Origin of the sequence: Shewanella sp. SR43-8, from assembly GCF_014163775.1 — a bacterium.
Classification (GTDB): Bacteria; Pseudomonadota; Gammaproteobacteria; order Enterobacterales; family Shewanellaceae; genus Shewanella; species Shewanella vesiculosa.
On sequence record NZ_JACJDX010000009.1, the window covers coordinates 57,672 to 115,342 of the forward strand.

The following is a 57,671-nucleotide window of genomic DNA, read 5'->3' on the forward strand; positions in this document are numbered from 1 at the left end:
ATCTTGGCGGGTAACTGATGCATGTAATCCAAAAAATGGGTTAGGTGACTCGATGGGAAAGTCTGAACCGTTGGCGATAACGGCATTGGCATTTAACAGTTTTCGCCATGCATAAGCGCCGGCTAGACGGGCTTTACCTAAACGATTTTCGGCCATGTTTTTATCGCTGGTAGCGTGTGTTGCTTGAATTGAGGCGATAACCCCAAGTTGGGCAAAGCGCGGTATATCGGCTAAATCGAGAATTTGTGCGTGTTCAATGCGGTGGCGTAATGCTTTAGAGTCTGTGGCTGCAATCGCGGTTTGGTATTTATCGAGTACGACTTGATTGGCATTATCGCCAATGGCGTGGGTGTTGACCTGAAATCCCGCTTTCATCGACTGTAAAATTAGTTTGCCTAATTGCTCGTCTGAGTAAAGCATTAAGCCTTTATGGCCAGGTTGATCTGAGTATTCTTTGATTAACGCAGCGCCGCGACTGCCCAGTGCGCCATCGGCTGATATTTTAACGCTGTCGACTTTAAACATATCGTCAACCGTGGTGATGAATCCTTGTTTTAATATAGTGTCAAAGCGTGGGTCTTCTACCGACAGCATGCCATTGACTCGAATGCTCATAGCTTTTTTATCGGCTAATTGCTGGTAGGCTTTGATGTTAGCAATGCTAATGCCAGCATCGTGAACGCTGGTGAGTCCGTAAGAGGCAAGGCTGTTCATTGCTAGCGTTAAAGTGGATTCAAGTTGTTGCTGGTTAAGGTCTGGAATGATGTTAAACACTAAGTTCATTGCATTGTCGATAAGTACGCCAGTTGGATTACCTTGAGCATCTTTAACAATTTCCCCGCCTTCTGGCGCGACTGTGTTGGCGGAAATACCGGCTAGCGCTAGGGCTTTGCTATTCACCCAAATAGCATGGCCATCTACCCGACCAAATGACACTGGGTTAGCGCTAAAGGCTTTATCTAGGCTTTCTTTGCTGGGAAATTGCTTACTGTCCCATAATTCTTGGTTCCAACCGCGACCCATCAGCCAGCCATCGGTGGGATTTTTTTTACTGAATGCTTGAGCTCGCGCAACAGCATCTTGCTCGCTACTGGTATTGGTCAAATCAGCAGTGAGTAGGCTCAAGCCGTAATTCAGTACATGACCATGGGCGTCGATTAATCCAGGCAGTAGCGTTTTACCTTGTCCATCAATTAAGGTGATATCAGTCGCCGTTGGTAAGGTTTGATTTTGGCTAAATAACTGATCAATTTTATCATCGGTAAATTGAATCGCATTAAAGGTTTGCAGTTTGCCGTCAACGAGCGTGTAGCCATTAACGTGATGCACCAGTGTGGTTTGCGCCATGCTGTTAGCGCTAAAACCTGCAAAACCCAATGCTATCGATAGCGCTAAATACCCTTTTTTCATCTTGTTATCCCTTGTCATGCGACCATTTAATCAGTACCCATTAAATGTTAATTAATCGTTAATGGCAAGAGGCGTAATGGGGTGATGGGATGTCGATTAGCGGTTTATGTGTTTAACTCCTTTGTCTAAGGATTTGTAAATCAGCTTAACGGCCAATTCTGATGAGACGTTAAGCTGTTGTCATGGCGGATGACTAAATCACAGTAACTGACAGGTTACTGCACGATTAATGCGGTAGGGCAATTACCTGACCTTTTTTGACCACGGTTTTGCACGGATTAACCCCGTATGCGTAAGCCAATTGTGCTGGTGTGGTGATGTCCCACAAACAAAAATCGGCTTGTTTACCGATGTTAATACTGCCGACATTATTATCGATACCCAGCGCTTTTGCAGCATTAATGGTCACACCTTGTAAGGCTTCTTCTGGGGTTAATCTAAATAGCGTACAGGCCATATTGAGCATTAATAAGGTTGAGCAAATAGGCGATGACCCCGGATTAAAATCGCTGGCAATCACCATAGGTACCTTGTATTGGCGCAGTAATTCAATTGGCGGTAATTGGGTTTCGCGTAAAAAGTAAAATGCCCCTGGTAACAAGGTTGCGCAGGTACCGCTTTCACTAATGGCTTTAACGCCAGCTTCGTCTAAAAACTCAATATGATCGACTGATTTAGCCCCAAGCTTGGCGGCTAAGGCGCTACCGCCCATGTTGGTTAATTGCTCGGCATGCAGTTTTATCTGTAATCCTGCTTGTTTCGCTGCGGTTAATACTCGCTCCGTTTGCTCAATACTAAAGGCGATATTTTCACAAAAGACATCCACAGCATCAGCAAGGTTTTCAGCGATTACCGCGGGGAGCATGTCATTGATGACGAGGTCGATATACGCATCGGCATTATCTTTATATTCTGGCGGGATAGCATGGGCGCCTAAAAAGGTGGTGCAGACGTCAATATGATGATGCTCGCCGAGTTCACGCGCTACGCGAAGTAATTTAAGTTCGGTTTCGGTGTTCAAGCCATAGCCTGATTTAATTTCAACTGTGGTGACGCCTTCTCTGGCTAGGGCGTTTAAGCGTTGTCGGCCCAGTTCAAAGAGTTCGGCTTCATCGGCATCACGACACGCATTAACCGTTGAGATAATACCGCCACCTGCGCGAGCGATTTCGGCGTAAGTCGCACCTTGTAAACGCTGTTCAAATTCGTGGGCACGATTACCGGCAAAGACTAAGTGGGTGTGTGCATCAATGAGCCCCGGCGTGATCCAGCCGCCTTTGCCTCTGTAAACAGGTGTTGCCAGTACATCAAACTCAGGTAGTTCACTGCGCGGGCCAACCCAAGCAATTTTACCGTCTTTTACTGCAATGGCCGCTTGAGGTATTACGCCGTAAGCCCCTTGGATATTGGTATCCATGGTGGCCACGTTTACATCAATCCACACTTGATCCCACGACATAACATCCCCTCAAAATCGGTTTATAACTGTTTGCTAAACAATACTTGTTTTAGCTTGTATATACAAGGTAGGATGAATGATGTGTTTTTAAACAGCAATGGCATTATTGTCTAAAAAACCTGAGAGCTGCTGATATGGTCCAAGCAAAGTTTGCCCAAATAAAACAATTCATTTTGAGCCGTATTGAAACGGGCGAATGGCAAGAAAACGATCGAGTGCCGTCTGAAAATCAGTTAACTGAATTGTTTGCCTGTAGCCGCATGACAGCAAGGCGGGCGTTAACTGAGCTGGTGGACTCGGGCGTGTTAGAGCGTACTCAAGGGGTAGGCACGTTTGTGGCGGGATTAAAGTCGCAATCGTCACTGTTGGCTATTCGTAATATTGCCGACGAGATAAAAGATCGCGGCCATGGCTATAGCGTTCAACAGCTGGAACTAAAACAAATAGATGCCTCAACAGCGGTGGCAAATGCGTTAGGACTTGAAGTCGGCAACCCAGTATTTTATTCAGTATTAGTGCATTGCGAGCAAGGCTTACCACTGCAAGTTGAAGAGCGTTATGTGAACCCACTACTTGTACCTGATTACCTACAACAAGATTTTAACTTACATACACCCCATGAATATTTATCGGCGGTGGCGCCACTGACAGAGGCTAAACATACCGTTGAAGCCATTATGGCTAATGAGCTGTTGCAGCAACGTTTAGCCATTGCGGCGAGTGAACCTTGTTTACAAATTTTACGTCGTACTTGGTCACGCCAAGGTGTGGTCAGTTTTGCTCGCTTAGTTCACCCGGGCAGCAAATTTAAACTGGGTGGTCATTTAACGTTTGCGCGTTAAATAGTGATATCGAAAATGAAAACCTTAAGACATTAATCATAAACAACAAAACCAATAAAAAACCAAACCGAATTAATCGGTTGAAGAGGATAATATGGACAAACGACATGATCCAAGCCGTCGCATTATTGCCCCGCACGGTACTCAATTACAGTGTAAAAGCTGGTTAACTGAAGCGGCAATGCGGATGTTAATGAATAACCTCCACCCAGATGTAGCCGAGCGCCCAGAAGACCTAGTGGTTTATGGCGGTATTGGCCGTGCTGCGCGTGACTGGCAAAGTTACGACAAGATTATTGAGGTGCTAAAACGCCTTGAAGACGATGAAACCTTATTAGTGCAGTCTGGTAAACCTGTTGGGGTGTTTACCACTCATGCCAATGCGCCCCGCGTGATTATTGCTAATTCAAACCTAGTACCACATTGGGCTAACTGGGAGCACTTTAATGAACTGGATAAAAAAGGTTTGGCTATGTATGGCCAAATGACCGCTGGTTCGTGGATTTATATTGGTTCCCAAGGCATTGTTCAAGGCACCTACGAAACCTTTGTCGCCATGGCAAAACAGCACTTTAATGGCTCGTCAGCTGGCAAGTGGATTTTAACTGGCGGTTTAGGCGGCATGGGCGGTGCGCAACCATTGGCTGGTACTATGGCGGGTTATTCAGTATTAACCTGTGAAGTCGATGAAAGCCGGATCGATTTTCGCATGCGCACCGGTTACGTCGACAAAAAAGCCACTTCATTAGATCAAGCATTAGCGATGATTTATGAAGCAAACCAAAGCGGCAAGCCTGTTTCGGTGGGTTTATTAGCGAATGCCGCCGATGTGTTTACTGAGTTAGTGACTCGCGGCATTGTGCCTGATGTGGTCACTGACCAAACCTCAGCCCACGATCCATTAAACGGCTATTTACCTCAAGGCTGGACCTTAGAGCACGCAGCGCAAATGCGTAAAACTGACGAAGCGGCAGTGGTTAAAGCGGCTAAGCAGTCAATGGCCGTTCAAGTTAAAGCTATGTTGGCATTACAAGCAGCCGGTGCGGCAACCACGGATTACGGTAATAATATTCGTCAAATGGCCTTTGAAGAAGGTGTGAAGAATGCGTTTGACTTCCCAGGGTTTGTGCCTGCGTATGTGCGGCCATTATTTTGTGAAGGCATTGGACCATTCCGTTGGGTAGCCTTGTCTGGCGATCCGCAAGATATCTATAAGACAGATGCCAAAGTCAAAGAGCTGATCCCTGATAATCCGCAGTTACACAATTGGCTCGACATGGCGCGTGAGCGTATTGCATTTCAAGGTCTGCCGGCACGTATCTGTTGGGTTGGCTTAAAAGATCGTGCCCGCTTAGCGCTAGCCTTTAATGAAATGGTCAAAAATGGTGAGTTATCCGCACCGATTGTCATTGGTCGTGATCACTTAGATTCTGGCTCAGTAGCCAGTCCAAACCGTGAAACCGAAGCCATGCTCGATGGTTCTGATGCGGTATCGGATTGGCCATTAATGAATGCTTTACTCAATACGGCCAGTGGTGCGACTTGGGTATCATTACATCATGGCGGCGGCGTAGGCATGGGCTTTAGTCAGCACTCAGGGGTGGTGATTGTTGCCGATGGTACCTATGAGGCTGCGATAAGATTAGGCCGAGTATTATGGAACGACCCCGCTACTGGGGTAATGCGTCATGCAGATGCTGGCTATGACATTGCAAAAAACTGTGCCAAAGAGCAAGGCTTAGACCTGCCAATGTTAGGAGCATAACCCATGTCGACTTATTCATTTGAACTTATTCCAGGTACGTTAACCCTGGCACAAACCCGTGCGATCAGCCGCAATGATGTCAAGCTGACTCTTGCAACTGCAGCGATTGAAGACATTAAGCAAAGTGCTGAAATCGTTCAGCAGGTGCTCCGCGAAGGCCGAACTGTTTACGGCATCAATACAGGCTTTGGTTTATTAGCCAATACTAAAATTGCTCCTGAAGACCTGCAATTACTGCAACGCTCTATTGTGCTATCTCATGCCGCAGGTATTGGCAAATACATGCAAGATGCCACTGTGCGCCTAATGATGGTATTGAAAATTAACTCATTAAGTCGCGGCTTTTCGGGCATTCGTTTAGAAGTGATCGAGTTTTTAATCCAGCTAATCAATGCCGGTGTGTATCCATGTGTGCCTGAAAAGGGCTCAGTTGGTGCATCAGGTGATTTAGCGCCACTTGCACACATGTGTTTGCCGTTATTAGGCGAAGGCGAAATGAGTTATCAAGGCCAGATCATTAGCGCTAAAGAAGGCTTAGACATCGCAGGATTACACCCCATAGAATTAGCCGCTAAAGAAGGTTTAGCGCTTCTCAATGGTACTCAAGCATCGACAGCGCTAGCGCTTGAAGGGTTATTTAATGCCGAAGACTTGTTTGCTGCCAGTTCAGTGATTGGTGCTATGAGTGTTGAAGCGGCTATGGGCAGTCGTAGCCCATTTGATATACGCATTCATGCTGCGCGTGGTCAAAAAGGCCAAATTGATTCGGCCGCTATTTTCCGTCATCTGTTAAGCAATGAGTCAGAAATTAGCTTAAGCCATACCAATTGCGAAAAAGTACAAGATCCCTATTCACTGCGTTGTCAGCCGCAAGTGTTAGGTGCCTGTTTAACCCAAATACGTCAAGCTGCAGAAGTGCTTGGGGCTGAAGCTAACGGTGTTACCGATAATCCACTGGTGTTCCAAGACACTGGCGATATTATTTCTGGCGGTAATTTTCATGCGGAACCTGTAGCAATGGCGGCAGATAATCTTGCAATTGCGATTGCTGAAATGGGTTCAATTTCCGAGCGAAGAATGGCTTTACTAATTGATTCTAGCTTATCTAAGTTGCCGCCATTTTTAGTGGATAACGGCGGGGTGAATTCTGGTTTTATGATTGCTCAGGTGACTGCGGCAGCGTTAGCGTCTGAGAACAAAACCTATGCTCACCCAGCCTCGGTAGACAGCTTACCCACATCGGCTAACCAAGAAGATCATGTGTCGATGGCCACCTTTGCTGCACGGCGCTTACGCTACATGAGCGAAAATACCCGTGGTGTATTAGCCATTGAATTGTTAGCTGCTGCACAAGGGCTCGACTTTAGAACGCCTTTGCAACCAAGTACAGCAGTGGCAATGGCCAAAGCCGAACTGCGTAACATCGTCACGTTTTATGATAAAGACCGTTATTTTTCACCTGATATCGAGAACTCGGTCGATTTGTTATCGAGTGCAAGCTTTAACAGGCTGCTGCCACAGGGTATGTTACCGAGCTTTTAGTGATGCCACTGATCATTAGCATAAGATATTGATCAATAATCCGATAAAGGGCCGAAAGGTCCTTTTTTATTGCCTTTCTTGTGCAAGGCTAAGCTAATTTTTGTTTAATCTTTCATAGGTATACTGACACTATTTATCACTGTTAACATAGCAGTGACTTACATTTATATTGAGCGTGCTACTGATCTTGTCGAGGTTTCGTTAACGTTCTGCATCAACACAATGCATAATGTCATATTGATAAGCCTGTGAATGCTTTATCATTTTTTACGCGATTTAATTTAAGTCTCTTTATTGAGTAAAGAGAACGTCTTGCTAAGGATTTTTTTGTGAATATAGATGTACGAGTTGAAATGGCGGCTTGGTTAACCCGCTTAGGCATTAATAGCCAACCATCGGATGGTGTTGCCACATCAATATTAGTTCTTGCTTGTTTGCTAGTGGCAGGTATCAGTTACTACATTACCCACAGATTTGTGGTTCATGGTGTGAATGCCGTGATCCGTCGCTCCTCGGTGACTTGGGACGATATTTTTATGCGCTTTTTTGTATTTGAGCGCCTTGCTATTTTGGTACCGATTTTAATCCTCGATTTATTAATGCCTATTTTAGTGACTGAGCACCCGTTAATCAGTGCCATTATCGACCGTTCTCTTAGCGCTTTGTTGGTGTTCTTTATTATTCGCGCAATATATAGCGGCTTAAATGCCATCGATGAAATTGCTGATGTTAATCATGTGAATCGCCGTTTACCAGTAAAAAGCTTTGTTCAGCTGACCAAATTATTCCTGTTTTTTATTGGGTTAATTGTCGCATTTGCCATTTTAGCCGACCAGTCGCCTATTTATTTTTTTAGTGGCTTAGGTGTGGCAACTGGTTTGGTAATGCTAGTGTTTCGCGACACTATTTTGGGTTTTGTTGCCGGAATTCAGTTAGCGGCTAATCGCATGGTGAGTAAAGGCGATTGGATTCAAATGGATAAGTATGCTGCAGACGGCGCAGTTGAAGACGTCACATTAACCACAGTCAAAGTCCGCAACTGGGACAATACCATTACCATGATCCCAGCCTATGCATTAGTATCTGATGCTTTTAAAAACTGGCGCGGCATGTCTGAGTCTGGTGGTCGACGGATTAAGCGTTCAATCAATATCGATGTAAATAGTATTCAATTTTTAACTGATGAAGAACGTCTACGCCTAGGTAAGGTGAATTATTTAAAAGAATACTTACCACAAATATTTACTGAAATCAGTGTCGCTAATGCTAACGTAAGTGATATTGAAATGAAGGTTAACGGTCGTCATCTAACCAATATCGGAACATTCAGAGCATACTTACAAGAATATTTGCGCCGTCATGAAAAAATACATAAAGACATGACATTGATGGTTAGGCAGCTTGCGCCAACGACTGAAGGATTACCCATCGAGTTGTATATTTTTACCAATGACATTCGATGGACCTATTACGAAGCCATTCAGGCCGATATTTTTGACCACATTTTTGCCGTGTTACCCGAGTTTGGTTTACGTGCGTTTCAAAATCCGACAGGAACCGATATTCGCAGCATAAAGCAACACACCGAACAAGATTGATAAGCGGTCAGATAATGGATCTCTGAGTCGTTAAATCACCGAGACGACTCTTTATATCAATACCCTTATGGGCTGTGCCCGTGCAAGCCAGTTGGTTAAATAATCTCAATAGGCAAGTTCGGGCAATAAGTCACCACAGCCATAGTGTGTCGACAGGTCTGAGCATAGTCATAGGCTTGTGCTTATTAAGGGTTAAGTGACTCAGCGTATAAACAAGGACTGTGAGTTAAAGGTTATTTCTACATTGGCTAAGCAGTAGCATATCGCCGCTATTTTTGTTGATAGTCAGGGATTACTTTTGGATGCACACCCTTGATTGAACGATAGAAATCCATTAACTGGTTTATTTCCGCTTCAATCTCTCCGCTCGGCTTTAAGGGCTTGGCAATCACAATGGCCTTTCGGCCAAAATCTAATCCTATTGGCACAATATCAACATTGGCTTTGGCTGCTATATGATAAAAACCACTTTTCCAACGTGTTACAGGGCTGCGGGTTCCTTCAGGTGCTAAGGCTAGTTTATAAAGCGGATCTTGTTGGAATAACAGTACGACGCCATCAACTAAATTATTGTATTTGCTTCTATTGACTGGACTGCCGCCCATGGCGCGAAACATCCATCCCCAAGGTGGAATAAACAGCTGATGCTTGCCCAAAAAGTGGATTTTAGTGCCTAACGCACTGCGAGCGATAATACCGATAATGAAATCCCAGTTACTCGTATGTGGGCCAACAATGATGACGCACGGCCTGGTTTTATCCAGTTGGCCATCTATTTTCCAACCAAGTATTGTGAGTAATCCAGAGCAAAGTGAGCTGAACATGGCGTCATTCCAATCATTGAGCTTTATTAAGCTTTTTGTTTTATGGTATTGACTCATCAAAGCCTGTGCCGAGAATCGGAGTCAAACATGTTTTCTAGCTATTGCGACGTGTCAGTGTATCTGATCTCATATCAGCATAGTCGATCATCATGGTCATTTGATGCTTGAATCTGACTTAAAATAATCGCTGGCATGAGACTATGTTAGGCATGGGCTGAAATGCTCATCAGGCAAATTTGTGCCTCAAGAGTGTGCTTATTCGCCCTAGTGAAATATCGCTTAGCAGAGCACACCTGCATGCTAAGCGTGTAGCATCAACTCATTCTTTAGCAGGATGTGTTAGTGAGTGCTTGGTTTGCTAAATTCTGCAATGCGTTTTGCCTCGTCTAGGATGGCTTGTTCTAATTCTGCTTCTGACTTCATCCGTTCCAAATCTAATTTCATCCGCTGTTGCTTTGGTAAAGCAGTGCGAGCTTCCATAATAGGGTGGTTTCTAATCAGCTCATAATGGCTAAACAGCTTAGGGAAGTCGGCGACAACTTGTTCCGACATGGATAAGGCATCAAATAATTTGCCAATGCGCATAACGCCTTCAGACAACTCACAGCGATCTTCTAACATTGCAGCAGCAATATAGCGGATATCGGTCAGTATCTGCTGTCTGCGCTCCTCAGCTTTAGCCTTACGTTCTGACTGTGCGAGTTGATTAGCTTGGGTGCGACGCTTAAGCGTTATCAGTAAGTATGTTGCGTAGGTTGCAAGGGCAATAATGATGAGTAAAGCAATAACGATGGCGGTTGTAGACACAATTTATCCTTTTCTGAATACAAAACTGGCGCCATATGCGCCAGTTTTCTGATATCAAACCAAGAAATAGCTTGGTATTACTTTCATCGAGCAGACTAGTCTTTCTGCTGATAATCTTTAAGCAGATCCGCACCTGATTCAAAACGATTCAATAGGTCATCATCGCTCAGTTGCTTTTTAGGGCTTTCCATTGGCGTATCATCACCATCAGTAAGACCTAAACTTAACATCAGTTGCTCAATTCTGTCTAATTGAGCGTCCAACCACTTTTGGTCTGCGTCAGATAAATCACGACCTTCTTCTAGTTGGTCGAGTAACTGATTTAATCTTGGATCGTCTTCGAGTTTCAATAACTTTTGCTCGTCAGTTAGCTTAGGCTGTTTAGGCTTAACCACTAAAGGCTTGGTAATTGATGTTGGTAATATTAATGCGACCGGCTTTTTACTGCCATGGCGTGCATCTTTATTTTTAACCGTTGCATTATCCGCGGCTTGTTTAAGCAACGTTTCATTATGACGGCTACCTGATTTACGGCCGGTTTCTGACTTTTTACCATCGACCGCATTGCGATCGACTTTTTTTACTCTTGGGGCAAACTTAGCGCCGTTTTCGCCGCCTTTGCGAGTTTTTTTACTGCGAGCCATGATGTTCTCGTTAGGTTTTCTAAACACGTCCTTGCAGATCAATTTCTACAAGACACTAAATAAGGATGCGCTTTATATCAGATTTTGATGATTTTTGCATCAAAACCAGATCTTTCAATGCAAATAATAGCTCAAAATCACTATTCAATGCTAAATATTCAAATGTAGAGTGCTGATAAAAGCTTACATGAGTTGGATTGTTTTTGTAATGCCATTTGGCAAAATGGTCTTTATCAGTCAGTAAGGGAGTGCTTATTGCTAACCAGCCACCCGGTTTAATCAATTGATTGAGTAAGAGCCATTCTCGGTGAGGATGACGAAAGTGTTCAAAGACTCGATAACAGCACACAAAATCATAACGCTGTTGCAGCACTGACTGATCAGCAGCAAAAAAAGGATCGTACTCATTAACAATATGGCCGGCATCAGCTATAGATTGTCTACTGTGCTCGTCAAGTAAGCGGCCGAAATTGAGGCCTGTTAATGTACCGGTTTGTTGCTGAGATATTTGATCTAACAGTGGCAGAATAAATTGCGATAATGGCTTCTGTTTCGATGACTTTTGCGATCGACCATAGCGCTGCTTCTCAAGATCGGGCATCAGATGAGATTTTGGGTTAGCAAAGACTAAACCACATTGTTCGCAGCTGTAGAACGCTCTTTTTTTGTCTTGAACAAAAAATTCAGCAAAATGATTACAAAGCGGACATACATTCATCAAATACAGCAGCACCTAAGTATTGACTGGATAAACGATTATATAGCGAATGCGGTTAATTAAAAGTAAGTATTTGAAATCAAGTCGATATTAATGCTTTTTAGGCATAAAAAAAGGTGGCAGTATAAACTGCCACCTCGTAAAACAGTGCTTAACGCACTTTATTCTGATTCCAAGTATCCGTACTTGCTATGTGACTGTCCCGGTCAGATCTTTATTTATTCTGCTTTCCATGCCGTTTTTAGTTGTTATTGGTCATCAATGACGCTTTTTTATATTCTGTTGCCGTCCTGACTACAGCTTCCGTAGATGGTCTTCAATGACACATCATTATCCTAATTGTCTTCAATGACATTAGTTAACCATCCTTGTTGCTTTGTACCTTCGAGCGATAAAGCTTCCAGTGTGCATCCTCAGCTATAAGCTTTGTCAGCTATTATTTGAATCTTCAAATAATACTCTGGGTTATCAGTCACTCTGTTGTGTAAGGCAGTGCTAAACAGCATGTCGACCAATCGGTCTGTTCCTTACAAATTTTACGACCAGTATTTCAAGATGAAATATCGACTCATGTAGTTATTATTAGTGAGCGGTCTTAAATTATTATTATTATAAATTAGCTTTATTCTTATATCTTAAATGTATCAGTCCGAAACCTGCTTGATGTTATTAGATTTATATTACAAACAGCTGGGTTTACCTCGGTACGGGGTGTATTTAACGCTAAAACAACGAACACTGTCAAGTAAAAATCAGTGAAGTTGACGTAAACGTAAACTTTAGGCGGTAAAAAATGGGCTCAAAAGCCCATTCTTTATTAGTGAATATTCAGTGGTATTAATGCTTAATACTTGAAATATATTTAGATAATGCTTCGATATCAGCATCAGATAATTTTTTCGCTACATCTTGCATCATGCCATTTAAATCGTTGTGACGAAGTCCATCACGGAATTGTGTTAGCTGAATTTTGATATAGTTGGCATGTTGACCGCCAACCATAGGGAAACCTGCAGCAGAGGCGCCTTTACCTTCCGGCCCATGACAAGCAACACATGCGGTAATTCCACGAGCGGTATCACCGCCTTTATACAGTTTTTCACCAGCAGCAGGTACATCGGCAACATTTGAGGCCGCTTGTACTTGGCTAGAGAAGTATGCTGAAAGGTCTGCAATGTCTTCATCACTGAGTCCCATAGCAAAACCGATCATAATTGGGTTCATACGACCCTCAGCACCGCCGGTTTTCGCAGCTAAACGAAATTCAGTCAATTGTTTTTCAAGGTATGCAGGATGTTGACCTGCTAATTTAGGATACATATCAATCATACTATTGCCGTCAGCACCGTGACAGGCAGAACATACGATTGCTTTAGTTTTGCCTACTTCAGCATTACCTTCAGCCATAACTGATGATGACATAGCGGCTACTACAGACAGCGCAAGAGCTAACTTTTTCATGGCGTTCCAACTTCTAGTTAATTTATTGTCCTGAGCTTACTAGGAAGACCCGCAAGCGTGGTAAAATGTTTTTCCAAGCGCTTTGGTGTAGTTTACGATGCTCGTTAAGAGTGAGATCATTTTTGACTACATCACACATATCAGCTTTGCTTGGGTATATAATGTGATCTGCCTAATATTTTACACGAAAATGTGCAAAAGTAAGCAATTGTTAAAAATTTATGGTAACGCGTTTACTAGAAGTAATTTAATTGGAGTTAAGAGTGACAGAATCTCGTATCGATTTCCGTAGGGCTAAGTTTTTAATCAGTGCGCCTGATATTGCGCATTTAGATCAGTATCTTCCTGGGGATATCGGGGTTGAGATTGCGTTTGCTGGACGCTCTAATGCCGGTAAATCCAGTGCGTTAAACGCACTTACTGAACAAAAAAGTTTAGCTCGAACCAGTAAAACCCCTGGTCGTACCCAACTGATTAACGTGTTTCAGTTAGATGATGATCGTCGTTTAGTCGATTTACCGGGTTATGGTTTTGCCCAAGTTCCTTTAGCGTTAAAAAATAAATGGCAAGAGGCGCTTGGCGAGTATTTGCAAAAACGAGCTTGTTTAAGCGGCGTGGTGGTGTTGATGGATATTCGTCATCCATTGAAAGATCTTGATATGCAAATGATTGAGTGGGCCGTGATCAGTAATATTCCGGTGTTAGCATTGTTAACCAAATCGGATAAATTGACCCAAAGTGTCAAAATGAAAACAGTTAATGATGTCCGTGCTGCCCTAAAAGATTTTGGTGATAAAGTACAAGTGGAGACGCTGTCATCGCTAAAAGGCACGGGTAAACCTAAAGTGCTCAGTATTCTAAATGATTGGTGTCATCCCCAATGGTTAGCGGAACAGAAGGCCGAGCAAGCTTCAGAGTCTGAGTAACGATAGCATGATGTAATTGATTACCAACAGCACGAAAAGCCGACAACCAAGTCGGTTTTTTTATGTGTTTGATATGAGAATGGTGATTTTCAAGCAAAAAAAAACCGATAACCAAACGGTCATCGGTACAAAAAAATTAGCTCTTTTGGGGAGAAGCTAAATTCAACAAGACTCAAGTGCCATCAACTCAATTTGATGACTCTCAATAACCATACAATAACCTTTTTTTAACCAACATTAAAGTATTTACTCTAAATATTTTTGCGGTGAAAAAAAATCAAAAAAAAGCCCCAGCAACCTGAGTTGCTGGGGCGCCGAATTTGGCTAGTCACTACTGCTAGTGAAATAAAGGTTTGAAAGATTGAACATCTTAACCTCTGTACCCTACAACGAATATAATACCGTATCCGCCTTAAAATGAAAAACTGTTTTTCATATAAAGACACAATAACTGTGAGTTTGGCAACAAATTAATGCAGCTTTGTTAACTGTGTCGACAAAAATGTTGTATTTATTAGGTCGATTTGGGGTGTAGGTTATGCGCTCAAGGTCTACAGATGTTGAAAAGCGTAGCCGTTGAAACGTTTGGCCAATAAAAATGCCGTATTCCAATGAATACGGCATTTTATGCTTTAGCAACTTAGGTTATTTATCTTATGCAATGCAAACCTATCAAACTACGATTTAGTGGGCTTCATCCCAATTGTCGCCAATACCTGCCTCTGCTAACAAGGTCACATCTAATGATGCTGCTTGTGCCATTAAATCGCACACTTTGGTTTTGAGTGTTTCTGCTTGAGTTTCATCCACTTCAAACACTAATTCATCGTGTACTTGCATGATCAGGGTAATTTCACCTTGAGTATATTGGTTAATCCACTGGTGGATAGCAATCATGGCTTTTTTGATTATGTCTGCTGCAGTCCCTTGCATGGGAGCATTAATCGCTGCTCGCTCAGCGGCTTGGCGGCGCATGGCATTGCGATCGTTGATTTCAGGTAAATATAAACGACGGCCAAATAAGGTCGAAACATAACCCAATTCAGCAGCAATGGCGCGGGTTTCTTCCATATACTTAAGCACACCAGGATAGCGAGCAAAATACGTGTCTATGTAGGTTTGTGCTTCGTTGCGTGGAATATCTAATTGCTTAGCTAAACCAAATGCAGACATGCCATAAATTAAACCAAAGTTAACCGCTTTGGCGCGGCGACGTTGCTCGGTCGTGACTTCTTCAAAATGCACCCCAAATACTTCGGCTGCAGTGGCTTTATGAATATCTTTACCTTCAGCAAAAGCGGTCAGTAAGCCTTCATCTTGAGATAAATGAGCCATGATACGCAGTTCGATTTGTGAATAATCGGCCGCTAAAATTTTTCGACCCGCAGGAGCGATAAAGGCTTGGCGAATACGGCGGCCTTCTTCGGTACGGATAGGAATATTTTGTAAGTTTGGCTCACTTGATGACAAGCGGCCTGTTGCGGCATTCGCTTGATGATAGCTAGTGTGAACCCTGCCTGTTATGGCATTAACCATTAGCGGCAGTTTATCGGTATAAGTACTTTTTAGTTTTGCTAGGCTGCGATGCTCGAGAATAACTTTAGGTAAAGGATAATCAAGTGCTAGCTCGACTAATACGTCTTCAGCAGTTGATGGTGCACCCTTAGGAGTCTTTTTCTTTATTGGGTAACCTAGTTTTTCAAAAAATAGTGTCTGTAGTTGCTTTGGTGAGGCTAAGTTAAACTTCTCTTCGGCTATTTCGTAGGCTTTGTTTTCTAAATCATCCAGTTTTTTGGCTAACTCACCACTTTGTTGGCTCAGTAACATTGAGTCGATAAGGACACCTTGGCGTTCAACGTCTGACAGTACTTGAATTAACGGCAGCTCTAACTCATCAAACACACTGGCCAGTTTGGGTTCTTTTTCCAGTCTTGGCCATAAGTGTTGATGTAAACGCAGGGTAATATCGGCATCTTCAGCGGCATATGGTCCAGCAATATCTAAATCAACTTGATTAAAAGTCAGTTGCTTTGCGCCTTTGCCTGCGACTTCTTCAAAACTGATATTTTTATGGCCAAGATATTTAAGCGCTAATCCATCCATGTCATGACGTGATGCTATTGAGTTAAATACATAGGATTCGAGCATGGTGTCAAAGCGGACACCTTTTAGGGTAATACCAACATTGGCTAAAATACTCATGTCATATTTGAGATTTTGGCCTACTTTCTGCGGTGTATCGCTTTCAAGAATAGGACGCAGTTTTTCAAGTGCGCTGGTTTTATCAATTTGTTGCGGTGCATCAAGGTAATCATGTGCTAATGGTAAATAAGCTGCTTTACCTGCTTCAGTGGCAAATGATAAACCCACAAGTTCAGCTTCCATGTAATTGAGGCTAGTTGTTTCAGTATCAATTGCAATCAGTTCAGCGCTATTGAGCTGTTCGATCCATTTGTCGAGTGCTTCCATCGTCAGAATCGTTTCATATTCTGCTTCAATGGTCGGTGATACCGTGATGTCGTCATCGCTATCTTTGTCGCTAACAGTGCCGCGAGGTTGCTTGTTATCTAATACTTCTGCTAACCAACGCTTGAACTCCATTTCACCAAAGCATTTAATCAGTTCATCTCGATCTTGTGGCTTAACTGTGAGTTCATGCCAGTCTTGTTCAAGTTTGACATCAGTTTTGATGGTGGCCAACTCGTAAGACAGTCTTAGCATATCGGCATTGTCGATAATTTTAGTCGGCATGGTTTTTGAGCCTCGAAAGCCCACTTCAATGACGCTTTGTGGATCCGCTAAAATCTTCTCTACACTTCCCACACCAAGCAGCATCGCCAGCGCGGTTTTCTCGCCGACGCCAGGTAAACCTGGAATGTTATCTGACTTGTCACCCATGAGTGCTAAAAAGTCGATGATTCTATCTGGATGGACACCGTATTTAGCCTTGACCTCTTCCGGTCCCATAATGGTGTCTGTCATAGTATTGATTAACGTGACATGCTCATTGACGAGTTGCGCCATGTCTTTATCGCCGGTACTGATTAAGGTTGCTCGGCCTTCTTTACTCGCTTGCAGGGCGATGGTACCGATAACATCGTCGGCTTCGACACCAGAAATGCTGATCAGTGGTAAGCCCATCGCGTGGATGATTTTGTGCAATGGTTCGATTTGAGTACGCAGATCATCAGGCATAGGTGGACGCTGGGCTTTATATTCGCCGTACATATCGTTGCGGAAGGTTTTGCCTTTGGCATCGAAAACCACTGCAATATGACTCGGACTATAGCGGCTTAATAAACTGCGAAGCATATTAACGACGCCATAAACCGCACCAGTCGCTTCACCTTTTGAATTGGTTAAATGAGGCGGCGAATAATAAGCGCGATAAAGATAAGATGAGCCATCAACTAGGATGAGCGGGTTATTGGGAATCGTTGGCATAATTAATATTCGTGTTCATTATTTTGCGAGACTAATAGGATGACATTATACCCACAGCACCTCAAGATGCTTGTGAGATTGTCAGTTATTTATCCAAAATGACGCTAAATAATCTTGACGTATGACAAGTCGTGCATTTAGTGGGACTTTATCGGTGCAAATATCTCAGAAAGTAGAAAATCAGCCACGGAAAAAGCTCCCAGCCTGTGGATAAGTCTGTGAGTGGAATAGTCAACCTTGTTGGATAGATTTTCTTACGGCTTGAAACGAAATCGGTAACTAGTTGATTTTTTTAATTTATTTTTATTTTTGTGAGCTAAATATTAATTTTAATAAATATTACTATTTTGTGGACTTTTTTATTGATGTCAGTTAAGTCTCTCGCAAATTTAGTGATGTTTTGTGACTAAAAAAAGCGCATCTACTAAATTCGACGCTCTAAGTTAGCACGATTTTTAATCAGATCAACCGTTTTGTTAGTTTTTTGTTGTATTTTTTGTATTGTCACTTAAAAGATGAAGGAGAGTGTCATGAAAAAGGTTGCTGTTTTACTGAGTGGCTGTGGGGTATTTGATGGAACTGAAATTCACGAAGCGGTATTAACGCTTCTGGCGATAACCCAAGCTGGGGCGACATATCAATGTTTTGCGCCAGATATTACTCAAATGCACGTAGTGAATCATTTAACCGGTGAGGTCAATAACGACGAAAGCCGTAATGTTTTGGTTGAGTCGGCGCGAATTGCCCGTGGTGAAGTGCTTAATGCTAATGCCTTAGAGGTCAGTCAATTTGATGCTTTGGTGATCCCTGGTGGCTTTGGTGCGGCTAAAAATTTATCAAACTTTGCGACCACGGGCAGTCATTGCCATATTCAGCCTATTGTAGAGAACTTTATTCGTGAATTCGCTTTAGCTCATAAACCGGTGGGTTTTGTGTGTGTTTCACCTGTGATGATCCCCAATATTTATGGCAAAGGAGCTGTCGGTACTATTGGAACTGATTCTGATACCGCGCATGCATTTAATGAAATGGGTGGTAAGCATAAAGATGCACAAGTGGAAGATATTGTGGTTGATGAGGCCAATAAAATCGTCAGTACGCCAGCCTATATGTTAGCAACCTCGATTTTAGAGGCGCACATAGGTATTGAGAAACTGGTTACAAAAGTGCTTGAAATGGCTTAACGATTAGGCGTGACATATATCTTACATGTGAGCGGATGAATAAAAAAGCCACCCTTGGTGGCATTTTTTATTCATCCTGCAAGAGTGTTAGTTCGTTTTCGCGGCTGGTGATTTTTTGCTATCAAATAATGCTTGAGCCAAACCAACACAAAGCCCTGCAATATGGGCACCATTTGCAATAGGCATTCCCAGCACATCCGTAAAGCCAAGAACGAGCCAAACCATCATAAACCCCATATAAGATTGCGGTAAATTAATACCACAAGTGGGTTTACGGATCCCCATTAACCAAGTGTAACCCACCACAGCATAAACGACGCCAGACAGCCCGCCAAAATTAGGCCCTGTCATGTAAAACTGCACAATATTGGGTAACGTACCCGCGACGATTAATAAAAATAATAATGGTCGAGTACCTAAATTGGTCTCAATTTTACCGCCTAAATACCACCACCAAAGTAAATTAAAGATAATATGCATAGCAGAAAAGTGCATTAGGCTAGGGGTGAAGACTCGCCATATTTGGCTTAAATCACTATCAGCTACGGCGCCGAAAAAAGATAATTTAGTAAAAATATCATTAGCAAAACCAAGGTTCATAGCAGCAAAAACAGCCACACATGCAAAAAAACATACTAATGTGAGTGGGCCTGCACCTGTCATAAACTGTTGAATTAGGCCTTTAGCTCCCGGGCCGTAGTCAAATTTAGTATCGGTAGCGCCGTTATCCCAAGATGCCTGCAAATACTTGCTGTCGTGAGGGTTTTTAGCAAACTCAAGTAACTCGGCGCGGGCTTGAACTTCATCAGCAGGATTGGTGATCGCTAGGCCAACACCCTCAGCATGAGAAACAGCATGGCATTGAATATTTAACCCTTTAAGGTAGTCAATAAATGCTTGTGCTGCACGTGCATTAGGAAGTTGGCCAATTTCTATCATGAGTGAGCTAAGCTCCAAGCGCTGAAGCCGCCATCTAGGCTGTAAACATCATCAAAACCTTGCTCATTTAAGTAGTTGGCCGCACTTTGGCTACTCATGCCGTGATAGCACACTACGACCAAAGGTTTGTCCATATCAGCATCGGCAATAAAGGTTGCTAGATTTTCATTGGTTAGATTAGTTGAACCTTCAATGTGAGCAGCGGTAAAACTAGCAGCATCACGAATATCAACAACTTGTATGTCGTTAGATTCGGAGGACATATGGATAAGCTCATTAATCGACAGATGTTTAAAACCAGACATGTTATTACCTATAAAAATGTACGCATAGCGTTTGACTTAGTATCAGTCTGCAACAAGGGGTTGTATAAATACAACCCCTTGTTAGTGTGGATATGCTAGATGTTAATAATAATTAATCCCAGCTCAGGATAACCTTGCCAGACTGACCTGAGCGCATTGCATCAAAGCCTTTCTGGAAATCATCAATATTAAAGTGATGAGTAATGATCGGAGATAAATCTAAGCCAGATTGGATTAAACTGGCCATTTTATACCAAGTTTCGAACATTTCACGGCCATAAATGCCTTTGATGATCAAACCTTTAAAAATGATTTTGCTCCAATCAATAGCCATTTCGCCACCAGGAATACCTAGCATGGCAATTTTACCACCATGGTTCATCGTGTCTAACATGGCATGGAATGCCGATGGCACACCTGACATTTCTAAACCGACGTCAAAGCCTTCAGTCATGCCAAGCTCTTTCATCACATCTTTAAGACTTTCTGTGGCGACATTCACTGCGCGGGTTGCACCCATTTTACGAGCAAGATCAAGTCGGTATTCGTTTACATCAGTGATCACGACATGACGTGCTCCGACATGTTTACACACAGCAGCAGCCATAATACCAATAGGACCAGCGCCGGTAATTAATACGTCCTCACCGACTAAATCAAATGATAATGCGGTATGTACAGCGTTACCGAAAGGATCGAATATAGCCGCTAAATTATCTGGAATATCAGCCGGGATCTTGAAAGCGTTAAATGCAGGTAGCACTAAGTATTCGGCAAATGCGCCGTCACGGTTCACGCCAACACCTGAAGTGTTACGGCATAAGTGAGTACGGCCTGCACGACAGTTACGGCAATGGCCACAAGTAATATGACCTTCACCCGATACGCGATCGCCAATACTGAAACCGCGAACTTCCTGACCCATACTGACAACTTCACCGACATATTCATGGCCAGCAATCATAGGTACAGGAATGGTTTTTTGTGACCATTCATCCCAGTTGTAGATATGGACGTCAGTGCCACAAATAGCCGTTTTACGAATTTTAATCAGTAGGTCGTTGTGACCCATTTCTGGTTTTGGTGCATCGACCATCCAGATGCCTTCTTCAGGCTTTAACTTACTTAATGCTTTCATGTTAATGACCTATGTTGTCTGGAATTAGATAATGCCCATTTCTTTACCAATACGGGTAAATGCACCAATTGCATGATCAAGTTGCTCGCGGGTGTGTGCCGCAGACATTTGGGTGCGAATACGCGCTTGGCCTTTAGGCACTACAGGAAACGAGAATCCAACCACGTAAATGTGTTCTTGCAACAAACGGTTTGAAAAGTCACCTGCCAATTTCGCATCGCCAATCATAACCGGAATAATGGCATGGTCTGCACCACCTAAGGTAAAACCTGCTGCTGACATTTGCTCACGGAAATAACGACTGTTTTCCCATACGGCTTCACGCAAGTCTTGACCGGTTTTTAGCATTTCAAGCACACAAATTGATGCACTAACAATAGAAGGCGCTAATGAGTTTGAAAACAGGTAAGGGCGCGAGCGTTGACGTAACCATTCAACCACTTCTTTCTTCGCTGCAGTAAAACCACCCGATGCACCACCTAAGGCTTTGCCTAATGTACCGGTAATAATGTCGACACGATCCATAACATTACAGTATTCATGGGTTCCACGGCCATTTTGACCGATAAAGCCTACGGCATGAGAGTCATCGACCATCACCAATGCGCCATACTTATCGGCTAGATCACACACACCTTGAAGGTTAGCGATTACGCCATCCATTGAGAATACACCGTCAGTGGCGATCAAAATGTTGCGTGCACCAGCAGCTTGGGCGGCAATAAGCTGAGTTTCTAAGTCGGCCATATCGTTGTTGGCGTAACGAAAACGCTTAGCCTTACACAAACGCACGCCATCAATGATTGAAGCATGGTTAAGCGCATCAGATATAATCGCATCTTCTGCATCTAATAGGGTTTCAAATAAACCCGCGTTAGCATCGAAGCAAGATGAATATAAAATAGTGTCTTCCATGCCTAAAAATTCACTTAGGCTAGCTTCTAATTGCTTATGAATATCTTGAGTACCGCAAATGAATCGTACCGAAGCCATACCAAAACCATGACTGTCTAAACCTGCTTTTGCTGCTGCAATAAGATCGGGATGATTGGCTAGACCTAAATAGTTATTGGCGCAGAAGTTAATCACTTCTTCACTATTAACTTGGATGGCAGTTTGTTGAGCAGAAGCAATGACGCGTTCATTCTTGTATAAACCATCGGCTTTTACATCGATAATTTGCTGATTAATTCGGTCGTAAAAAGAGGTAGATGCCACCTGTGTTCTCCTAAATATGGTTATTATGCTTATCCAAATCACGCAGTAAACACCGCGATAAATGACAGGGTGTTCTGGAGTTGTTGGCATTCTAACCTTTATTTTTGCCGCTCTACAGCGTTTTTTTTAGTCGTCAGACCAACATGAGTTAGTTTAGGGCTACTGATATATTCACATTAAAAAAACTAATCATTAACATGGTTGATTACGATGTTGGGGAAGTGGATGTATCCGTCCAACATCATCCGCAAGTAACCGACTCAATTGTAGTCGGTTACTTGCGGATTGGAAGGTATGTTATGGATATGAGATAAGCGAGAATGTCAGTATTTGGTTACGCAGCGTTATGGCGCTCTTGGCTGGCTATATCTAAATAATGTTGTTCTAAACGGCAAAATGTTGCACTTGACGTAGGCGTAGAATAAGCCTGAAAAATCATCAAAACTCGCAATAGTCCATCATATAGAGTGGCTTTAGTGATAGTTGATGTGCTGGATTGGGTTAATTGATAGCTGATCCAGAAGCTGACCATCATTTTAATGGTATCGGCAAGCGCAGTGACTTTATTATCATCGACATCGAGGAAACCGTCTTTTTTGAGTTTGCGAAGCACATCGCTTGAACGATTAAGCACTTGTTGTTGAGCATGTAAATAGCGTTTTTTAAGTGCTTCATCACGGCTTAAAATATCAGCGAGGTTGGCATACATAAACCTGAACTGCCATAAGGTGTAGAACATGGCATCAAAGTAACCCATTAATAACTCAATCGTAATAGGCACATCATCATAAGGCTTAAAGCCTGACTCTAAATGACTTTCATATAAACTAAAAATCGAATTGATAATGTCTTCTTTATTGCGGAAGTGATAATACAAATTACCCGGACTAATACTTAAGTGAGCGGCAATATGGTTAGTCGTAATGCTACGCTCACCATGTTCATTAAATAACTCTAAGCTGGCAAAAATAATTTTATCGCGGGTTTTCATTTGATTTCCATATTCATTATTAGCTTATTATCGGTCAAATAATTGCTTAAGCCGACTTAGTATGAGTATGTTAACATTGTGCTCATCTGACAAGCAAAAATCGATGACTCTTCTTCCATGAACCGTATTTTTTACTCTTTATTTCTGTATTTATTGTTTCCGCTGGTAGTGCTCTATCTTGCATTTCGGGCAATAAAAAGTGTCGATTACCGTCGTCGTTGGTCTGAACGTTTTGGCTTGGCCAAACTAGAGCAAACTGATGTATTGATCCACAGCGTGTCGATGGGGGAAACCCTGGCGGCGATTCCCTTGATTAAGCAGCTTATGGCAGCGCACCCAGATTATTTATTTACCGTCACCACTACCAGCCCAACGGGGTCTGCAGAGGTGGTAAAAGCATTTGGCGATAAGGTACAGCATTGTTATCTACCATTTGATTTTTCTTATGCTATTAAAAAATTTCTCCGCCAATTACAACCCAAAGTATGCATTATCATGGAGACCGAGTTATGGCCTAACTTAGTCCACTTTGCCGCGCGGCAACAAGTGACTGTGATTTTAGCCAATGCACGTTTGTCGCAAAAATCAGCCGATAAATACGCTAAAAAGCGTCGTTTAGCAGTACCTATGTTAAATAAATTCAAGTTGATTACTGTTCAAACTCAGGCTGAAGCAGAGCGGTTTATTCATCTGGGAGTGGAAGCTGAACGCCTACAGGTGTGTGGCAGTTTGAAGTTTGATCTCACGATTGATCCCATTAAAAAACAGCAAGCCAATACGCTTCGAGATCAATGGCATCGTGTTAATTCACCTATTTGGGTTGCCGGAAGTGTTCATCCTGGCGAGTTTGAGGCAATGTTAAGTGCCCATAAGCAGCTACTGAGTTATTTTCCAGATGCATTATTGATCATGGCACCCCGACATCCTGAGCAATTCAACTTAGCCGCGATTACGATTACTCAGTCTGGATTAACCTTAGCTAGACGCAGTATGCATGATGAAGTGAATGGGCAAACTCAAGTGTTACTTGGTGACACTATGGGGGAACTGGTTATGCTATATGGTACAGCTGATCAGGCATTTGTTGGCGGGACACTGATTAATAATGGTGGTCATAACCCGCTTGAACCTGCTGCCATGGGGCTACCTGTGTATGTCGGTCCCAATCATTGGGATTTTGCTGAAATTACGCAATTACTCGCAGATGCCGGAGCATTAAGCTGCATTACTTCTGCAGAACAGTTAGCCCAAGAGTTACAACATAAGTTCACAGATAACCCCCTATATCAATCGGCGTCTTTTGCCGCTCTTGCAGTGGTTGAGCAAAATCGTGGTGCGTTATTAAAGCAGTTTACATTGATCAATCAACTTATCGTTTAATCTTGAACGGTTAATCGTATGACAAGGCCAGACGATGACTTGGTTTAGATAGGGTTAACGCTTTGATAACCTTTAAGTAATTGCTGCCAGTGCTGTTGATTAAATTGCAGCGTAGCGAGTTTGGCGAGTTCTTTTTTAAAAGAACGTAGTAACCGCTGCAGATTGGCTTGTTGCCAGCTGGCTTGTGGTTGACGTAATTCACCTCTATCAAAATCAATTAGATAGAATTTCCCTTGAGCCAGTAGGATATTTTTAGCATTTAGATCTGCGTGATACACCCCACGCAGATGAAATTTGGCAATGGTCTCACCGAGTAAATACCATTGTGCTTCTGTCATTGGCTTATGGCGTAAATGCGCCACTAAATCGTTTGATCCCGCGACATGTTCAATGATGATGTCGGCCCGATACCATAAACCAAAGCGCTCAACATTCGCTGCTATTGGACGTGGAACAGCAAAGCCTTCTTGATATAAGGTTTCCAGTATGGCTAATTCAGCCACAGCGCGAGTATGTTGTAGGCCAGTATAAAGATAGGCATCACGGCTCAACTTTTCCATCATCCCACCACGCCAGTAATGACGTAAAACCCATGTTTGCGGCGAATCCGAGTTATCGGTTTTGACAAACCAGGTGGTATAACGCCCCTTAGATTGACCGACAATGGCATTTCTTTGTTGCCAAGCCTCTACGGCAAAGTCGTGAGGTTCCAGTTGTTGGGCTGTAGTTTCACACCAGGCAATATGGCCAAGTTGAGTGGTTTTTATTTGCATCTAATTATCAATAGCATTGGCGAGATTGTGGATCGAAATAACATTATACCTTAAGATCACTTACTTGCCTCCACCGTCTTACTTCTTCATTTAAGCATATTGGATAATCAATGAAAGCTGACTTTAGTGCGATACGTTCATTATGTTTACTGCGTTTATCTGCTATTGGTGATGTTTGCCACGCTGTAGCTATGGTACAGGCTATTCAAAAACAGTATCCCGATCTGAGTATCACTTGGGTTATTGGCAAGATCGAATATCAGTTACTTAAACACTTACCTGGCATTGAGTTTGTTATTTTCGATAAGTCTAAGGGCTGGCGTAGTTATGTTCAGTTACGTCGTGATTTACATGGTCAGCGTTTTGATGTGTTGCTGCACATGCAAGTTGCCTTGCGCGCAACCATAGCATCGTTAATGATTAAGGCCCGAGTGCGGGTCGGATTTGATAAAGCAAGAGCCAAAGAAGGTCAATGGTTGGTTACCAATCATGCCGTTGAGCCCTTGGCCACGCCGCATGTATTAGATGGTTTTATGGGCTTTGCTAATGCCATTGGCGTAGAAGACTTAACCCCAAGCTGGAATATTCCGGTACCGCAAGCCGATACTGATTTTGCTAAACGGCTCGTGGGTGATGATAAGGTGTTGGTGATTTGTGCTGCTGCCAGTAAAGCAGAGCGTAATTGGCTGCCAGAGCGTTACGCTGCCGTAGCCGATTACGCCATTGATCAAGGTTACCGAGTGATGCTGTGTGGCGGCCCAAGCGCGCTAGAACAAACCTTAGCAGATGTGATTCAATCTCATAGTCAGCAGCCCTTTGATAATCAAGTGGGCAAGACATCGCTTACGCAACTGCTTGCGGTGTTAAAGCAAGCGACAATAGTGCTTGCACCAGATACCGGGCCATTACATATGGCGGTGACTCAAGGTACTCCGGTTATTGGTTTATATGCTCATTCTAATCCCGGGCGAACGGGTCCCTATTTTTATCGAGATTATACCGTGTCTGTTTATGACCATGTCATAAAGCAACAGGTTGAAGGAGATGTAAACTGGGGTACGCGTGCTAAAGGCGAGCATTTAATGGCAATAATAGAGGTTGATGAGGTTATTGCCTCCTTCAAACAGTTTTGCGCAGAGCAATACACTGTTTCAGCTGCGGGTTTACGCTGATAGAAGATCAGCGATTATTCTGTTCGGTGACATATTCAATATGGAAAGGTTAAATGAAAATCTTACATGTACTACTTTGCCGAGGACCGTTTCCGGCGTTTAAGTTTGGCGGTACTGAGCGCGTGGTATGGTCATTGGCTACCGCTCAAAAACAGCAAGGTCACGAAGTTAAGTTTTTGATGCGCCCACATGATATTAGGCCTGAAGGAACCTTGTTGTACGATAAGAGAAAATCATTTAATCAACAGATTACTGATTGGCCTGATGTGGTGCATTTTCATTGCGCCTTTACCGGCGAATTAGATAAGCCGTTTGTGTGCACTGAACACGCCAATGCAGATAAAGCGAAACAATATGATCGCAACACTATTTTTATCTCCCAGCGCCATGCTAATAATCATCATAGTGATTGCTATGTTTACAATGGCCTAGATTGGTCTGAGTATGGCCAACCTAGCTTTGAATCTAACAGTAACTATGTTCACTTTTTGGGTAAAGCGACGGTTCGTCATAAAAACATGACTGGCGCCGCTAAGATTGCTAAAAAAGCGGGTCATAAATTAGCGGTATTGGGCGGTAAACGATTTGAGTTTGGTAAAAAAGGCTACTTTAACCTTGATATGAATATCGACTTTAAAGGCATGGTGGGTGGCGATGATAAATTTACGATTATTAAGCAATCACAAGCGTTATTATTTCCAGTGAGATGGCATGAACCCTTTGGCTTGGCGATAACCGAAAGCCTGTTTTTAGGTACGCCAGTTATTGGAACACCCTTTGGGTCTTTACCTGAGATTATCACCCAACCTGAAATGGGACTTCTGACTACAGATTATAATGAGATGGTGGATGCACTGAAGCACCTAGATCGTTTTGATCGTAAAGTGTGTCACCAAGTGGCAAGGGATGTGTTTAATGCCGATGTGATGGCGCAGCAATATCAAGCCATGTACGACAAGGTGCTTAATGGTGAATATTTAAATCAGGCTGCACCTTATGCTACCCAGAGCTTATTAGATTTACTGCCTGTTACCGAATTGATGTCATAACTCGTATCATTCACGGTTAACCGTTTCAATAAAAAAGGCCTATTCGGCCTTTTTTATTGACTCCAATTATAACCGTTCAGCTAGCTTGGGCGTGCCACTATAATGTTGCTTTAGCTGTTGGGTGAATGCATCAACAATTTGCTGCGGTGTAATTGATTTCGCTTGGCCGCTACCAGTTAAAATAATACTGTCGCCCTTGGGTTGCCATAGGGTTAAATCATTCGACATTATGGTCACTTGTGGTTTATCCATGCATACAGCTAAGTGTGCCGTAGCGGTTTCAGCGCTAATGACGATATCGCTTTGTGCAATTAAGGCGGGCAATTGAAAGAAGTTTTGCTTGGCGGTAAATGTGGTAATCGCTAAATGGTTTAGCTCGCTATCTTCAGCAACTTGAGTGGTCACTTCATTCAATTTATCTGGTGGACAGTTGAAAATATACACCAGATTTTGATATTGAAGTTCGAGAGTCAAAATCACTTGTTTAAGTTGAGTAAAAGGATAATCACGTTTATCGGCGGTGGATAAATGGTTTACAAACACCACCAGTTTATTGGTGTCATTTGCGGTTAACTTGTTAATCAGTGTACAAGCTTGTTGTTGATAAATGGCATCAACATGAAACACTAACTGCTTTTGACCATCGACTAAATCGCCACAAGTAAGACCTAACGCCCGCTCGAAACATTGGCTATATAAATCGGTAATATGTTGGCTGCTCTTAACCATGTCATCGTAGCTGAAGTAGGCATTTATATTATTAAAATACAGCCATTTTGCTATCGGGTTACTCAATGGTTTACTTTTAGAGGCGACGACAAAGGCTGAAGTTGATATTTTTCGAGCAATTTTTGCGAACTGCTCACTGCGATTCTTACCAATAAATACAATTAAATCATAATTGAGCGATTGTGCTTGGCTGATATAGCCTTGTCTTTGGGCGAGATCGCCAACAATGGGGTAAGTGTTATCGATAATACCCAGTGAGTCTATCCATTCATTGAGGACTTTATTGCGGCCTGTTGCCCACGATTGTGGACGACTACGACAATCATCAAACCACACATCAATAACCAAATGTGGATACTTAGCTTTTAGGGCTTTTAACCAGACACTCTGGTAAACAAAATCACCAATGGCTAAGTGGGTCATATACAAAATACGCTGGGCATTTTGTAATTGTGTATGGCTAATTAATGAAGACACATTAATCCTTTTTTAACGCTTGAGTGAATTGACGAAATTGTTTTTCCAGCTGAGGTGTTGCGATAAATCGCATCAATGCCCGGCTCCAATTTAACATTAACTTTGTCACACGTCGTTGAGGTGCTCTTTCTAAGTTACCGTCAGGATTAATATCTGACGGACCTTCTATGTCGACAGAAATACAGTAAGGCAGCAAGCCAAAAGGCGTTATTCCTAGGCTCCACCAAGATTTTAAATGACCATCTACTGGTTGAACAATATAAGGCATATGTTTAATCAGTGACTCTGCACCACGACGACTAATGGCTTGGGCCATTGCCCCAAGTGGAAATTTTTTATAGGTCACAAATTCAAATTCACCATAGTGCATCGACGACTGAATATTTTTACGACTTTTTCGTGTCAATGGATATAGCTTAATAAAGTCCCAATCCATGGTGGGCAGATTGAGGATCATGTTGATTGTATCGGCAAAGTTAGCCTCAAGGTGAATATCATCTTCAAATACAAAGGCTAAGTCTAAATCGTCGTCGATAATTTTTTGCCACGCTCGTTTGTGGCTTAAACTACAGCCGATTTCACCAGCACTGAGATCGCGATAATAATGTTGTCTGGCTATACGTGCGGGGGATACGGCTTCGATTTCTTCGCTTGATAGCAATTTACCTTCAACAGCGTCAATGCGTTCAAACGGAATGTTAACCGCCGCAAGTTGCGCTGCAATTTGTGCCAGCCGCTCTTGCGAACGAGCCAAATTAATAACAAACACTTTGTACTTTAACATGAATAATTAAGCCTTTTTCACGGAATACTTTGTTGCTAAACGGGTTAAATCTCAATGCCTATTACGCTAAGAATAGGGTCAATAACCCTTTATTAAATAGTGATAAAACGCTTTGCTATCGCATTGATAATCGGTTTGGGTAATTTATAGCGTTGTTGGGCTTTATTGATAAACAGATCCCAACCACTTTGTTTAATTTCATCTAATGTGTTGTCATCGATGTGACCTTTGAATAGCTCGCAAAAGTCATTTACAAATCTTACTTCTCGCTTGAGCGATGAATTACTGTAGCCTCGGCCAGCGTAGTGAATAAAACTGGCATCGCGATAATGCTCTGGCCCCATAAAGTCCATGCGATTAAATTTAGGCGAAATATTCTGATGCTTTAGACCGTCTCGGTGCAATAAGTAGTTTACATATGTTTGTTCGTAATACTTGATATGGTTACATAGCTGTTGCAGATCGTCGAGTTTAGCAATATCAAACAATCGGTTTTGCTTCGAAATAAGCATACAACCTAAGTTGTAATACACTGGGCGATTGTTGACCACAGGCCAGTTATCGACAGGCCCCATAATTGAGGTTATTTTATCAATTACACTTTGGCGCTCTAAGTGCTCGCCTTCATTAAACAAATAAACCGTGTTCAGGTCATCGTAAACCTCAAAGATATTCTCTGCATCGGGTTGAATAATAATGTCAGCATCGACATACAATACGCGATCATATTGTTTCAGAATTTCTTTAATATACAGTTTTTCAGTCCATGCAGGGCTGGCGGTATGTTGAGGATCTGTAATTGTGATTGGATAATGAAACTCTTTAGATACAATGAGATCCGCGCCAACTTTTTGTGCATATTGCTCAAAGCTGAGCAGTGCCGCTCGGTACATCGGATTTTCATCACCAATCGCAAGCGTGAAGATAGCTTTTTTCATTATTGTATCCAAGTAAAGTAGGAGTTAGCTTAACGGTTGCTCGTCATTATTGACCAATAAAGTGCTGACTCTTAAGCCAATTTAAATACTCTGGTACCGCTTGTTCGACCGTTTTAAATTCGGCGTGATAACCGGCGGCTCTTAGTTGGGTTAAATCAGCCTGAGTGTAACTCTGATAGGCACCTTTAAGCTTATCAGGGAAAGGAATGTACTCAATGTGTCCTTTACCATGATACGCAATCACAGCATTAGCAACATCATTGAAGCTTTGTGCTTGGCCAGTACCACAGTTATAAATGCCAGATACTGATGGATTCTGCCAGAGCCATAAATTAATCTTAACGACATCCTCGACAAACACAAAGTCACGAAGTTGCTGGCCATTGTCATAACCATCCACACCTTCAAATAAACGACATACACCATTATGATTAATTTGGTTATTAAAGTGGAAAGCCACACTGGCCATACCGCCTTTATGTTGCTCACGCGGACCATAGACATTGAAATAACGTAAACCAGCTACCTGGCTGGTAAGTTTTTGTTGTCTTACATACTGGTCGAATAAAAACTTGGAGTAAGCGTAGACATTCAGCGGCTTCTCGAGTTCACGTTGCTCAATAAACTTTTCGCTGCCGCCATATACCGAGGCCGAAGAAGCATAGATAAATTGACAGTTATTGGCTTGGCTATAATGTAATAAAGTTTTTGAATACTCGTAGTTGTTAGCCATCATAAACTTGCCATCCCACTCTGTGGTCGATGAGCAAGCACCTTGATGGAAGATTACTTCGAGTGCGTTATCAAAATCACCGGCTTGAATTTGCTTGATGAAATCATCTTTATCAAGATAGTCGGCGATTTCACAATCGGCTAAATTAAACATTTGGGTACCGTCGGTTAAATCGTCAACGGCAATAATGTCATTTCGTCCCATGGCATTAAGTTGTTTAACTAAATTACTACCAATAAACCCTGCTGCGCCTGTAACCACTATCATAATAATATTTCCAATATTTGTGCTCTAGATGAGCAGGCTGAACCTATTGCGATTAAGATAACTTATTCAAAAAATCTGCAATTTCTTGGGACACTTGATCAAAGTCAATTAGCGACATATTACGGCCAGTTTTCTTACCAATTGGCGGCGTATAAGTGAGTCGCTTACTCGGCTCGGTTAACGTTTGCCATCTAATATGTGGTGCTGATCGTCTACCGGCATAAAAACCGACAGTCGGTACATTATGTAAGCCGGCAATATGCAATGGGCCTGTTGAACCGGCAATAAACATGTCTGCGGCAACTAGCGATTCGGCAAAATCACGCAAACTGCTTAATGGTTTCGCTATTGAAACGCGTATAGGTTGATCTGCAAGTAACGCTTGAATATTTTGGGCTAAAACCAATTCATCGCCATTATAGGTTAAAACAAAATGACAAGCTGTTTGGGTAAGGCGGTTGATTTGGCTGATCATTTTTGCCAGATCGACTTCTGCAACACTGCCCGAAGAACCACCGGTACCTGGATGAATAAAAATCAGCTTTTCATCACCTTGTTGGCCATAATATTGCTGCCATTTAGGTTTATATTCACTCATATCCCAATACTGCTTCGGTAAACTTGGGATAGGATAACCATGATGGTGTAAAAAATGTTCTATCAACATACAGCTGCCACGCCAACAACCTTCACCTTTTTTGTAATCTGTGTTTGCTCGATGTTTATACAGATACTGATACCAATTATGTTTCGGCACTAGCTTGTATGGAATATCAATGTTTTTTAAGAGCTTATACATTCTCATTTCAGAATGTGCCACGATGACAGCATCGTAATTTTGCTTGGCAATATGTTCTGCGATAGCTTTGTCATCACCAGAATCAGCAATAGCATTATCAATATAGGGACATGCTTCGGCAAAAGGTGTAATTACTTTGGCAACAAATACGTCAATTGTCGCATCTGGAATGGCTTGTTTGAGTAGATAGAATGCAGGCCATGTCAGTACAAAATCGCCAATTTTATCGTGTTTGATGACTAAGATTTTTTTCATATTAGTGTCTGAAAGATAAAAATATTAACTTAATTCCATCAGATGATGGGGCTCATTATAGTGTAACTTTTAACGATTCTATTAACCATCATGATGATTGAGGTATAACGCTTCTGCCAAGTATATCAACTCAAGACCGTTTGTTCATCGTTTTGCATTAGGAATTGTATTGAGGGTGAGTAAATGCCGGTTGTTATTGTTAACTCATCTGGTGACAATGAAGAAGTTTTTTGACAACAAACTAAAGCGATAATATTAGTGATATACTCCCAAACCTCTCACTCTCAAAATAGTGAAATGTATGTGAGATACAGGACGCAAATAACCACTAATTTAATAACGGTTATTTCAAGCTTATTCAACGGATTACATCAAATGTCACTGGCAAAAGTAACCTAACTGAAGCATCGACCATTTTATTCAGCAGATATCATCACGACTGAGTATTATTGGGTTAATCGTCAGTAGTTGAACATGATTAAAATAGGTGTTTGGGTTATTAGTATATGAAATTTAAAGTTTTTCTAATAAATTTAGATAGCAGTACAGAACGATTTACCTTCATGGATGATCAACTCAAACAGTTAGGTATCGAATATCAACGTATTTCTGCCGTATATGGTAAGGATTTACACGCTACCGACATTAGCAAAGTATATGATCCGCAAACAAACCTTCAAAAGTACGATAAAAAACTGAATTTAGGTGAAATTGGTTGTTACCTCAGTCATGTGCAATGTTGGCAAATGATTATTGATCAGCAATTAGATTATGCCTTAATTCTCGAAGATGATTCTGTCTTAGATCCCGCATTGATGACTGTGATACAGCATATCGATAATTTATCTACAGATTGGGATTACATCAAACTGTGTCATGGGCGTAAGCAGAAAGGCATTGTACAATCGATAGCGCTTGATGATCGTTTTAGTTTATCGACGTGTTTGAAGCTGCCGTCTTCGACTCGCGGGCAGTGCGTGTCATTGGCTGGTGCTGAAAAATTATTAGCTACGGCCTATCCTATTGCACGTCCTGTGGATATTGATATTCAGTATTGGTATGAAAAACAATTACGCTGTTTTGTTGTTAGACCTTTCCCGGTGATCGCGACCGATTTAGACAGTGATATTAGCCGACAAGGGCGACGCAATAATGCTAAGCGTCATCATTTGTTGCGTATTTGGCAAAAAGTGAAATACGAGCTGGAATTGTTAAAATATAAACAACAATTGCCATCACTTCCGCGATTTAAAAGCTATAAATCATAGTGATTTTACAAGGTAAGTCATCTGAACGTTAGATAATTTACCGTCACAATTGTGTTTTATACTGCTAGCCTAATTGGTCTCATTCAATAGTCATTGATTACTACCGAGTGGGATGAGTAAATTTACTTTGCATCAGTATTTGAAATCACATGAAGGTTTTTATTGAAATGCTGAAACCGAAAGAATACTTAATGATTTTTCTTCATTTATTATTCTGAGTTCTTGTGAAGAGGGCTAGTGATTGCTTCGGGGACGATGTGAATTATTCATATCGTCCCCGTTGGCATTTATTTTGTTGTAGAAGGCTTATTTAGCCAAGGTGCTCGGGCATCTGTACCGCCATATAATTCAAATTTACGTCCCAACTTTTGGCCACCATCACGAGTTAATGGCTGCCAAGCAAGATTTCCGCGATTGGTCACTGGCGTAGGTAATATGGCATCAAACGGGATCGAGATATAAAATCCTTTGGTGAAACTGCCTTCACCGAATTGATCAGCAGATAAGTCTGTCTTAGAGGCGAATGCACCAACAATGACACCACTTTTAAATTGCTTAGAGAAATCAACGGTTACACCGCGATCTTCTGCCAAATATTGACCATAGCTGACTTTAAGAAGAACATCGTCGAACCAGTTTGGTTGATAATATACGCTAGCATGACCTGTGAATGTACCTGTTTGAGCACGGTAAAAACGTCCGGAGTCGGGATCAAAGTTGACTTCTTGGTCAAATAAACCAAAAAGGTTATCTGGGTCGCGCTGTTTAACGTAGTTTGCATCCACCCCAAACGCCCATTCGCTATTCATTGGTCTGTATAGTACTTCCCCACCAACACCACCGAACATCATTTCTAGATAGCCTACATAGGCTTGGGCATAGATATTTTCACTGAGTTTATCTAACCAAGTTAGTTGTAGGTTATCAACTCGAACTGGATTATCAGATACGTATTGTCGGACTAAAGTTCTGACACGTTTTAAGTCAGTACCATCTGGTGGTGTTTTATATTTAAATTGGTCGTAGTTATCAAACAAGTTAATATAAATAGAGCTACTTACTTCTATATTATCTGTTAACCAACGACCCGCAGATCCATTGATACCAAAGTTAAAAAGGTAAAAATTTTCAGAACCACCAAAAGATTGAGCAAGTTTTGGCGCAAAGCCATAATTCCATTGATCAGGAGTTTCCCAATCGGGTTTTTCAGAAGGTAGAGTGGGTTCGATTACTTTAGTGCTATCTTCAATGTTTGCATTAATGTAGTTATGCTGGACAGCATCTTTAAATTTATGAGCATCAATATCTGTTTCAGTTGTAGGTAAGCGTGCAGTATTTTCAATAATTTTGAAGGTCTTGGCGCTAGGGAACTGATTTACTAAAATACGCCCAGCCTGATTGTGTGCATATTTTCTGTCACGATATTTTGTTTGAGTTGCTACCACGGTGACTTCATCATTTTTGATGTAAATCTTGGCGCCTTTGTATCCGGCATCATAAGCCAGTTGTTTATTTAATTCTGGTAAATCAACTTTGCGATCGGCCATATCAGGTTTATCTTCAATAGCTTGCTTTGGTGTGTCGCGCCAGTTAGATTTTAAGGTATTAAAGTTAGTGGCTAAACTAAAGCCTAATGTCCAGGTATTACCCCGTTCATAACTTAGCTTAAAGTCGCCCCAGTTACTTACTTTATACAATAAGCCATAGTTTATTGGGCTACTTTGTTTCAGTTCATTACCAGTACGTAAAGCGGCAAAGTCAGACTTATAATCATTACCATCGTACTCAACCTTTATACGTAAAGGATCCCAAGGGGTTTGATATTCAACACCAGCAAAAACGGCACTACAGCCTTTAAACCAACGTTCAAAGTCAACATTACCACCTTTGCCTTTATAGCCGGTATTTCGGTCACAATCTACTGATGATGATTTGTTAGTACCGGTTAAATTACCGCGGTTGCCTATATAGCCCCACCCAAACCCAATAGTAGCATCGAACGGTCCAAACCCTTTGGTCATGGCAATATATTCGCTATCGAATAAGCCTGTACCGCCGATATCACGTACGCCGATAGACGTCTCAGGTATCCAATAGCTTTCTTCTAGTAAGCGCAGTTTTACGTCGATACCTTTATCGGTGTAATAGGTATCACCACTAAAGTTAGGATCATTGCTATAAAGTACATCGGGTACTTGAGTGTAGCGAATGGTGGTTTCTAACCAAGGGAAAAGCTGGATAGATAATGCACCGTGATAATAATCTTCGTTAAAGGTGGCGTTAACACTAAATTCACCTTCTGCGGCCATTCTACCTGTAGGCATTTGTATCAGACCGACACCGCCAAAGTCATATTGTGAAGGAGTAACTTTCTGTTTAGATAACTCATCACTTAGTGCTTTTTCGGATACAAGTACGCTGCTAAACATAAAAGGAATGACGAAAAGGTAACTAACATTCTGCTTGACATTGCTCATGGTTAACGTATCCAATATTTTAATAATTCAATCACTTGTTGATTTAATACTTGTTCACTTTCTTGAGCACCTCGAAATTCAAGGTAAATAATTGCCCCCGGCGCAATGTCAATATGGTGATTGTTCCAATAGGCAATAGGGTAATGTTCAACTTTTCCATCAGGTTGAATTAACCATGCAAAACTGTTATCTGAGTCATCTATTGGTAAAGCCCAATCGAGGTATTTTGTTGCATTTTGCCTAACTCGAAACGGTTGTTTGCCATTTTTCTCTACTGCCCCTAATACCATTACATATTCAGGTTTGGTTGGTAATGAGAATAAATAGTGTCCTGAAATAAGTGGATTGAGTTCTTCTTTAAGTCTTATTGAGTCAAAGTCCAAAATAATTGCTTCACGTTTTGCGAATTCATTAACTATTATCCAATCTGATAATGCTTTCATTGCTTGAATATTTTGTGGCTTATTTTTATTGGAATCTTGGTTACTCAGTAAATGTAAAACTTGTTCTTGCTGGTTTTCTACTGCCGTGGCCGTGGATAGGTCATAAAGTCCGGCAGATAACCAATAGATGGGTTGTGGCTGGATGTCATTTTGAGAAACTAATTTACTAATGTTTGCCAAACTGTCTTCAACAACTTGCACCAAGCGAACAGGTTGTGAATATTCAAGCGTTAATGTTTTAGTTGCTGATGCTGATTGTGTGACGGTAATTGTTGTTTCAGCGCTGACACTTTGAGCAAGAAAAATTAACAAAAGCGGTAGAAATTTAATAAACAGCGTCATTTTATATCCTCAAATGTATAAGGCTTTAACAGCGTGATATCAATATAAGGGAGATTAGGAGCAATTTTTTGGTTGCTTTTAAAGACCATGCCAGAAGTGGCATCAATCCAAAACTGATTATTGTATTCGATACCTAATTTGGGAATGAATACATGTTCATCAAACCTTTTCAATATCACGGGACTCTCATTGATGATAACGGTCTCATCAGCAATAAAGGTAAAGGTTGATTGCTGTTTGTAACTAAAATGGTAACCGGGTTGCCAATCAATAGTACTTTGCCATTGCATTGGTGTGCTGGTTAAATGAAGTCCTAATGAAATTGGATCGATTTGTTCGCTACTAAGAGTGACAAGGTTGCCATCAAACAAATTAACTGTCTTTAATAAGCGACCGTTGCGAGTAACCAGCATTGCAGCATCAGATGATACCCACTTTAATTCAGCATTTTTTTTTGAAAATGGCGTAGCAGGAATTGTTTGTGATGCTTCAGCAAAAGCAAGTAATACATAGGCTTGAGAAGACTTATTTACTCTGACGTAGATACTGGCATATGGACTACTTTCAATTTTGCTTGCTGAAATGACCGAATCAGACGGTCCTATGATACTTTCTTTAACCATATTAGCAATTTGGGATGAAGTGTTACTGCAACCAGATAAGGTGATCAAAGAGATAATAAATAGAGTTTTGCTATTTAAAATAAAAGACATACTAGCTCAATTCCTTAAGCTTGATAATATTTATGGAAAATAAAAAAAGCACATTAAAAATGTGCTTTTTTATTTTACTAACGACTTTAGTTTGTAACTGAAGTTGTAGTAGTACCTGTGCCAGTGCTCGTTGTTGTTGTACCCGTGCCAGTTCCAGTACCTGAGCCACTCTCAGAATTACTATCATTCACAGTCACAGCGACTACGCTAACAAGAACTCCTGTAGCAACTGCAATAGTACCTACAGTTACAGCACCTAGGCCACCAGCACCAGCACCAGCTCCAGCACCAGTACCAGTACCAGTACCAGTAGTTTCTTCAGCCGCTTGAGCTGAACTAATCATTAATAAAGCCGTTGTTAACGCTATAGCTAATTTTTTCATATTCAAAGTATTCCCGTAAAATATCCAAACAAACCTTTTGATAGATTAGCATACAATCAATTCACTTCCATATTAAATTCGATAAAATTGCTCAATAAATATTCAGTGATGTTCAGTGAATAATGTATTGGATCTTGTTTTTTGACAAAAAAGATTTAATTAATTGTTGATGACAAGTGTGTTGAGACATAATGTGCTGATAAAATCACTGAAAACTAACCACAATGGCATTATTATGCACAGAAGAGCTATTTATCCAGGTACCTTTGATCCTGTGACTAACGGTCATGCCGATTTAATTGAACGTGCAGCACGCTTATTCAAGCACGTGATTATTGGTATAGCATCAAACCCTTCTAAGCAACCTCGTTTCAGCCTCGAAGAGCGTGTCGCTCAAGTTAATTTGGTGACTGCACATTTAGATAATGTTGAAGTTGTTGGCTTTACTGGTCTATTAGTTGATTTTGCTAAAGAGCAACATGCTAGTGTCTTGGTGCGTGGATTACGAGCAGTATCTGATTTCGAATACGAGTTTCAGTTGGCAAATATGAATCGCCGTTTAAGCCCCGATCTTGAAAGTGTTTTTTTGACGCCAGCGGAAGAGAATTCATTTATTTCATCTACGTTAGTAAAGGAAGTTGCCTTGCATGGGGGGGACGTAAGCCAGTTTGTTCATCCACAGATCGCGGCGGCATTGAAACAGAAAGTGGCACAAATTCAAGCAGAAAATAAAGGTAAGTAGTCGTATGATAAAGGGATTTAGTTTAGCTAGTGTTACCGCCGCATTGGGGCTAAGCGCTATGATGGTTTACACCAGCGCTCAAGCTGCGCCATGGGTTGATACTTCAGATATCTATTTACGCGCAGATATCCAAGCTTTAGCCGATGCAGGTGTGATTAGTGCGCCGATTAATACGTTTCCATTGATGTGGGCGGGTATTGGAGCTGATCTTGCCAACGTTGAGCCTTCGATATTAACTCCTGACTTAGTGGACGCTTTCGCACGGGTTAACTTTTACTACCAGAATGCTGTGGGTAATCGTGGTAACACCAGTATCAAAGTGGCTGCTGCATCTGATGAGGCGCGCTTTCAACATTTTGGCTCTGATTATCGTGAACAGGGCCAATTACAAGGCTCACACGAATACACAGGTGAGCGTTTCGCTTATAAGATTTCCACCTCTGCAAATTATAACCCTTCGGACGACGAAGAAATCCGTTTAGATGATTCTTATATTGCTGTGGTGTTAGGCAATTGGATTGTCACTGCTGGCAGTGTTGGCCAGTGGTGGGGACCAGGATTTGACTCCTCGCTGCATAAATCGAACAATGCCAGACCCATGCCATCGTTGATGGTCAGCCGTAATAATTCACAAGCATTCGAAACGCCTTGGCTGTCATGGATTGGTGATTGGAGTTTAACTGGAGGTATTAGTGTTACAGAAAAAGAACGTTATGCTCCTCATGCTCTATTGTGGAACCTTCGCGGTGCCATTAAGCCATTCAAACAGTTAGAAATAGGCTTGTCTTGGACCACACAGTTTTGTGGTGAAGGCCAAGAGTGTAGCTTTAATACTGCTGTTAAATCTATTACTGGACAAAGAGATTGTCGAATAGACACTGAGTTATATGAAGGTTGCTCGAATTATGGTAATCAAATGGCTGGCTTTGATGTCCGTTATGCTGATGAGTGGTTCAATATCCCTGTAGGACTTTATTTGGAAAGAACCTGTGAAGATTCAACTGGTCAGCCATGGGAAATTGCTGATTGTGCTAAAATGGTTGGTATTGACACAAGGATTAACTTTAATAGCCAGCAGTATAAATTGTTCTTAGAATATACAAATACTTTGGTGTATTGCTTTGAAAGCGAAACGGATGCCAATTCGAACTGTTTTTACGAACATTCAACCTACCTAAGTGGTTCACGTTATTATGGTCGTGCTTTTGGTAGCACCTACGACAGCGATGCTAATGTTTATGTTTTAGGGTTAATAGGCCAATTTGATAATAGTCATGGTTTTACTACGCTACTACGCTATGCTCAGCTTAATAAAGACGGTGGAAACTTTGATAGTGAATGGGCGCCGCAACCATTAAAAGAAGATATTATGATGCTCGAGTTGTCATATCGCTTGCCGGCGTTTAACGGTATGTTGACCTTAGGCGGCAGTGTGGCAAATTCCAAATTTGAAGTGCAAGCCAATGATAGTCAAGGGACTATTTTTTCAACTTACGAATATAAGTTTTAAGCGTTATGGTTGATTAACCGAGTTGAGGTTGATGATATAAGGGAGCCGAATGGCTCCCTTTTTTATTGGTTAATGCTAGGCGCAGTGGCTAGACATTTACCGTTGCTGGCATAAACCACAAAATACTGTAGTACGCTGACCGAGTTTTATCTCGCTTAATAAGTTGCCACAGCTGGTACATGTTTCGCCGCCGCGACCATAAACATGCAACTTTTGCGCAAAATATCCTGGCTTACCATCTGCATTAATGAAATCTTTCAATGTTGTTCCACCTTGCTCAATAGCATGAGCCAAAATCTGTTTAACTTCCGCCACAAGAATGGTTAACCTTTCTAGGTCAATACTCCCAGCGGCAGCTTGTGGATGGATCCCTGCTGCAAATAGTGCTTCATTAGCATAAATATTACCTGCTCCCACTACGATATGATTATCCATTAGGCATAACTTAATGGCTTTTTTCTTGCCAGCCAGTGCAGCTTGCAATTGTAATGGTGTGAAATGCGGGCTTAATGGTTCTGGACCAAGCTTTGATAGCAATGGATGAGCCTCTTCTGGTAATTCGTACCATAGCCAGGCGCCAAAGCGTCGCGGGTCGTTAAATCGCAACATACGACCATTATCGAGGATTAAATCAATATGGTCGTGCTTTTCTACCGGGGTGTTACGCGGCAAAATACGTAAACTACCGGACATACCTAAATGAACTATGGTGATGCCCGCATCAGTGTCGATTAATAGATATTTGGCGCGGCGACGAACATTATTAATCCGTTGGCCGACAATATTTTGTGCCACGTCCGGCACTGGCCAGCGTAATGATCCATTACGGACAATGAGCTCACTGACAGTTTGGTCTATGAGATAAGGACTGATCCCAAGGCGGGTTACTTCAACTTCCGGTAATTCAGGCATAAAAACTCTTATTTTGATTGAGAAGGAACGGCAAGAATAGGCTGTAAATCGGCGCGTAAACTGGGTGGTACTTGATACCAATTTTGGTTAGACGATTGTAATAGACCTTCATTTGGAAAATAACGCCATTGTTGTGCTGTGTGAACATGATTAATCGCGATCGTGAGCATCTGCTCTGCAAGGCTATGCTCTGGTTCGGTTTTTAATGGTGACACACTAATGTTTTGCCATGATTGGGCCCATTGCTGACAATTGAGTACTTGCTGGTGGCATTGCCATTGACCATCTTGTTGACTTAGCCATATATCATCGAGGTGTAATTGCTTTAAAGGCATTTGCGAGTCAAATAAAGCCACAGCATCAGCGGGAACGCTAGCCGTTTTATCATTGATGAAAGACAGTACGGCAATCATAAATACACTGGCCCCAATAATAATATAGTTCCAACTTTTACGAGAAAGCGCCATAGTCATTACCTTTAATCGGATGATGTTATTTATCTTAAGGCAGCATTGTGCCCTGTTGATTTTTGAGTGTATCACCCAGGAGATAAAAAACGAATCGGCTCAGGAGTCATCCGTAAGTTAATCTTTGTTGTAGTATTGATACGGTTGCGGATAGGGTTTTAGATTAACGATGAGCAATGAATTATCTGCTTTACTGTATTCCCCGATAGTCATTACACTAATATCATGACGTCATGATATTAGTGTAATGACTATCGGGGACGTGTTTAGTTTCAGTTACAATAAATCGGCAAATGGCTGAATAAATACAGATCCACCAGTGGGTATGGTGTCATGGTCATCGCCAATGACGATAAGGCAATTGGCATTGACCATCGAACTGAGCATGCCTGAACCTTGCGCCCCCGTTGTACTGACATGAATTTTGCCATCAGGCCCAAGAGTATAAATACCGCGTAAAAACTCTGTGCGACCTGTTTTGCTTCGCAGTGGTTGGCTGGCAATGGCGGGAATAAATTGCGGTAGCCAGTTTGCTTCGCCTGCCATTTTACGAATAGCCGGCTGCACAAATTGTAGAAAAGCCACCATTACAGCCACTGGGTTACCCGGTAAGCCAAAAAAGAGACTTTGATTAATATTACCCACCGCAAGCGGTCTTCCTGGGCGCATATTAATCCGCCAAAAATGGGTATTGCCCACATTCGCGAGAGCCATTTTAATGTAATCGGCATTACCCACGGATACGCCGCCAGAACTGATCACAATATCTGCTTTGGTTCCGGCATCAATGAGGGTATTGGTCAGTGTCTGCTCGTTGTCATCTATGATACCGAGATCGATGACCTGACAGCCAAGCTTTTTCGCCATAGATAAAATCGTGTAGCGATTAGCGTCATAAATGCAGTTAGCTTTTAGTTGATCGCCGGGCTGACTTACTTCATCACCGGTAGAAAATACCGCCACAATCGGGCGTTTAAATACCGGTAATCTATGGAAACCGAGTGAGGCCATTAATCCCAGTTCTGCAGCGCCTAATCTTGTACCAGCAGCTAAAGCGACTTGACCTTGAGCTATATCCTCACCAGCAAGGCGAACATGTTGGCCTTTGATAATCTTGTCTGTTTCAAGCAGTATTAATTTTTGATTTTGCTCATTTGCCAGTTCGATTGCCTGAATCGTATCGGCGCCTTGTGGCACGGTAGCTCCAGTCATAATGCGCACTGCTTCACCGTCTTGTAAAATATTAGGATAGTGATGTCCTGCTAACACTTCAGCGACAACTTTGAGGGGGGCGTTAGCTATGCTATTAAAGGCAAATGCGTAACCGTCCATTGCGGAGTTCGTTTGCTGCGGCACATTGATTTCAGAAATAATATCTTGTGCTAACACATGGTTATCGATATCAATCAGGTCAACGACTTCGGGGTGATTCGTTGGTGTAATTTGTGCCAACACTGCAGCTACACCTTGCGATACACTAATACCGTTTTTATTGTTTGCGGTGTCGTCTATTTTCGCCGCTTTACTGGCATCAACCGGTAAATTGATGACTGTAGCTTGCCAGTTTTGTTGGTAGTGCTGAACAAAATCAGCAATTTGTGCCACATTGTTTAAATCTAAACGAGTTAAAGATGCAGGGACAGTCGTCTCATCACAGCAGGCGATAGCGACAATATTGTCATCATGGATATGGATCAATGGCTTATTATGTGCTGCACGATGTAGTTCAATTTTAGGTAATGCTAACTTTTTAAAGCCCTCTACCAAAACAATATCCACTTTATCGACTTCAATTTGACGCAATAAGTGTTGTAACTGGGGATCATCATCGAGCGGATCTTCGGTCATTAACGCCCAACGCATATTCGACGCCACTAAGACTTGTTTTGCTCCTGCTTTACGCATTTCGAAACTGTCTTTACCTGGAATATCGACATCAAAATTATGGTGAGCATGTTTTATGACTGCCAAACGTAAACCACGCTGATTCAATAACGGAATAAGTTGTTTCAGTAAGGTGGTTTTCCCAGTGCCGCTGTATGCACAAAAACCTAAAACGGGGATCGGCAATGGATTGGTAAATAATGCTGTCATGAAGTACCTCTACTGAAATTACTTGGCAATTTGCTTTGCTAACTGATGTTTTTGTTCTGGTGTATTGATGTTAACGAATGCATTGGGTTGGTCGGCAAAACTTTCTACTGCCACTTTATGTTGCTTGTACCACAAATCAATTTTGCGCTCTCCCGCATCCAAGAAAGCCTGCATCGATGTCACTAGATGAGGTTTTAATAGTAATACTACGGGTTGTTCATACTCACCATCACTGGCCACAGCAAGGTCGGCCTGCTGTTGCTCTAAAGCCGCTAATAACCTTACGACTAAGTCATCAGGTAACATTGGGCAATCACAAGGCACGACCAGAAGATAATCTGCTTCAGTTTGCTTTAATGCGGTGACCATTCCAGCAAGCGGCCCTAGATAACCACTATCTTGGTCGCTAAAGACTTTGTAACCCCATTGTTCATACTGCTCTTGATTACGGTTAGCATTAATCATAATGCCATCGACTTGGCTTTTTAGCTTATCAATTGTATGGCAAATCATGGCTTGGCCATTAAGACTCACTAGGCCTTTGTCATTGCCACCCATGCGCCTAGCCATGCCGCCAGCTAAAATTACTGCGTCAATTTGTGGTGCCATAATGTAATTCCGTTGTATTAGCCTGATGCACTTCTTCTACTGTAGGAACATGCATGCTGGTATGAATGGTATGTTGTTTGATGTGCCAATATTGATGACATAACGCCGTCAGGCCACAGGTTTGATGGCTACTGATTAATAGTCCTGTGCCATCTTGTTTTAATTGATTAATCATCGCAAGCACTAAACTCTGCGAGTGTTTATCCATATTCGAAATCGGTTCATCGAGCATTAATAGTTTTGGTTGAGCGATCCAGGCTCTTGCGATGGCAAGGCGTTGTCGCTCTCCGCCAGATAAATCGCTGGCATGGTGGTTAAGCAAGTCAGTTAATTGAGACATATGAATCGCTTGGCTAATGCGTTTTTTTCGTTGTTCTGACGATAACGACCGTTGAGCTAAGGCATAAGTTAAGTTGTATTTGACAGACCCCTCAAACAGGTAAGGATGCTGATGCAAATAGACTGCTTTACCTAAAAGCGACTGAGTTCGCCACCAAGGTGTGGGCACAAAGCCATGACTCTCAATTTGGCCCTTAGTAGGGGACTGTAATCCAGCAAGTAACTTCATCAAGGTTGATTTACCTGAGCCATTATCACCTTGCAGATAAATGACATCACCCTGACTAAAGCTAAGTCTATCAGCACAAAATAACATCTTTTGATTAAATTTAATCATGACATCTTTAGCTTCAATACTGACTGGGTATTTAACAGTGTTATTCGCTAACGACATTTTAATGGCTCCTTGGGACGGCTTTGCCTCGCAATGAACCCAAAATGAAATTTAACACTAAGGCTAATATGAGTAACACCAGTCCTAAGGCAATTGCTTGGGCAAAATCGCCTTTGCTCGTTTCGAGGGCGATAGCCGTAGGGATATTACGAGTGACATTCATAATATTGCCACCGACCATCATAGAGCAACCCACTTCAGTTAAAATTCGACTGAAACCAGCGATAATAGCGAGTAAGAGTGGCACCCGTAATTCTCGGCATAAAGTCCACACTGCGCGTAACCAGGATGCTCCTAAGGTTCGTGATGTTTCCCAAGCTCGACGATCGACACTCGAAAATGCTGCTTGTGATAATGCTATCAATACCGGGGCGCAAATTAGCATTTGACCTAGAATCATGCCTTTTTGAGTAAATAGCCACTTTAAATCACCTAAAGCGCCATTACGGGTCAGCAATAAATAGACTAATAAACCGATTACAACAGTAGGAATGGATTGTAAAGTTTGCACTAAGTTAGTGACAATCCAACGACCTCTAAAGTGGCTAAAAGCAAGGATAAAACCTAAAATAATAGAGGGAATAATCGTGATCAATAGTGCAGCAAAAGACACTGAAAAAGAAATATTAATAATGGCCCAAACATGAGGGTCAAAAGAGAGCAGCAAGCTAAATGCTTGCTGCAATAGTACTAACCAGCCATCACTCATTTTTTATAGGTTGCCTTAAACAATTGCTCTCCTTGCACTTTATAATTGTTAATCATAGTTTGTGTTGCAGGACTAATAAACCAATCGCTCAATGCTCTGGCACCCTTATGATTTAAGTCTGGGTATTTTGCTGGGTTAATTAACATGATCTGATAAGGGTTAGCTAATTTATCGCCACCTTCAAAGCTAATATTGAGATCAAGTTTAGCTTTATAAGCAATATACGTTCCACGATCGGTTAATGTATAAGCTTGTAATTCATCCGCCATTAATAACGTTTTACCCATGCCTTGGCCTACAGAGGTATAACCTGCAAAGTCTGGTGTAATGCCGGCATCTTTCCAAATGATTAATTCTTTCATGTGGGTACCAGAGTTATCACCGCGAGAAACAAATTTACTGTTACTTTGGGCAATTTTACTGAAGGCTTCAGTGACTAATTTGCTAGACTTTACTGCCGCAGGATCATTTTTAGGTCCTAATACCACGAAATCATTTTCCATAATGCCGCGCGGTTCAATACCATCGCCATCGGCGATAAATTTCGCTTCAGCATCTGGGGCGTGAGTCATCACAACGTCAACATCTCCTTGGCTGGCAAGTTTTAATGCTTTACCTGTTCCCGTTGCAATAACTTGAACAGTATAACCTGATTCAGCTTCAAACTTAGGTAACAGTGCCCCCAGTAGGCCTGAGTTTTCAGTACTGGTTGTGGTTGCTAACTTAATCACTTCATTTGCCAGTGCAGTAGGGCTAAACATCGCTCCACTAAGTACCGATGCTGCTATCAGAATACTAATGCTTGCTTTGAGTTTTAACATTGCCGCTCCTTGATATATTAATCGTTATGATATTCATATTTTTGGTCTGTTGATCTTTGATGATCAAAATTTTTAAACGTAAACCGTGTCGCACCTTGTATCAAAATCGCAGTGCAAGTTATGACGCCTAGCCTTCTAAGCGAATAATTTGCAACAAAGACTTTTACTTGCAAAGGCGTCTCACGCTTAAGTGGAACCTTTCGGGCAGCACTTGTAGCCACTTTCTATTACTTGACCGCTTGTTCATGTAGAATGATCACACGCTATAAGCTTCGCCTCGGAGAAATGGCTATAAACTGCATAAAAATTCATCTCGAAAGATCAACAAGCCCTAACTAAAAAATTAAATGCATTAGGAAATAACTAATTCCCAACGTAATAAGCAAGTTAAATGCCAAAGTACTTTAATGCAAATACTGTTCACGCATAAAATCGAAACTGTGAACTTGCTCCCAAGCTATGGTTATTTATATTAGACAAATTGTCCCATGATCACCTTTCTATGGTTCATAGTGACCAAGTGATTTGAATTCAGTGATACAGTATTACAAAGCTTGCCAAAGCGTCCATATAAGAGTCCATTTATGAGTCCAAATGAACATGCCAACCCAGTAGCAAAGACCACAATGTCAGTACTCATTGTTGATGATGAACCCGGTATGCGCAGTTTTTTGATGAAAGCCTTGGCTAAAAAGTTTGCCTTGGTTGAAACCGCTTCTTCAATTGCCCAAGCTGAAGAGTTACGCAGTCATGGTCATTTCGATTTATTGATTGTGGATATTCGCTTGCCTGATAGATCGGGTATTGAATGGCATGAAGCGCTTAATGATCCCGAGCACCAATCCGATATTATTTTTATGACTGGTTACGCCGATATGGATGTGGCAATCAAAGCATTACGTGCCGGTGCGTGTGACTTTATTATGAAACCGTTTCATTTAGAGCAGATGATCACTGCCGTTGATCGTTGTATCGAAAAACGTTTGCTTAAGCGTGAGAATTTTATGCTAAAGCGTGAATTATCGCACGGTCAATCATCGACTATTATCGGTAACAGTGAAGCTATTCGCGATGTTAAAGAAGTGATTGAACGCATCGCCCCGACGAACGCTGTGGTGTTAATTGAAGGCGAGTCTGGTACGGGTAAAGAGCTGGTGGCCAGACAGCTACATCTGCTTAGCGGCCGAAGTGGTGCATTTGTGCCGGTGAACTGCGGTGCAATAGCCCCAGATCTGTTGGCCAGTGAGTTGTTTGGCCATACTGCAGGCGCATTTACAGGGGCCAAAGGTAATCGTGAAGGCTTATTTAGTTATGCTTCGGGTGGCACAATATTCTTGGATGAAATTGGCGAAATGCCAATGAATATGCAAACGGCATTATTAAGAGTGCTTGAACAGCGTGCGATTCGTCCAGTTGGAAGCGAAAAAGAAGTGGATATTAATGTGCGCGTTATCGCGGCAACTAATCGTTTATTAATCGATGAGGTTGAGGCGGGACGTTTTAGGCGCGACCTATTTTACCGTTTGAATGTATTAAATATTGTTATTCCATCTTTGCGATCTCGCCCCGATGATGTTGCTGAACTTACCCATTATTTTACCTTACAATTGTCACAAGAATTGGGTATTAAAGACGTTATTTGGAGCCACGAAGATCTGCAAGTGCTGCAGCAACATGATTGGCCTGGCAACATTCGCGAGCTACGTAATATGATTGAACGGTGTATTTTATTAGGCAAACCCCCTGCTGAATATTGGAAAAAACCTGCGTCAGTTATGGTCAACGATGCCAAGGGTTACCCGCTTAATTGGCCATTGAAAGAAGTTGAAAAACAACATGTCACAAAGGTTGTTGATAATCATAACGGCAATAAATCTGCGGCTGCCCGCGATTTAGGTGTGTCGCGAAAAACATTAGATCGAAAATTTAAAGATTGGTTGAATCACGCCGAAGAAGGTCACGAGGACACATAAACGTGGCGAATTCGAAGGGTTTTTTTACACGAGTTTTCGGTATTAGTTGGCAGCAAATGCAAGCCAAAGTACGTTATCGGATCTTATTTCTGACATCTCTGCCTATTGTATTAACCCTGGTTAGCTTAGTTTTTATAACCATATATTGGAATGTAATATACACAGGCAAACAATTGTTTATGAAGGTAAAGGCTGATTTAGTTGTCGCTAATAGTACCTTGATGCAGGTGCAGGAACGCCAACAAGACAGTTTAGAATCGATCAGTAAATCATGGGATTTTCAACATGCATTTAGGTTACTACAACACAGTCAGCAGCAAGCTGATCCCAAGGTTATTAGTGCGCTAAATATACTATTAGAACAGCAGCAAAAAGCATCAGGATTAGACTTTCTAAGGTTAATTCGTGTCGCAGATGCTGCCGCGGATCCCGACTTACGTTTGATGTTGCACCAAACTCAACAGAAGGCTTTTTCTGGTTTGATGGTGCTGTCAGCTAAACGTCTCGAAAGAATTAATTTAAGTCTAGCAACCCAAGCTAACATTAGCTTAATTCCCACATTACATGCCAAACAGCCTCTACAAAATATCGAAACACGTGGTTTATTAAGCCGAACCTTATTACCGATAGCCGACCAGTCGGGTAATGTATTTTGGTATTTAGATGGTGGTATGTTGTTTAACCGCAATACTGCCATCGTCGATAATATTCGTGACTTAGTGTACGGCAAAGGCACATTACCAGAACGCTCAATCGGTACCGTGACCCTTTTTCTGGATAATATTCGGATTAGTACTAATGTGCCGATGGAGCAATTTCCCAAAGACCCGAATAAACCCAATAGAGCATTAGGTACGCTGGTGTCTAATGAAGTGTATCAACAAGTACTGGTTGAAGGGCAAACATGGATAAATCGTGCCTTTGTTCTCAATGATTGGTACATCTCTGGTTATTTACCTTTACAGGATGTGCGTGGTAAACGGATTGGGATGGTTTATGTGGGCTTTTCTGAGTCTCCTTTTCTGCATAATTATTTACTCAATATTATCGAGCTCGGTACCATTTTAGTGTTTGTGTTATTGATTTCAGGTTTTCTAGTGTACCGGGGAGCAAACAGCTTATTACAGCCAATTGAGTATATTCACCAAGTGGTTACTGCGGTGCAATCTGGGCGCAATATCAGGATCGGTAAATTAGACATCAATGGTGATAATGAACTGGCACATTTAGCCGAACAATTTGACAATATGTTGGATCAATTACAGCGACGTAATGCCCAAATTCAATCTGCTGCAGAGCAACTTGAAATTAAAGTTGAGCAGCGTACTCGTAGCTTGCAAGATAAAACGGAGGAGCTCGAGCGTAATGTGGCGTTATTGCATGCGACCAGACAACAGTTGGTCACCAATGAAAAACTTACCGCATTAGGAGAGCTCATCGCAGGTATCGCCCATGAAATTAATAATCCTACCGCGGTAATTTTGGGTAATATGGAGCTGTTAAAATATGAACTTGGTGATAATGCTGCCGTAGTCGAAGAAGAAATCGAGTTAGTGCTCCAGCAAGTGGGCCGGATCACTACAATTATACGAAGCCTACTGCAATACAGCCGTCCAGGTGAGTTCAATGCCCCCATAACATCGCAACCAGTGACGCAAATTGTTGAAGAGATGCTGTTGTTAGCCCGCCATTCCATTGAACAACAAGAGGTCACACTGATCAAAGATTTCACTGCCACAGGTGATGTTGAAGTCAATCGTCCCCAGCTGTTACAAGTACTGATTAACTTAATGGTTAATGCCGCTCATGCGATTGAAAACAAAGGCCGAATTTGGCTACGAACATATGACTGGCTAGAAGATGGCAAAACGATTGGCGTTAAAATTGAAGTTGAAGACGAGGGCGTGGGGATTAATAAAGAAGATTTGAGTCGTATTTTTGACCCATTTTATACCACACGTAAAGATGGTACCGGTTTAGGCCTCTCGTTGAGCTATGGGATCATTAAACGGCTTGGTGGTACGATTGAAGTGAATTCGACAGTAGGTAAGGGCACCATATTTACCATTGGTCTTTACCACAAGGCAAAAGATGATCAGCAACTTGGGCCTTATGAAGGCTTACATTTTGGTGAAAAAGCACAATAAGAAAACAGCTAAAAAAAAGCCGGATGATGAATCCGGCCACAAAGAGTGTATGAGCAATGTCGTGCTTGCGAACTCTGAAAAGTGATTAAAGGTGATGAAGTCTTTAATCACTAAACCGAGTTTTGGAACGCGAGTTAATAATAATCATTCTCATTAGTGTTTGCAAGCATTTAAGATAATATATCGCATCTTTACATTCAATTGAGCACATAAAATAATAAGCTATTGTTTTTATTAAAAATGTTTATGCTTTATTACTTGTATGTAAATCTATTTTGTAAAATAAAACAGTTTGGCGCTTATTCTGGTATTAGAGGTTGGTGTTAGTCTGATTGTTATTGTTCACGCTTAGATGAACGTTACTGGAACGCGAGGCGCATCTAGCGATTAATGTGCTAATGATAATCTGTGGAATATTGTTTAGAACAACAATACTGTCATCGTATTTGATAAAAACTGAGCATATTAAATAAGTAAAGCATCGGCGGCACTGTAATTGAGCTGACGATGCTTTTTTGCTTATTCACCTATCCTAACAACGATTACTTTGATGCATGAATAATAATGTCGTCATCAGCCGAGATGTCATTTAATAAAATTTTATCTTGTAGTACCTTCAATAACACCCCATAAGCCGGTAAAAACAATCCTAAGCTCACGATCAATTTAAAGGCGTAATCAACGCTAGCAATTTCTGGCCAATGTGTGGCCATAAATACATCACTGGAAGCATAAAACGCGATACTGAAAAACACTAAGGTATCGACTAAGTTACCCACTAATGTTGATGCTGCGGGGGCAACCCACCAAGCTTTGGCCTGACGTAATTTAGCAAATACAGTGATGTCCATTAGCTGGCCAATCAAGTACGCCACAAAGCTGGCAAAGGCGATGCGAAACACAAAGCTGTTCCACTCGATTAATGCACCAAATGCTTGTAATTGACCTTGGTGAAACAATACCCCGACTAAATACGACACCACAAGTGACGGTATCATGGCTTTAAGAATAATGCCTCTAGCAGCTTGTTGGCCAAAAATTCTTACGGTTAGGTCGGTGGCGAGATAGACAAATGGAAAGCTAAATGCACCCCAAGTGGTGTGGTAGCTAAACAGCTGAAATGGTAGCTGAACAAGATAGTTGCTTGCGCAAATAATTAAGATATGGAAACTGACTAATAGCATCAGTGCTCGGCGATATTTCGCCTGGGTTAACGTCAACATATAGTGGCCTTTTTAATTGGGTTAGCGCGGGGTGAGGGAACCCGCTATTAATTAGTTAACAGTATTTACTGGTGTTAACGAGACTATATAGCCTGAGTTAAGCCGATAAGTTAATACCTGTTATAGAGAATATTATCATTATAGTTTATTGGTCGTGTTTGCTGATAAATACACCACTTAATTAACCTTTTTAAGCGCATTCATGGCGGTCAGCAATCATGGGGGCGGGATAATAGCATGGGTTTTGTACAAGCGAAAGGCCTAGTCATGGCGAGCAAGCATCGTTGGAGTCAGCTTAGGAATATTAAAAATCGATTAATATAGACAATACTGTCGCTAATTTGTTTTCCAGCTCTTGCCACTCAGCTTCAGGATTTGACCCCGCAACAATACCTGCTCCGGCAAACAAGTTGATTCTTCTGGGTTCAATTAAAGCGCTGCGGATTGCAACAGAAAACTCTGATTCATGGTGATTTAAATAACCACAAGCTCCAGCATACCAACCTCTAGCGTAACCTTCTCGCTGGCGAATAAAGTTTAATGCCGCCTCGCGAGGTAAACCTCCTACTGCAGGAGTAGGATGCAGCGCCCGTAATAATTCAAAATCACTAATGCCTGGTTTTAACTGTGCTCGAATAGCGCGATGTAAATGTTGAATATGATCAAGCTTAAATATTTTAGGCTGCTCGTCGGCGCCCACATACTGACTTAATGGTGTGAGTACATTGACAATATGCTCTCTGACTAACTGATTCTCATGGCTATTTTTAATATCATCTAATAGCGCTTGAGCCAGTAATGCATCCTCATCTGGATTAAGTCCTCGCACTGTTGTTCCGGCTAATGCTTCGGTAAACAGTTCCTGTTGGCGGCGTAAATATAACCGTTCGGGTGAACAAGATATAAATGCGCGTTCAGGGCTAAATTGAAAGCCAAATTGAAAGCTATTTGGATTACGCCCTTGCCAACAGGCTAAAACAGTCCAAGGGTCAATATGGTCATTTACATCAATTTGGCTGTGGCGTGATAAGACGACTTTGGGGGTCGATTTGATAAAATTAGCTTGGGTGACCTGTTCAACTAATTCCTTCCAACGGGCAAAATTAGGTAAATCACTTCGACCTATTAACATGAGTTTATTCGGTGGTGACAAGGGAGCAGGTTTTTGCACCATTGCGATAGTATCAAGTGCAGCTTGGATTTCGTCTTCAGCGTTTCCATTCTCAAAATTAAGGTTTACTAATATCCTAACCTTATGACCGCTTCGGCGTAATTCTATTCTAGGTAATATAAAGTGTGCACGGCCAAATTCAGGCCAACATTCTACCGTGCGATCGAACGCTAAACCGCCGTAATAGCGAATGTCTAGGTGATTGGTTTTGTTACGTTGTTGCTGATAGATTTGCGCTAAGGCATTGTCGTCGACTTGGTCGGCAAAATAAAATGCCTTACATGAACCTATAGCGGCGACATCTTCATTTCTATCACGGCCATGCCAATAAATTTTAGGGTATACGGTTTGGGCACTTAACCAAGAGATTAATGGCAATGCTGGAGCATCGACTGACAGTTGCACTATAGGGTCACAGATCGGTATGCTGCGAAGTTGTTCGAGCTTAGAGATCAACTCGCTAAATTGTGGTGAAAAAAAGTGACCTTTCAATCTGTGCCTCTCGTATATCAACATAAGCGTTAACGTTAATAAACAGATGAAAAAGTGTCAATTAGCAAGATTAAAGTGTGTGATCTGAATTGCTAATATAGCCATGAGATTTTGGTAATGCGTTTGTTAGGTAACCATGTTAAAGAATTCAGCTATTGGCTAGTGTTATTGGATCGTTATAGAATGAAAAAGCAATGTCGAACATCTCGTTGAGTCATTGTTAAAGTGCCATCGATATTTGTGTGATGATCTGAAGTAAAAATTAGCTGAATTGAGTAAAGTAGTTCAAAATATAACTAGAAATTGCAAGTCAGATTTCGTTTTTTAGTTTCGTCTCCCGGAGTAATTTGTACAATGAATGATTCTGCCGAATCAAGCAATGTCATTAAAGTCCCTATCGATAAACTTGCTTTAGGCATGTTTGTTATCGCAATAGATCATCAGAACGGTAAAGTAGCCATCCGTAATCCCGGACAAATTAAATACCGTGATGCAATTGTCAAACTTAAAGCCAACAATATTGCATTGGTGTGGGTTGATATTGAACGCTCTTCAGACACCTGTGGATTAAAAAAAGCAGAAAGAGCAAGCTCTGCTAGCAGCCTATTAATGCGTAAAGCGACGGTCACTCGAGATGGGCAGCGAGGGCAAGCTAAAAAGTTACTTGCTGAAGCCAAGGGGCTTATCAAAAAAGTAATGTCTGAAACCTTCGAAGGTAAAGCTATCGAAGTGGGTCAATTTGAAGATGTTGCTGATAAAATGATTGAGTCGGTTATGGATGATGCCGACGCATTTAAGTGTATCTCAGCACTGCGTAGCAAAGATGCTTACTTACTTGAACACTCTATCAATGTTGCCTTTTTGCTCGTCACCTTTGGCAAGCACCTTAAGCTTGACCGCGAATTGCTTAAGCAAATGGCGGTTGGGGGGATTTTACATGATATCGGCAAAATTAAAGTTGATAACGAAATATTACACAAACCAGGTAAGCTGACCCCAGAAGAATTTGAACACATGAAATTGCATCAATTTTATGCAATTGAAATCATGAATGAAACAACAGGGCTGTCACAAGTGAGTAAAGATGTGTGCTTAATGCATCATGAAAAGCTTGATGGCCGCGGTTATCCTAATGGCCTCAAAGATGAGCAACTTCCTCAGCATGGGCGAATGAGTTGTATTGTAGATATTTTCGATGCGTTAACTGCTGCTCGTTGTTACAAAGAAGCCATGAGCCCCGCGGCAGCATTTAAAATATTGATAAGCTTGACACCATTTCATCTTGATCAAAAACTGGTATATGAGTTCATCCGCTGCGTGGGTATTTACCCTGTCGGTTCATTAGTACAGCTATCGGACCTGCGTGTAGGAATTGTATGGGATGCTAAAGGTCGCGATGCCTTGCATCCTATCGTTAAGTGCTTTTATTCAATCAAGCATAAGCACTATACCGAAGTGACTATGGTGGATTTACTTAAATCTGAGTTAAATATTGAGCGAGGCGTATCGCCAAGTATGCTCGATGTCGATCCTAGCCCTTTTTACTAAATGCCAGTAAAGCTCTGTGAGTGAATAGCAATAACTAATGGCCAATAATCTGTTGGTACATGGGTGCTAACTTAGCTAGAAGCGCATTACGTGTTGCGATAGGAATATGCTGTTGTTTAAGGGCTTCAATCAAATGGCCCACTAAGGCATCAAAGTCGGCTTGGCTAATGTGCAGTCCGATATGGGCATCATACATAGATGCTCCTTGATAAAGACACTCACCGCCAGTGACAACACATAAATGCTCAATCAGCCGTTGACGAAAAACACTGATGTCGGTTTGTTCAAAGTGATGCAAGAGGCGTTTGTCTTGGGACAAATTAACCAGGAAATCGTCGGTGATCATACTGATGCCTTTGTTCCCCCCCAGCTGCTGGTAAAGGCTTGTTGGTTGGCTTGCGCAGCCAGTAGACAGTAATAACAGTGCGCCCAATACCAGTAGATGATGTTTAAAAGCATTCAGCATTACAGTGTTCCCTCTACGGATAAATACCACCCTTGTTGCTGCTTAAATCCGGCAATACTGCCTAAATCGACATATGCGCCGACAACCGAAAGGTGTTTATTAACAAACCAGGCGACAAAAATATCTTGCCAATCTTGCTCTTGCGCAAAACTCAACTCATCTGGTTTTTGTTTGTACTCATAACCCAGAGCAATATTATCAGTTAATAACACCGCAATAGAAGCTTCGGCTTGTAAGGTGTAATCGTTGTTGGTTGCAGTGCCAAATCCGAGTAAACCTGTTTGGTTTGCTTTGGTGGCTCTCAGGGTTAGGTTGGTTACAAGGTTACGGCCTGCAATGGCTTCAAAATAGACCTTGCTAGCGGCCAAATACACATCTAACCCCCAATCATCTCTTGCTCCCACCGCTTGTGGTAAGGCAAAGTCGTCAACACGTTTGTACTGTAATCCTAAGCTGATTTGCGGCATTGCGGTATAGAGTACTTCACCAGCCAGTTTGTATTTTATGCCTACAATATCTTGGCCTAGTTTGCCGCCCAGAGTGTCTAAATCAAAAGTTTGTTTGGCAATACTCAGTTCAAAGCGATTATCAATGCTTAACGATGCTCCCATAGAATGTAGGGTAAAGTCGTCAACGTAAACGGCGGAGTTCATCGCGGTTAAAGACCATTGATCAGAGCTTGCATAACCATTAATTACCGCCCAAGGTACTATGCCACCTCCGGCACTACCTTCAATAGTGGTTGCGCCGCCAGTGGCGATAATTTTGCTCGTATCAGCTTGGGCCTGCGTCACGATTAGGCTTAATAGCCCGGATAATATAATGCATATGATTTGATACATTAGCGCACCGTATCTTCATTAGAATGGGACATTAGATTGATTGAATTGTTGAAACCATACAATAAAATCATCCGCTTTTAATGGCTTAGAATACACATAGCCTTGAATTATATCACAATTAAGCTTGCGCAAAATATCGATTCCTTCTGCGGATTCTACGCCTTCAGCCACTACGGATAAGTTAAGTCCCTTAATTAACCTAATGCTAGTATCGACGATCATTAAATCAGTGGCATCGGTATGAATATCTTTAATAAAACTGCGATCAATCTTCACTTCATTGACCGGTAATAATTTCAAATAGGCTAATGAAGAGTGTCCTGTGCCAAAGTCGTCGATGGCAATCGATATACCGATATTGCGAAATTGCTGTAAAACCGCAATCACCGTTTGCGCATCTTTCATCACCGCACCTTCAGTGACCTCTATCGATAAGGCGGTAATGGGTAAATTATTGCTAATGAGTAATTGTTCAATGTCCAGTGGTAGCTGAGGATTGGTTAAGTCGTGGGCGGATAAATTAATCGCGACCGTAAGTGAAATACCTTGTTGCTGCCATTTTGCTAGCTGTTTTATGGTGGTATTGAGCACCCACTCGCTAATAATCGAGATATTACCTGAGTTTTCAGCTAAGCGAATAAATTCGTCCGGTGGAATAAACCCTAATTCAGGGTGCAGCCAACGGATCAGGGTTTCTGCTCCATGGCAATGATTCGTCTGAATATCAACTTTGGGCTGAAACACTAAATGCAGTTGCCCTTGACTTAGGGCTATCGGTAAATCGCGGATGATCATTAATTCACGCAGATAGCGCTCATCTTCGCCTTGTTGATAAGTGGCAATACTTAATGATTCCATGCGGGCTTGGTTTAAGGCAATTTCAGCATGGCGAATCAAGGTATCGATATCATTACTGTCATAGCCTCGGGATAAATCTACCATCCCTACGCGAACGTTGACTGTGATTTTTGATCCTTGAATGGCAAAGGGTTGAGTTAATAAGCGTAAATAATTA

Annotated in this window: 50 protein-coding genes (2 of these 50 cut by a window edge); 15 read left to right on the forward strand and 35 right to left on the reverse strand. The window is 41.8% G+C overall.

What is annotated here, in order from left to right; translation table 11 throughout:
- Together H5114_RS12965 and hutI are read right to left on the reverse strand one after the other, a co-directional pair.
- Window positions 1-1,410 carry the 5' portion of an amidohydrolase gene (locus H5114_RS12965; RefSeq protein ID WP_182723155.1) on the reverse strand. It extends 252 nt beyond the left edge of the window, so 1,410 of the gene's 1,662 nt are visible here — the first part of the coding sequence; the start codon lies at window positions 1,408-1,410; the stop codon falls past the left edge of the window.
- 226 nt (window positions 1,411-1,636) lie between these two features.
- On the reverse strand, window positions 1,637-2,869 hold the full coding sequence (hutI, locus tag H5114_RS12970; RefSeq protein ID WP_182723156.1) for an imidazolonepropionase: 1,233 nt from the start codon (window positions 2,867-2,869) through the stop codon (window positions 1,637-1,639).
- A gap of 134 nt (window positions 2,870-3,003) precedes the next feature.
- Between hutI and hutC the strand changes: the two genes are divergently transcribed.
- From hutC to H5114_RS12990, 4 genes are all read left to right on the forward strand, one after another.
- Window positions 3,004-3,711, forward strand: a complete 708-nt coding sequence (hutC, locus tag H5114_RS12975; protein WP_182723157.1) for a histidine utilization repressor — start codon at window positions 3,004-3,006, stop codon at window positions 3,709-3,711.
- A gap of 94 nt (window positions 3,712-3,805) precedes the next feature.
- Window positions 3,806-5,476, forward strand: coding sequence for a urocanate hydratase (gene hutU, locus H5114_RS12980; RefSeq protein WP_182723158.1), 1,671 nt, complete (start codon window positions 3,806-3,808; stop codon window positions 5,474-5,476).
- A gap of 3 nt (window positions 5,477-5,479) precedes the next feature.
- Window positions 5,480-7,018: a histidine ammonia-lyase gene (gene hutH, locus H5114_RS12985; RefSeq protein ID WP_124016675.1), complete on the forward strand. Its 1,539-nt coding sequence runs from the start codon at window positions 5,480-5,482 to the stop codon at window positions 7,016-7,018.
- Window positions 7,019-7,371: 353 nt separating this feature from the next.
- A complete protein-coding gene (locus H5114_RS12990; protein ID WP_220487642.1) occupies window positions 7,372-8,616 on the forward strand; it encodes a mechanosensitive ion channel domain-containing protein in 1,245 nt (414 codons plus the stop codon).
- 269 nt (window positions 8,617-8,885) lie between these two features.
- Here H5114_RS12990 and H5114_RS12995 read toward each other — a convergent pair whose 3' ends face one another.
- From H5114_RS12995 to H5114_RS13015, 5 genes are all read right to left on the reverse strand, one after another.
- Entirely contained in the window at window positions 8,886-9,440 is a 555-nt protein-coding gene (locus H5114_RS12995) for a 1-acyl-sn-glycerol-3-phosphate acyltransferase (protein WP_124016677.1), read from the reverse strand.
- A 339-nt stretch (window positions 9,441-9,779) separates the two neighbouring features.
- Window positions 9,780-10,247 carry a DUF2489 domain-containing protein gene (locus H5114_RS13000; RefSeq protein WP_124016678.1) on the reverse strand — a complete coding sequence of 156 codons (468 nt, stop codon included), beginning with the start codon at window positions 10,245-10,247 and terminating at the stop codon, window positions 9,780-9,782.
- A 95-nt stretch (window positions 10,248-10,342) separates the two neighbouring features.
- The gene (yihI, locus tag H5114_RS13005) at window positions 10,343-10,891 is read right to left on the reverse strand and encodes a Der GTPase-activating protein YihI (RefSeq protein ID WP_124016679.1); all 549 of its coding nucleotides are present in this window, start codon (window positions 10,889-10,891) and stop codon (window positions 10,343-10,345) included.
- A 55-nt stretch (window positions 10,892-10,946) separates the two neighbouring features.
- A complete protein-coding gene (locus H5114_RS13010) occupies window positions 10,947-11,609 on the reverse strand; it encodes a methyltransferase domain-containing protein (protein ID WP_182698216.1) in 663 nt (220 codons plus the stop codon).
- Window positions 11,610-12,446: 837 nt separating this feature from the next.
- Window positions 12,447-13,070, reverse strand: a complete 624-nt coding sequence (locus tag H5114_RS13015) for a cytochrome c (RefSeq protein ID WP_182698217.1) — start codon at window positions 13,068-13,070, stop codon at window positions 12,447-12,449.
- A gap of 263 nt (window positions 13,071-13,333) precedes the next feature.
- Here H5114_RS13015 and yihA point away from each other — a divergent pair, with 263 nt between their 5' ends.
- Complete coding sequence (gene yihA / locus H5114_RS13020; RefSeq protein WP_124016682.1) at window positions 13,334-13,996, forward strand: ribosome biogenesis GTP-binding protein YihA/YsxC; 663 nt, start codon at window positions 13,334-13,336, stop codon at window positions 13,994-13,996.
- 684 nt (window positions 13,997-14,680) lie between these two features.
- On the opposite strand, the gene polA is transcribed toward yihA, so the two are convergent.
- Window positions 14,681-17,440: a DNA polymerase I gene (gene polA, locus H5114_RS13025; protein WP_182723159.1), complete on the reverse strand. Its 2,760-nt coding sequence runs from the start codon at window positions 17,438-17,440 to the stop codon at window positions 14,681-14,683.
- Between the two features lie 530 nt (window positions 17,441-17,970).
- Between polA and elbB the strand changes: the two genes are divergently transcribed.
- Window positions 17,971-18,624 carry an isoprenoid biosynthesis glyoxalase ElbB gene (gene elbB, locus H5114_RS13030; RefSeq protein WP_182723160.1) on the forward strand — a complete coding sequence of 218 codons (654 nt, stop codon included), beginning with the start codon at window positions 17,971-17,973 and terminating at the stop codon, window positions 18,622-18,624.
- Window positions 18,625-18,711: 87 nt separating this feature from the next.
- Here elbB and glpG read toward each other — a convergent pair whose 3' ends face one another.
- The 5 genes from glpG to H5114_RS13055 all read right to left on the reverse strand — a co-directional run bounded on the left by glpG (window position 18,712) and on the right by H5114_RS13055 (window position 23,215).
- The gene (glpG, locus tag H5114_RS13035) at window positions 18,712-19,563 is read right to left on the reverse strand and encodes a rhomboid family intramembrane serine protease GlpG (protein WP_182698220.1); all 852 of its coding nucleotides are present in this window, start codon (window positions 19,561-19,563) and stop codon (window positions 18,712-18,714) included.
- On the reverse strand, window positions 19,560-19,868 hold the full coding sequence (glpE, locus tag H5114_RS13040; RefSeq protein WP_124016686.1) for a thiosulfate sulfurtransferase GlpE: 309 nt from the start codon (window positions 19,866-19,868) through the stop codon (window positions 19,560-19,562). Before glpE ends, glpG begins: the two co-directional genes overlap by 4 nt.
- Window positions 19,869-19,980: 112 nt before the next feature.
- On the reverse strand, window positions 19,981-21,006 hold the full coding sequence (gene tdh / locus H5114_RS13045) for an L-threonine 3-dehydrogenase (RefSeq protein ID WP_182723161.1): 1,026 nt from the start codon (window positions 21,004-21,006) through the stop codon (window positions 19,981-19,983).
- Window positions 21,007-21,030: 24 nt separating this feature from the next.
- On the reverse strand, window positions 21,031-22,224 hold the full coding sequence (locus tag H5114_RS13050; RefSeq protein WP_124016688.1) for a glycine C-acetyltransferase: 1,194 nt from the start codon (window positions 22,222-22,224) through the stop codon (window positions 21,031-21,033).
- A gap of 334 nt (window positions 22,225-22,558) precedes the next feature.
- A complete protein-coding gene (locus H5114_RS13055) occupies window positions 22,559-23,215 on the reverse strand; it encodes a TetR/AcrR family transcriptional regulator (protein WP_124016689.1) in 657 nt (218 codons plus the stop codon).
- A 117-nt stretch (window positions 23,216-23,332) separates the two neighbouring features.
- Between H5114_RS13055 and waaA the strand changes: the two genes are divergently transcribed.
- Window positions 23,333-24,595, forward strand: coding sequence for a lipid IV(A) 3-deoxy-D-manno-octulosonic acid transferase (gene waaA, locus H5114_RS13060; RefSeq protein WP_182723162.1), 1,263 nt, complete (start codon window positions 23,333-23,335; stop codon window positions 24,593-24,595).
- Between the two features lie 44 nt (window positions 24,596-24,639).
- On the opposite strand, the gene H5114_RS13065 is transcribed toward waaA, so the two are convergent.
- Complete coding sequence (locus H5114_RS13065; protein WP_124016691.1) at window positions 24,640-25,368, reverse strand: 3-deoxy-D-manno-octulosonic acid kinase; 729 nt, start codon at window positions 25,366-25,368, stop codon at window positions 24,640-24,642.
- Between the two features lie 110 nt (window positions 25,369-25,478).
- Here H5114_RS13065 and H5114_RS13070 point away from each other — a divergent pair, with 110 nt between their 5' ends.
- Window positions 25,479-26,540: a glycosyltransferase family 9 protein gene (locus H5114_RS13070; protein ID WP_182698224.1), complete on the forward strand. Its 1,062-nt coding sequence runs from the start codon at window positions 25,479-25,481 to the stop codon at window positions 26,538-26,540.
- A 53-nt stretch (window positions 26,541-26,593) separates the two neighbouring features.
- Window positions 26,594-27,589: a glycosyltransferase family 4 protein gene (locus H5114_RS13075; RefSeq protein ID WP_124016693.1), complete on the forward strand. Its 996-nt coding sequence runs from the start codon at window positions 26,594-26,596 to the stop codon at window positions 27,587-27,589.
- A 66-nt stretch (window positions 27,590-27,655) separates the two neighbouring features.
- Here H5114_RS13075 and H5114_RS20650 read toward each other — a convergent pair whose 3' ends face one another.
- The 5 genes from H5114_RS20650 to H5114_RS13100 form a co-directional block, all read right to left on the reverse strand.
- A complete protein-coding gene (locus tag H5114_RS20650; RefSeq protein WP_182698225.1) occupies window positions 27,656-28,795 on the reverse strand; it encodes a glycosyltransferase family 9 protein in 1,140 nt (379 codons plus the stop codon).
- A 1-nt stretch (window position 28,796) separates the two neighbouring features.
- Window positions 28,797-29,579 (reverse strand): glycosyltransferase family 25 protein, encoded by a 783-nt coding sequence (locus H5114_RS13085; RefSeq protein WP_182698226.1) that lies wholly within the window; start codon window positions 29,577-29,579, stop codon window positions 28,797-28,799.
- 92 nt (window positions 29,580-29,671) lie between these two features.
- Complete coding sequence (locus H5114_RS13090) at window positions 29,672-30,517, reverse strand: glycosyltransferase (protein WP_124016696.1); 846 nt, start codon at window positions 30,515-30,517, stop codon at window positions 29,672-29,674.
- 46 nt (window positions 30,518-30,563) lie between these two features.
- Window positions 30,564-31,517 (reverse strand): ADP-glyceromanno-heptose 6-epimerase, encoded by a 954-nt coding sequence (gene rfaD / locus H5114_RS13095; protein WP_182723163.1) that lies wholly within the window; start codon window positions 31,515-31,517, stop codon window positions 30,564-30,566.
- A 52-nt stretch (window positions 31,518-31,569) separates the two neighbouring features.
- Window positions 31,570-32,571, reverse strand: a complete 1,002-nt coding sequence (locus tag H5114_RS13100; RefSeq protein ID WP_182698228.1) for a glycosyltransferase family 9 protein — start codon at window positions 32,569-32,571, stop codon at window positions 31,570-31,572.
- A gap of 506 nt (window positions 32,572-33,077) precedes the next feature.
- Between H5114_RS13100 and H5114_RS13105 the strand changes: the two genes are divergently transcribed.
- Window positions 33,078-33,839, forward strand: a complete 762-nt coding sequence (locus H5114_RS13105; protein WP_182698229.1) for a glycosyltransferase family 25 protein — start codon at window positions 33,078-33,080, stop codon at window positions 33,837-33,839.
- Between the two features lie 287 nt (window positions 33,840-34,126).
- Here the strand turns inward: H5114_RS13105 and H5114_RS13110 are convergent, their stop codons facing one another.
- The 4 genes from H5114_RS13110 to H5114_RS13125 form a co-directional block, all read right to left on the reverse strand.
- Entirely contained in the window at window positions 34,127-36,316 is a 2,190-nt protein-coding gene (locus H5114_RS13110; protein ID WP_182723164.1) for a YjbH domain-containing protein, read from the reverse strand.
- 2 nt (window positions 36,317-36,318) lie between these two features.
- Window positions 36,319-37,101, reverse strand: coding sequence for a capsule biosynthesis GfcC family protein (locus H5114_RS13115; RefSeq protein WP_182723165.1), 783 nt, complete (start codon window positions 37,099-37,101; stop codon window positions 36,319-36,321).
- Complete coding sequence (locus H5114_RS13120) at window positions 37,098-37,814, reverse strand: YjbF family lipoprotein (protein WP_182723166.1); 717 nt, start codon at window positions 37,812-37,814, stop codon at window positions 37,098-37,100. Before H5114_RS13120 ends, H5114_RS13115 begins: the two co-directional genes overlap by 4 nt.
- An 86-nt stretch (window positions 37,815-37,900) precedes the next feature.
- Window positions 37,901-38,197: a hypothetical protein gene (locus H5114_RS13125; protein ID WP_182723167.1), complete on the reverse strand. Its 297-nt coding sequence runs from the start codon at window positions 38,195-38,197 to the stop codon at window positions 37,901-37,903.
- A gap of 235 nt (window positions 38,198-38,432) precedes the next feature.
- Here H5114_RS13125 and coaD point away from each other — a divergent pair, with 235 nt between their 5' ends.
- A complete protein-coding gene (gene coaD / locus H5114_RS13130; protein ID WP_101088596.1) occupies window positions 38,433-38,939 on the forward strand; it encodes a pantetheine-phosphate adenylyltransferase in 507 nt (168 codons plus the stop codon).
- 4 nt (window positions 38,940-38,943) lie between these two features.
- Entirely contained in the window at window positions 38,944-40,449 is a 1,506-nt protein-coding gene (locus H5114_RS13135) for a capsule assembly Wzi family protein (protein ID WP_182723168.1), read from the forward strand.
- Window positions 40,450-40,545: 96 nt separating this feature from the next.
- Here H5114_RS13135 and mutM read toward each other — a convergent pair whose 3' ends face one another.
- The 7 genes from mutM to H5114_RS13170 all read right to left on the reverse strand — a co-directional run bounded on the left by mutM (window position 40,546) and on the right by H5114_RS13170 (window position 46,734).
- On the reverse strand, window positions 40,546-41,361 hold the full coding sequence (gene mutM, locus H5114_RS13140; protein WP_182698235.1) for a bifunctional DNA-formamidopyrimidine glycosylase/DNA-(apurinic or apyrimidinic site) lyase: 816 nt from the start codon (window positions 41,359-41,361) through the stop codon (window positions 40,546-40,548).
- An 8-nt stretch (window positions 41,362-41,369) separates the two neighbouring features.
- Window positions 41,370-41,828, reverse strand: coding sequence for a hypothetical protein (locus H5114_RS13145; RefSeq protein WP_182723169.1), 459 nt, complete (start codon window positions 41,826-41,828; stop codon window positions 41,370-41,372).
- Between the two features lie 276 nt (window positions 41,829-42,104).
- The gene (locus tag H5114_RS13150) at window positions 42,105-43,922 is read right to left on the reverse strand and encodes a bifunctional molybdopterin-guanine dinucleotide biosynthesis adaptor protein MobB/molybdopterin molybdotransferase MoeA (RefSeq protein ID WP_182698237.1); all 1,818 of its coding nucleotides are present in this window, start codon (window positions 43,920-43,922) and stop codon (window positions 42,105-42,107) included.
- A gap of 18 nt (window positions 43,923-43,940) precedes the next feature.
- Window positions 43,941-44,531 carry a molybdenum cofactor guanylyltransferase MobA gene (mobA, locus tag H5114_RS13155; protein WP_182698238.1) on the reverse strand — a complete coding sequence of 197 codons (591 nt, stop codon included), beginning with the start codon at window positions 44,529-44,531 and terminating at the stop codon, window positions 43,941-43,943.
- Window positions 44,515-45,207: an energy-coupling factor ABC transporter ATP-binding protein gene (locus H5114_RS13160; RefSeq protein ID WP_404948352.1), complete on the reverse strand. Its 693-nt coding sequence runs from the start codon at window positions 45,205-45,207 to the stop codon at window positions 44,515-44,517. Before H5114_RS13160 ends, mobA begins: the two co-directional genes overlap by 17 nt.
- A gap of 58 nt (window positions 45,208-45,265) precedes the next feature.
- Window positions 45,266-45,973: an ABC transporter permease gene (locus H5114_RS13165; protein ID WP_124016707.1), complete on the reverse strand. Its 708-nt coding sequence runs from the start codon at window positions 45,971-45,973 to the stop codon at window positions 45,266-45,268.
- On the reverse strand, window positions 45,970-46,734 hold the full coding sequence (locus tag H5114_RS13170) for a substrate-binding domain-containing protein (RefSeq protein WP_371697349.1): 765 nt from the start codon (window positions 46,732-46,734) through the stop codon (window positions 45,970-45,972). Before H5114_RS13170 ends, H5114_RS13165 begins: the two co-directional genes overlap by 4 nt.
- Before the next feature lie 644 nt (window positions 46,735-47,378).
- Between H5114_RS13170 and H5114_RS13175 the strand changes: the two genes are divergently transcribed.
- On the forward strand, window positions 47,379-48,767 hold the full coding sequence (locus H5114_RS13175) for a sigma-54 dependent transcriptional regulator (protein WP_182723171.1): 1,389 nt from the start codon (window positions 47,379-47,381) through the stop codon (window positions 48,765-48,767).
- Window positions 48,768-48,823: 56 nt separating this feature from the next.
- On the forward strand, window positions 48,824-50,914 hold the full coding sequence (locus tag H5114_RS13180; protein WP_182723226.1) for a HAMP domain-containing sensor histidine kinase: 2,091 nt from the start codon (window positions 48,824-48,826) through the stop codon (window positions 50,912-50,914).
- 542 nt (window positions 50,915-51,456) lie between these two features.
- Here H5114_RS13180 and H5114_RS13185 read toward each other — a convergent pair.
- Together H5114_RS13185 and H5114_RS13190 are read right to left on the reverse strand one after the other, a co-directional pair.
- Window positions 51,457-52,137 (reverse strand): 7-cyano-7-deazaguanine/7-aminomethyl-7-deazaguanine transporter, encoded by a 681-nt coding sequence (locus H5114_RS13185; RefSeq protein WP_182698242.1) that lies wholly within the window; start codon window positions 52,135-52,137, stop codon window positions 51,457-51,459.
- 304 nt (window positions 52,138-52,441) lie between these two features.
- The gene (locus H5114_RS13190) at window positions 52,442-53,800 is read right to left on the reverse strand and encodes an isochorismate synthase MenF (protein WP_404948349.1); all 1,359 of its coding nucleotides are present in this window, start codon (window positions 53,798-53,800) and stop codon (window positions 52,442-52,444) included.
- Between the two features lie 354 nt (window positions 53,801-54,154).
- Here H5114_RS13190 and H5114_RS13195 point away from each other — a divergent pair, with 354 nt between their 5' ends.
- Complete coding sequence (locus H5114_RS13195; protein WP_182723173.1) at window positions 54,155-55,348, forward strand: HD-GYP domain-containing protein; 1,194 nt, start codon at window positions 54,155-54,157, stop codon at window positions 55,346-55,348.
- Between the two features lie 34 nt (window positions 55,349-55,382).
- Here H5114_RS13195 and H5114_RS13200 read toward each other — a convergent pair whose 3' ends face one another.
- The 3 genes in view from H5114_RS13200 to H5114_RS13210 are tightly spaced (at most 18 nt apart) and all read right to left on the reverse strand, a layout consistent with a single transcriptional unit that may run on beyond the window.
- Window positions 55,383-55,814, reverse strand: a complete 432-nt coding sequence (locus tag H5114_RS13200; RefSeq protein ID WP_124016713.1) for a group 1 truncated hemoglobin — start codon at window positions 55,812-55,814, stop codon at window positions 55,383-55,385.
- Window positions 55,814-56,656: a DUF3034 family protein gene (locus tag H5114_RS13205; protein WP_124016714.1), complete on the reverse strand. Its 843-nt coding sequence runs from the start codon at window positions 56,654-56,656 to the stop codon at window positions 55,814-55,816. Before H5114_RS13205 ends, H5114_RS13200 begins: the two co-directional genes overlap by 1 nt.
- 18 nt (window positions 56,657-56,674) lie before the next feature.
- On the reverse strand, window positions 56,675-57,671 hold the end of the coding sequence (locus tag H5114_RS13210; RefSeq protein ID WP_124016715.1) for a bifunctional diguanylate cyclase/phosphodiesterase. The gene runs 1,313 nt beyond the window's last position; the window shows 997 of its 2,310 coding nt (coding positions 1,314-2,310); its start codon lies off the right edge, out of view — the gene reads right to left on this strand; it ends in the stop codon at window positions 56,675-56,677.

Excerpts from the sequence above, each read along its gene's own strand:
- hutH (WP_124016675.1), top strand. The coding sequence starts at position 5,480 with ATGTCGACTTATTCATTTGAACTTATTCCAGGTACGTTAACCCTGGCA.
- hutC (WP_182723157.1), top strand. The coding sequence starts at position 3,004 with ATGGTCCAAGCAAAGTTTGCCCAAATAAAACAATTCATTTTGAGCCGT.
- H5114_RS13180 (WP_182723226.1), top strand. The coding sequence starts at position 48,824 with ATGCAAGCCAAAGTACGTTATCGGATCTTATTTCTGACATCTCTGCCT.
- H5114_RS13145 (WP_182723169.1), bottom strand. The coding sequence starts at position 41,828 with ATGGCGCTTTCTCGTAAAAGTTGGAACTATATTATTATTGGGGCCAGT.
- H5114_RS13170 (WP_371697349.1), bottom strand. The coding sequence starts at position 46,734 with ATGTTTAGCCCTACTGCACTGGCAAATGAAGTGATTAAGTTAGCAACC.
- glpE (WP_124016686.1), bottom strand. The coding sequence starts at position 19,868 with ATGTCTGGTTTTAAACATCTGTCGATTAATGAGCTTATCCATATGTCC.
- glpG (WP_182698220.1), bottom strand. The coding sequence starts at position 19,563 with ATGATAGAAATTGGCCAACTTCCTAATGCACGTGCAGCACAAGCATTT.
- elbB (WP_182723160.1), top strand. The coding sequence starts at position 17,971 with ATGAAAAAGGTTGCTGTTTTACTGAGTGGCTGTGGGGTATTTGATGGA.
- H5114_RS13065 (WP_124016691.1), bottom strand. The coding sequence starts at position 25,368 with ATGCAAATAAAAACCACTCAACTTGGCCATATTGCCTGGTGTGAAACT.
- H5114_RS13150 (WP_182698237.1), bottom strand. The coding sequence starts at position 43,922 with ATGACAGCATTATTTACCAATCCATTGCCGATCCCCGTTTTAGGTTTT.
- H5114_RS13115 (WP_182723165.1), bottom strand. The coding sequence starts at position 37,101 with ATGACGCTGTTTATTAAATTTCTACCGCTTTTGTTAATTTTTCTTGCT.
- H5114_RS13100 (WP_182698228.1), bottom strand. The coding sequence starts at position 32,571 with ATGAAAAAAATCTTAGTCATCAAACACGATAAAATTGGCGATTTTGTA.
- H5114_RS13075 (WP_124016693.1), top strand. The coding sequence starts at position 26,594 with ATGAAAATCTTACATGTACTACTTTGCCGAGGACCGTTTCCGGCGTTT.
- H5114_RS13070 (WP_182698224.1), top strand. The coding sequence starts at position 25,479 with ATGAAAGCTGACTTTAGTGCGATACGTTCATTATGTTTACTGCGTTTA.
- H5114_RS13085 (WP_182698226.1), bottom strand. The coding sequence starts at position 29,579 with ATGTTAAAGTACAAAGTGTTTGTTATTAATTTGGCTCGTTCGCAAGAG.
- polA (WP_182723159.1), bottom strand. The coding sequence starts at position 17,440 with ATGCCAACGATTCCCAATAACCCGCTCATCCTAGTTGATGGCTCATCT.
- coaD (WP_101088596.1), top strand. The coding sequence starts at position 38,433 with ATGCACAGAAGAGCTATTTATCCAGGTACCTTTGATCCTGTGACTAAC.
- H5114_RS13125 (WP_182723167.1), bottom strand. The coding sequence starts at position 38,197 with ATGAAAAAATTAGCTATAGCGTTAACAACGGCTTTATTAATGATTAGT.
- H5114_RS13175 (WP_182723171.1), top strand. The coding sequence starts at position 47,379 with ATGAGTCCAAATGAACATGCCAACCCAGTAGCAAAGACCACAATGTCA.
- waaA (WP_182723162.1), top strand. The coding sequence starts at position 23,333 with ATGAACCGTATTTTTTACTCTTTATTTCTGTATTTATTGTTTCCGCTG.
- mutM (WP_182698235.1), bottom strand. The coding sequence starts at position 41,361 with ATGCCTGAATTACCGGAAGTTGAAGTAACCCGCCTTGGGATCAGTCCT.
- H5114_RS13205 (WP_124016714.1), bottom strand. The coding sequence starts at position 56,656 with ATGTATCAAATCATATGCATTATATTATCCGGGCTATTAAGCCTAATC.
- mobA (WP_182698238.1), bottom strand. The coding sequence starts at position 44,531 with ATGGCACCACAAATTGACGCAGTAATTTTAGCTGGCGGCATGGCTAGG.
- H5114_RS13010 (WP_182698216.1), bottom strand. The coding sequence starts at position 11,609 with ATGAATGTATGTCCGCTTTGTAATCATTTTGCTGAATTTTTTGTTCAA.
- H5114_RS13015 (WP_182698217.1), bottom strand. The coding sequence starts at position 13,070 with ATGAAAAAGTTAGCTCTTGCGCTGTCTGTAGTAGCCGCTATGTCATCA.
- H5114_RS13200 (WP_124016713.1), bottom strand. The coding sequence starts at position 55,814 with ATGCTGAATGCTTTTAAACATCATCTACTGGTATTGGGCGCACTGTTA.
- H5114_RS13110 (WP_182723164.1), bottom strand. The coding sequence starts at position 36,316 with ATGAGCAATGTCAAGCAGAATGTTAGTTACCTTTTCGTCATTCCTTTT.
- H5114_RS13055 (WP_124016689.1), bottom strand. The coding sequence starts at position 23,215 with ATGAAAACCCGCGATAAAATTATTTTTGCCAGCTTAGAGTTATTTAAT.
- H5114_RS12990 (WP_220487642.1), top strand. The coding sequence starts at position 7,372 with ATGGCGGCTTGGTTAACCCGCTTAGGCATTAATAGCCAACCATCGGAT.
- H5114_RS13090 (WP_124016696.1), bottom strand. The coding sequence starts at position 30,517 with ATGAAAAAAGCTATCTTCACGCTTGCGATTGGTGATGAAAATCCGATG.
- yihI (WP_124016679.1), bottom strand. The coding sequence starts at position 10,891 with ATGGCTCGCAGTAAAAAAACTCGCAAAGGCGGCGAAAACGGCGCTAAG.
- hutU (WP_182723158.1), top strand. The coding sequence starts at position 3,806 with ATGGACAAACGACATGATCCAAGCCGTCGCATTATTGCCCCGCACGGT.
- H5114_RS13195 (WP_182723173.1), top strand. The coding sequence starts at position 54,155 with ATGAATGATTCTGCCGAATCAAGCAATGTCATTAAAGTCCCTATCGAT.
- H5114_RS12995 (WP_124016677.1), bottom strand. The coding sequence starts at position 9,440 with ATGTTCAGCTCACTTTGCTCTGGATTACTCACAATACTTGGTTGGAAA.
- H5114_RS13105 (WP_182698229.1), top strand. The coding sequence starts at position 33,078 with ATGAAATTTAAAGTTTTTCTAATAAATTTAGATAGCAGTACAGAACGA.
- H5114_RS13160 (WP_404948352.1), bottom strand. The coding sequence starts at position 45,207 with ATGATTAAATTTAATCAAAAGATGTTATTTTGTGCTGATAGACTTAGC.
- H5114_RS13135 (WP_182723168.1), top strand. The coding sequence starts at position 38,944 with ATGATAAAGGGATTTAGTTTAGCTAGTGTTACCGCCGCATTGGGGCTA.
- rfaD (WP_182723163.1), bottom strand. The coding sequence starts at position 31,517 with ATGATAGTGGTTACAGGCGCAGCAGGGTTTATTGGTAGTAATTTAGTT.
- tdh (WP_182723161.1), bottom strand. The coding sequence starts at position 21,006 with ATGAAAGCATTAAGTAAGTTAAAGCCTGAAGAAGGCATCTGGATGGTC.
- hutI (WP_182723156.1), bottom strand. The coding sequence starts at position 2,869 with ATGTCGTGGGATCAAGTGTGGATTGATGTAAACGTGGCCACCATGGAT.
- H5114_RS13165 (WP_124016707.1), bottom strand. The coding sequence starts at position 45,973 with ATGAGTGATGGCTGGTTAGTACTATTGCAGCAAGCATTTAGCTTGCTG.
- H5114_RS13120 (WP_182723166.1), bottom strand. The coding sequence starts at position 37,814 with ATGTCTTTTATTTTAAATAGCAAAACTCTATTTATTATCTCTTTGATC.
- H5114_RS13185 (WP_182698242.1), bottom strand. The coding sequence starts at position 52,137 with ATGTTGACGTTAACCCAGGCGAAATATCGCCGAGCACTGATGCTATTA.